The 51,207-nt window shown below is 65.0% G+C and carries 48 protein-coding genes and 2 pseudogenes; 23 read left to right on the forward strand and 27 right to left on the reverse strand.

Going from position 1 to position 51,207, the window contains the following annotated elements; genetic code table 11:
• The 4 genes from CHU95_RS22635 to CHU95_RS01040 form a co-directional block, all read left to right on the forward strand.
• On the forward strand, nucleotides 1-281 hold a 281-nt coding region (locus CHU95_RS22635; protein WP_207762331.1), incomplete at its 5' end, for a hypothetical protein.
• 64 nt (nucleotides 282-345) lie between these two features.
• Entirely contained in the window at nucleotides 346-915 is a 570-nt protein-coding gene (locus CHU95_RS01030; RefSeq protein WP_094452846.1) for a hypothetical protein, read from the forward strand.
• On the forward strand, nucleotides 908-1,624 hold the full coding sequence (locus tag CHU95_RS01035) for a hypothetical protein (protein ID WP_094452848.1): 717 nt from the start codon (nucleotides 908-910) through the stop codon (nucleotides 1,622-1,624). The genes CHU95_RS01030 and CHU95_RS01035 overlap by 8 nt, the downstream gene beginning before the upstream one ends.
• Nucleotides 1,614-2,369 (forward strand): protein phosphatase 2C domain-containing protein, encoded by a 756-nt coding sequence (locus CHU95_RS01040; RefSeq protein WP_094452850.1) that lies wholly within the window; start codon nucleotides 1,614-1,616, stop codon nucleotides 2,367-2,369. Before CHU95_RS01035 ends, CHU95_RS01040 begins: the two co-directional genes overlap by 11 nt.
• 56 nt (nucleotides 2,370-2,425) lie before the next feature.
• On the opposite strand, the gene CHU95_RS01045 is transcribed toward CHU95_RS01040, so the two are convergent.
• On the reverse strand, nucleotides 2,426-3,196 hold the full coding sequence (locus CHU95_RS01045) for a pentapeptide repeat-containing protein (protein ID WP_094452852.1): 771 nt from the start codon (nucleotides 3,194-3,196) through the stop codon (nucleotides 2,426-2,428).
• A gap of 247 nt (nucleotides 3,197-3,443) precedes the next feature.
• Nucleotides 3,444-4,460, reverse strand: coding sequence for a S1/P1 nuclease (locus CHU95_RS01050; RefSeq protein ID WP_165771931.1), 1,017 nt, complete (start codon nucleotides 4,458-4,460; stop codon nucleotides 3,444-3,446).
• 543 nt (nucleotides 4,461-5,003) lie between these two features.
• Here CHU95_RS01050 and CHU95_RS01055 point away from each other — a divergent pair.
• The 4 genes from CHU95_RS01055 to CHU95_RS01070 all read left to right on the forward strand — a co-directional run bounded on the left by CHU95_RS01055 (nucleotide 5,004) and on the right by CHU95_RS01070 (nucleotide 8,850).
• Nucleotides 5,004-6,188: a hypothetical protein gene (locus CHU95_RS01055; RefSeq protein WP_094452856.1), complete on the forward strand. Its 1,185-nt coding sequence runs from the start codon at nucleotides 5,004-5,006 to the stop codon at nucleotides 6,186-6,188.
• A gap of 114 nt (nucleotides 6,189-6,302) precedes the next feature.
• Nucleotides 6,303-7,385, forward strand: coding sequence for a helix-turn-helix domain-containing protein (locus CHU95_RS01060; protein ID WP_094452858.1), 1,083 nt, complete (start codon nucleotides 6,303-6,305; stop codon nucleotides 7,383-7,385).
• Nucleotides 7,382-8,308: an antitoxin gene (locus tag CHU95_RS01065; protein WP_245837789.1), complete on the forward strand. Its 927-nt coding sequence runs from the start codon at nucleotides 7,382-7,384 to the stop codon at nucleotides 8,306-8,308. Before CHU95_RS01060 ends, CHU95_RS01065 begins: the two co-directional genes overlap by 4 nt.
• 254 nt (nucleotides 8,309-8,562) lie before the next feature.
• Nucleotides 8,563-8,850 carry an HU family DNA-binding protein gene (locus CHU95_RS01070; protein ID WP_094452860.1) on the forward strand — a complete coding sequence of 96 codons (288 nt, stop codon included), beginning with the start codon at nucleotides 8,563-8,565 and terminating at the stop codon, nucleotides 8,848-8,850.
• Nucleotides 8,851-9,125: 275 nt separating this feature from the next.
• Here CHU95_RS01070 and CHU95_RS23170 read toward each other — a convergent pair whose 3' ends face one another.
• The 3 genes from CHU95_RS23170 to CHU95_RS01085 all read right to left on the reverse strand — a co-directional run bounded on the left by CHU95_RS23170 (nucleotide 9,126) and on the right by CHU95_RS01085 (nucleotide 11,330).
• Nucleotides 9,126-9,434, reverse strand: coding sequence for a helix-turn-helix transcriptional regulator (locus CHU95_RS23170; RefSeq protein ID WP_094452862.1), 309 nt, complete (start codon nucleotides 9,432-9,434; stop codon nucleotides 9,126-9,128).
• A gap of 278 nt (nucleotides 9,435-9,712) precedes the next feature.
• On the reverse strand, nucleotides 9,713-11,005 hold the full coding sequence (locus tag CHU95_RS01080; protein ID WP_094452864.1) for a type II toxin-antitoxin system HipA family toxin: 1,293 nt from the start codon (nucleotides 11,003-11,005) through the stop codon (nucleotides 9,713-9,715).
• Entirely contained in the window at nucleotides 10,995-11,330 is a 336-nt protein-coding gene (locus tag CHU95_RS01085; protein ID WP_094452930.1) for a helix-turn-helix transcriptional regulator, read from the reverse strand. Before CHU95_RS01085 ends, CHU95_RS01080 begins: the two co-directional genes overlap by 11 nt.
• 1,019 nt (nucleotides 11,331-12,349) lie before the next feature.
• Between CHU95_RS01085 and CHU95_RS23115 the strand changes: the two are divergent.
• Nucleotides 12,350-12,874: pseudogene (locus CHU95_RS23115) on the forward strand (UPF0149 family protein); the annotation flags it as partial.
• A gap of 60 nt (nucleotides 12,875-12,934) precedes the next feature.
• Nucleotides 12,935-13,030: pseudogene (locus CHU95_RS22780) on the forward strand (SEC-C metal-binding domain-containing protein); the annotation flags it as partial.
• A 19-nt stretch (nucleotides 13,031-13,049) separates the two neighbouring features.
• On the opposite strand, the gene CHU95_RS01095 reads toward CHU95_RS22780, so the two are convergent.
• The 13 genes from CHU95_RS01095 to CHU95_RS01150 form a co-directional block, all read right to left on the reverse strand.
• Nucleotides 13,050-13,745, reverse strand: a complete 696-nt coding sequence (locus CHU95_RS01095; RefSeq protein ID WP_094452868.1) for an RES family NAD+ phosphorylase — start codon at nucleotides 13,743-13,745, stop codon at nucleotides 13,050-13,052.
• The gene (locus tag CHU95_RS01100) at nucleotides 13,739-14,152 is read right to left on the reverse strand and encodes an MbcA/ParS/Xre antitoxin family protein (RefSeq protein ID WP_094452870.1); all 414 of its coding nucleotides are present in this window, start codon (nucleotides 14,150-14,152) and stop codon (nucleotides 13,739-13,741) included. Before CHU95_RS01100 ends, CHU95_RS01095 begins: the two co-directional genes overlap by 7 nt.
• 191 nt (nucleotides 14,153-14,343) lie before the next feature.
• A complete protein-coding gene (locus tag CHU95_RS01105; RefSeq protein ID WP_094452872.1) occupies nucleotides 14,344-14,637 on the reverse strand; it encodes a type II toxin-antitoxin system RelE/ParE family toxin in 294 nt (97 codons plus the stop codon).
• The gene (locus CHU95_RS01110) at nucleotides 14,625-14,897 is read right to left on the reverse strand and encodes a CopG family ribbon-helix-helix protein (protein WP_094452874.1); all 273 of its coding nucleotides are present in this window, start codon (nucleotides 14,895-14,897) and stop codon (nucleotides 14,625-14,627) included. Before CHU95_RS01110 ends, CHU95_RS01105 begins: the two co-directional genes overlap by 13 nt.
• Nucleotides 14,898-15,488: 591 nt before the next feature.
• Complete coding sequence (locus CHU95_RS01115; RefSeq protein ID WP_094452876.1) at nucleotides 15,489-16,025, reverse strand: hypothetical protein; 537 nt, start codon at nucleotides 16,023-16,025, stop codon at nucleotides 15,489-15,491.
• A gap of 193 nt (nucleotides 16,026-16,218) precedes the next feature.
• A complete protein-coding gene (locus tag CHU95_RS01120; RefSeq protein ID WP_094452878.1) occupies nucleotides 16,219-16,710 on the reverse strand; it encodes a hypothetical protein in 492 nt (163 codons plus the stop codon).
• A gap of 1,302 nt (nucleotides 16,711-18,012) precedes the next feature.
• Entirely contained in the window at nucleotides 18,013-18,516 is a 504-nt protein-coding gene (locus tag CHU95_RS23000) for a nucleotidyl transferase AbiEii/AbiGii toxin family protein (RefSeq protein ID WP_281255138.1), read from the reverse strand.
• Entirely contained in the window at nucleotides 18,461-18,922 is a 462-nt protein-coding gene (locus tag CHU95_RS23005; protein WP_281255139.1) for a nucleotidyl transferase AbiEii/AbiGii toxin family protein, read from the reverse strand. Before CHU95_RS23005 ends, CHU95_RS23000 begins: the two co-directional genes overlap by 56 nt.
• On the reverse strand, nucleotides 18,912-19,751 hold the full coding sequence (locus CHU95_RS01130) for a type IV toxin-antitoxin system AbiEi family antitoxin domain-containing protein (protein ID WP_094452932.1): 840 nt from the start codon (nucleotides 19,749-19,751) through the stop codon (nucleotides 18,912-18,914). Before CHU95_RS01130 ends, CHU95_RS23005 begins: the two co-directional genes overlap by 11 nt.
• A 493-nt stretch (nucleotides 19,752-20,244) precedes the next feature.
• Nucleotides 20,245-22,623 carry a hypothetical protein gene (locus CHU95_RS01135; protein WP_094452880.1) on the reverse strand — a complete coding sequence of 793 codons (2,379 nt, stop codon included), beginning with the start codon at nucleotides 22,621-22,623 and terminating at the stop codon, nucleotides 20,245-20,247.
• A gap of 126 nt (nucleotides 22,624-22,749) precedes the next feature.
• A complete protein-coding gene (locus CHU95_RS01140; RefSeq protein WP_094452882.1) occupies nucleotides 22,750-23,595 on the reverse strand; it encodes a protein NO VEIN domain-containing protein in 846 nt (281 codons plus the stop codon).
• A gap of 33 nt (nucleotides 23,596-23,628) precedes the next feature.
• Complete coding sequence (locus CHU95_RS01145; protein WP_094452884.1) at nucleotides 23,629-24,054, reverse strand: type II toxin-antitoxin system VapC family toxin; 426 nt, start codon at nucleotides 24,052-24,054, stop codon at nucleotides 23,629-23,631.
• Nucleotides 24,054-24,296 (reverse strand): type II toxin-antitoxin system Phd/YefM family antitoxin, encoded by a 243-nt coding sequence (locus CHU95_RS01150; protein ID WP_094452886.1) that lies wholly within the window; start codon nucleotides 24,294-24,296, stop codon nucleotides 24,054-24,056. Before CHU95_RS01150 ends, CHU95_RS01145 begins: the two co-directional genes overlap by 1 nt.
• A gap of 739 nt (nucleotides 24,297-25,035) precedes the next feature.
• Here CHU95_RS01150 and CHU95_RS22260 point away from each other — a divergent pair.
• The 5 genes from CHU95_RS22260 to CHU95_RS23175 all read left to right on the forward strand — a co-directional run bounded on the left by CHU95_RS22260 (nucleotide 25,036) and on the right by CHU95_RS23175 (nucleotide 30,329).
• A complete protein-coding gene (locus CHU95_RS22260) occupies nucleotides 25,036-25,209 on the forward strand; it encodes a hypothetical protein (RefSeq protein WP_165771932.1) in 174 nt (57 codons plus the stop codon).
• Between the two features lie 178 nt (nucleotides 25,210-25,387).
• Nucleotides 25,388-26,893: an SAVED domain-containing protein gene (locus tag CHU95_RS01160; protein ID WP_094452890.1), complete on the forward strand. Its 1,506-nt coding sequence runs from the start codon at nucleotides 25,388-25,390 to the stop codon at nucleotides 26,891-26,893.
• A 9-nt stretch (nucleotides 26,894-26,902) separates the two neighbouring features.
• Nucleotides 26,903-28,048 (forward strand): SMODS domain-containing nucleotidyltransferase, encoded by a 1,146-nt coding sequence (locus CHU95_RS01165; protein WP_094452892.1) that lies wholly within the window; start codon nucleotides 26,903-26,905, stop codon nucleotides 28,046-28,048.
• A gap of 3 nt (nucleotides 28,049-28,051) precedes the next feature.
• Entirely contained in the window at nucleotides 28,052-29,836 is a 1,785-nt protein-coding gene (locus CHU95_RS01170) for a ThiF family adenylyltransferase (protein WP_094452894.1), read from the forward strand.
• Nucleotides 29,826-30,329, forward strand: a complete 504-nt coding sequence (locus tag CHU95_RS23175; protein ID WP_165771933.1) for a Mov34/MPN/PAD-1 family protein — start codon at nucleotides 29,826-29,828, stop codon at nucleotides 30,327-30,329. The genes CHU95_RS01170 and CHU95_RS23175 overlap by 11 nt, the downstream gene beginning before the upstream one ends.
• 28 nt (nucleotides 30,330-30,357) lie before the next feature.
• On the opposite strand, the gene CHU95_RS01180 is transcribed toward CHU95_RS23175, so the two are convergent.
• Together CHU95_RS01180 and CHU95_RS01185 are read right to left on the reverse strand one after the other, a co-directional pair.
• The gene (locus tag CHU95_RS01180) at nucleotides 30,358-30,666 is read right to left on the reverse strand and encodes a hypothetical protein (RefSeq protein WP_133065368.1); all 309 of its coding nucleotides are present in this window, start codon (nucleotides 30,664-30,666) and stop codon (nucleotides 30,358-30,360) included.
• A gap of 176 nt (nucleotides 30,667-30,842) precedes the next feature.
• A complete protein-coding gene (locus tag CHU95_RS01185) occupies nucleotides 30,843-31,379 on the reverse strand; it encodes a paraquat-inducible protein A (protein ID WP_094452898.1) in 537 nt (178 codons plus the stop codon).
• A 257-nt stretch (nucleotides 31,380-31,636) separates the two neighbouring features.
• Between CHU95_RS01185 and CHU95_RS01190 the strand changes: the two genes are divergently transcribed.
• Nucleotides 31,637-32,065, forward strand: coding sequence for a hypothetical protein (locus CHU95_RS01190; RefSeq protein ID WP_133065369.1), 429 nt, complete (start codon nucleotides 31,637-31,639; stop codon nucleotides 32,063-32,065).
• A gap of 186 nt (nucleotides 32,066-32,251) precedes the next feature.
• Here the strand turns inward: CHU95_RS01190 and CHU95_RS01195 are convergent, their stop codons facing one another.
• The 3 genes from CHU95_RS01195 to CHU95_RS01205 all read right to left on the reverse strand — a co-directional run bounded on the left by CHU95_RS01195 (nucleotide 32,252) and on the right by CHU95_RS01205 (nucleotide 37,119).
• A complete protein-coding gene (locus CHU95_RS01195) occupies nucleotides 32,252-35,110 on the reverse strand; it encodes a UvrD-helicase domain-containing protein (protein ID WP_207762332.1) in 2,859 nt (952 codons plus the stop codon).
• A gap of 227 nt (nucleotides 35,111-35,337) precedes the next feature.
• Nucleotides 35,338-36,696, reverse strand: coding sequence for an anti-phage deoxyguanosine triphosphatase (locus CHU95_RS01200; RefSeq protein WP_094452902.1), 1,359 nt, complete (start codon nucleotides 36,694-36,696; stop codon nucleotides 35,338-35,340).
• Between the two features lie 129 nt (nucleotides 36,697-36,825).
• Nucleotides 36,826-37,119: a hypothetical protein gene (locus tag CHU95_RS01205; RefSeq protein ID WP_094452904.1), complete on the reverse strand. Its 294-nt coding sequence runs from the start codon at nucleotides 37,117-37,119 to the stop codon at nucleotides 36,826-36,828.
• A gap of 132 nt (nucleotides 37,120-37,251) precedes the next feature.
• Between CHU95_RS01205 and CHU95_RS01210 the strand changes: the two genes are divergently transcribed.
• From CHU95_RS01210 to CHU95_RS01230, 5 genes are all read left to right on the forward strand, one after another.
• Nucleotides 37,252-38,271, forward strand: coding sequence for an endonuclease/exonuclease/phosphatase family protein (locus CHU95_RS01210; RefSeq protein WP_165771934.1), 1,020 nt, complete (start codon nucleotides 37,252-37,254; stop codon nucleotides 38,269-38,271).
• A gap of 417 nt (nucleotides 38,272-38,688) precedes the next feature.
• Complete coding sequence (locus CHU95_RS01215; RefSeq protein WP_133065370.1) at nucleotides 38,689-39,228, forward strand: hypothetical protein; 540 nt, start codon at nucleotides 38,689-38,691, stop codon at nucleotides 39,226-39,228.
• A gap of 1,136 nt (nucleotides 39,229-40,364) precedes the next feature.
• Entirely contained in the window at nucleotides 40,365-41,117 is a 753-nt protein-coding gene (locus tag CHU95_RS01220) for an ImuA family protein (RefSeq protein ID WP_207762333.1), read from the forward strand.
• Nucleotides 41,032-42,555 (forward strand): Y-family DNA polymerase, encoded by a 1,524-nt coding sequence (locus CHU95_RS01225; RefSeq protein ID WP_094452912.1) that lies wholly within the window; start codon nucleotides 41,032-41,034, stop codon nucleotides 42,553-42,555. The genes CHU95_RS01220 and CHU95_RS01225 overlap by 86 nt, the downstream gene beginning before the upstream one ends.
• Nucleotides 42,552-45,725, forward strand: a complete 3,174-nt coding sequence (locus CHU95_RS01230; protein WP_094452914.1) for an error-prone DNA polymerase — start codon at nucleotides 42,552-42,554, stop codon at nucleotides 45,723-45,725. The genes CHU95_RS01225 and CHU95_RS01230 overlap by 4 nt, the downstream gene beginning before the upstream one ends.
• 14 nt (nucleotides 45,726-45,739) lie before the next feature.
• On the opposite strand, the gene CHU95_RS01235 is transcribed toward CHU95_RS01230, so the two are convergent.
• The 4 genes from CHU95_RS01235 to CHU95_RS01250 form a co-directional block, all read right to left on the reverse strand.
• Nucleotides 45,740-46,204 carry a hypothetical protein gene (locus tag CHU95_RS01235; protein ID WP_094452916.1) on the reverse strand — a complete coding sequence of 155 codons (465 nt, stop codon included), beginning with the start codon at nucleotides 46,202-46,204 and terminating at the stop codon, nucleotides 45,740-45,742.
• Between the two features lie 804 nt (nucleotides 46,205-47,008).
• Nucleotides 47,009-47,404 carry a hypothetical protein gene (locus tag CHU95_RS01240; RefSeq protein ID WP_133065371.1) on the reverse strand — a complete coding sequence of 132 codons (396 nt, stop codon included), beginning with the start codon at nucleotides 47,402-47,404 and terminating at the stop codon, nucleotides 47,009-47,011.
• A 335-nt stretch (nucleotides 47,405-47,739) separates the two neighbouring features.
• Entirely contained in the window at nucleotides 47,740-48,231 is a 492-nt protein-coding gene (locus CHU95_RS01245; protein WP_094452920.1) for a hypothetical protein, read from the reverse strand.
• Nucleotides 48,232-48,669: 438 nt separating this feature from the next.
• On the reverse strand, nucleotides 48,670-49,449 hold the full coding sequence (locus tag CHU95_RS01250; RefSeq protein ID WP_094452922.1) for a helix-turn-helix transcriptional regulator: 780 nt from the start codon (nucleotides 49,447-49,449) through the stop codon (nucleotides 48,670-48,672).
• 86 nt (nucleotides 49,450-49,535) lie between these two features.
• Here CHU95_RS01250 and CHU95_RS01255 point away from each other — a divergent pair, with 86 nt between their 5' ends.
• Complete coding sequence (locus CHU95_RS01255) at nucleotides 49,536-50,168, forward strand: acyl-homoserine-lactone synthase (RefSeq protein ID WP_094452924.1); 633 nt, start codon at nucleotides 49,536-49,538, stop codon at nucleotides 50,166-50,168.
• Nucleotides 50,168-51,169, forward strand: a complete 1,002-nt coding sequence (locus CHU95_RS01260; RefSeq protein ID WP_094452926.1) for a cytochrome P450 — start codon at nucleotides 50,168-50,170, stop codon at nucleotides 51,167-51,169. The genes CHU95_RS01255 and CHU95_RS01260 overlap by 1 nt, the downstream gene beginning before the upstream one ends.
• The last annotated feature ends 38 nt before the right edge of the window (nucleotides 51,170-51,207 follow it).

Genomic DNA, 51,207 nt, shown 5'->3' on the forward strand with positions numbered 1-51,207 from the left:
CCGAGCTTAACGACTTGTCCAGTTTTACGGGGCCAGCTCACTTCGTACGGGCGCAAAGCAGTTTGAAAAGGCTCTCCCCTGCTTCGCCCAACTCATCCGAGGTCAGTTTTTCCGTCATGGCGCGTGGCTTCGAGGCTGTTGGTCTGCGGGCGTTCTGCCTTTCATTGGAGGGTAGCGTTTCAGGCTGGTTTTTGCAGGCATGGCGTCGTCCATCGACGATTGAAGGGAGGATCGCGGAGTGTCTGTCCTCAGTCCCAGGACAGCGGACAAATTTGATTTGACCTTCCAGGAACTCGCATGGTTACATGTCCTCAGTCCTAGGACAGCGGACAGGGTCAGTATTCGATGAAGGGCCAGGACATAATCATCCTCCTCAAGCTGGTCAGTCTCCATGATCGTGAGAGGGAGTGCCCGCAAGGCACCGTCCAGGGGAAATCCGCAGAGGAGGAAGACCCGTTCTCCATGCGCGGCCTTGGAGCCGCGCTCGGCATCAGCAAGACCGAGGTGAGCGCGTCGATACGGCGAAGTCTGGAATCCGGCTTGGCGATCAAGGGAGCGTCCCAGGTAAAACCGAACCGGCAGAGGCTGCTCGAGTTCATCCTCCACGGTCTAAGGTACGTGTTCCCAGCGAAGCCCGGCGCCGTCACTCGCGGCGTCCCGACGGGGTTCTCCGCGCCGATGCTGAAGGGGCAGGTCCTCGCCCCAGGGAATTACGGCTACGTGTGGCCGTCCGCGCACGGCGAGGTGCGCGGGGAGTCCATACCCCCGCTGTTCAAGTCGGCGGCCGAGGCCGTTGAATCGGACCCCCGGCTGTACGAGTATCTGGCGCTCGTCGATGCGATACGGATCGGTCGCCAGCGGGAAACGAACCTAGCGGGCGAGCGGCTCCGGGAAAGGCTGATGAACCGTGGGTGAAGTCCAAGGCCAGCTACTGGGGATGTTGGAGACGGTGGCTTCCGCGCTCGGGGACGAGCTCCGCGGGCGCTTGGTCTTCGTCGGCGGCTGCACCACCGCGCTCTTCGTCACCGACCCGGTCACCCTGGAGGACGTCCGGGCGACGGACGACGTGGACCTGATCGTCGACCTTGTCGGGCATGGGGCGTGGGGCCTGTTCCAGGAACAACTGGTGGGTCGGGGCTTCTCGGTCAACTCGGACGACGACGTTATATGCCGGATGCGGCTCGGGAACATGAAGGTCGATTTCATGCCGGACGATCCCGACATACTCGGCTTCAGCAACCGGTGGTATGCGCGGGGGATCGAAACCGCGCAGTCGGTGACGCTTCCCGGCGGGCTTGCAATCAGGACGCTGGCGCCTGCCCTGTTCCTGGCCACCAAGCTTGACGCCTATCTGGGCCGAGGGAACGGCGACCTCCTTGACAGCCACGACATCGAGGACGTGCTGGTCGTCGTCGACGGCAGGGAGGAGCTGGTAGACGAGGTACAACAGGCCGAACCAGAGGTGCGCGCCTTCATATCGCGCCAGTTCCAGGCTCTGCTGGCCGACGGGCAGTTCGACTTCTTCCTGGTCGGCAACGTCCGCGGCCCGGAGGGGCGGGCCGAGATTGTCCGGCAGCGGATCGTCGCCCTGGCAAGTCTCGGAGGACAGCCGGATGCGACTTGAACTCAATTGGCAGACCTGTCCAGGGAGCCTGACGCTCGATAACAGGGATTGGTGCGGGATCGCGGTTCGACCCGAAGCGACCATGTGTGCGGTACTGGACGGCTCAAGCTCCGCCAGGGGCAGCGGCGAGCTTGCCAAAGAACTTGCGCAACGCTTGGCGGACTGGTTCGCGGGGGCCGGGCTGCCTGTCACACCGACGATGTTCAACGAGCAAATGCGGGCATGGCATCCCGCCCTTCGCCGCGAATTCCCCTTCGCCGCCGCCAGCCTCATCGTGGTCGTCGTTACGGAACCAAACCATCCTGTCATGGCACTCCATGCTGGGGACTGCATCGCCGGCTACAGGAGCGCAGGGGAGGAAATCGAATGGTGCACCCAGCCGCATACGCTGGCGAACTCCCTGGCGGATGTGCCGATCCCGCAGCTGGCTGCCTCGCCCATGAGGAACAGGATCACCAGGTGCTTCCGCTGGCGGGAATTCGAGCCGCTTGAGCATGCCGAACTGCTGTGCACCGGGCACGTCGGCTTGGTGCTGGCGACGGACGGGTTCTGGGCCGGGCTTTCCGACGCGGACCAGTTCCGCATGCTGGCTGGGGAAGCCCAGACGGGACCGCCCAACCAGGACGATTGCAGCGTCCTGGGCATCCGGTTCACTGACGCGACCGGATCAGCGCCCCTATTCCGGGGTACCTGGGAGAATCTCTATGTTGTCCCAAGGGAAGCAATGCAGCCGGCCGTAGGGTAGGTGAAACGGAGGGGGGGAATTTACATCCGCGATGTGGATGGGCCTTCGATGAACTACTACGCCTGTCCAGATGTTCGTGTGGATTGACGGATCACGTGCTGCTTCGTTTCATCATCGTCGAATTCCACACGATCGAGACCGATGGCACCGGAGAAGTCGGCATCGAGGATGTTCGTGACGTGGCGAAAATCAGCATTGACGAACTGGACATCCCGGAAGGACGCGCCGGTCAAGTCCGCCCTGTCGAACGGAGCAAGGACAGACTGCGCAAAACTCGGCTCGCCGGCGTCATCGGTATCAACTACCTCGTAAAGACTGGACGGCGGCGGGTCCGTCCACGCCAACAGCGCGCCATTGAACACGGCACCGCGCAGGTTGGCATCTGGAAACCGACAATCCTTAATGGTCACCGGTGGGGGAAGCAGCAATCCCTGAAGCGGATTGCCTGGCGAAAAGATGACTTTCGAACAGTCAATGAAGCCGAAGTCCACCGAGTCCAGTTCTACCTGCTCGCGGCTGGACAGGTTTCCCCATTCACCCTGGTAAAATCGAGACCCACGTATCGATTTGATGTCATTGTTACAAAACGAGAAGCTGGTCAACTTGATGCCGGTAAAGTCGATGTCGGTCTTGCCCATCCCGACCAGCCGGCGCACGGCGCCGGCAATGCGCATCCGGCCCTCCTCGCTGTTCCACCGCTTAAAGTCCTGGATTTCTTCCTGGTATCGCTCGACCCTCTGCCGCCGCTCGCTTCCGTTCAGAACCAGCGCCATGAAGATCCCGAAGAATACGAGATCAAGCAGGAAACCGGTTGCCTCGACGAACACGCCCGGCCAATAGCCGTCCTACAAGTCGGGCTTGGTCCTGTACAACAAGGCCACGGCCGCAAACGACGCACTGAAGCCGGCAATCAGTATATGCCGCGGCAAATATGCATCCCGCCAAAGGCTTGCCCTCTGCCGTACCGCTGCAATGCTCCTTCTCCATCGGCGCAAAAGGTGCTTCACGGCTTCACCTCGTGGGATCAAACGTCCGGATCGATGTCCACGTGCGACGGTCATGTCGCCAGGTTGTTCACGTCGGCTGGGCGCCGTTGGCCGTCGGGCCTGCATAGGCTGGGTCAAGCGCCTGGTTCAACAGATGCGCGAGGCGGAAACCGGCGTATCGGACCCGATCCTGCGCCCGGCGATCATTGGCGGCCAGGTAGGCGGCGCCGATCGTCTGGCGCCGTTTGGGCGTTTGTGGCTTCAGGACCGCCGCTGTTTCCGAGTACTGGCACGCAGGCCCGACCCTGACGCAATAGAGCGTCTCCGGCGCCAAGGCGATCTGGTAAGACTCGTCCGCCCAGGCCCGCGGGTCGCCCTGGACGATCGCCCGCTCCTCGGCGAGGCTCGTGTTTGCCATCAGGGTATCGACCGCCCGGTATGTGATGGTGTTCGGGCCCCAACTTGGTCGAAAGTCCGCGCGCTTGCGTACGCGGTCGAACAGGCCGGCTTCGAGGATGCATGCGTCCCATACCGAATGGAGGTTGTCCGAGCGGTAGGTTGATAGTCCGCAGCGGAAGCTGGGGACCTCGATCCCGTTGCCACCCCGATCGTCGGCGAACGACACGTGCAGCGGCTGGTGGATGTCCCCCAGCCAATGGCCGAGCGCCATGAGCGCGAACACCCGCTCCTCACGCGGACGCGAAGCATCGCGCAGGATCGACAGGTCGCGGTCGATGCCGGAGAGGATGCAGTCGCCGTCGCGCGGGCAGCCTGCACTGTCGATCGACAGGACTGTCCGGTCGACATTGATGAAATGGTCCTCGGGATGACGCCTGGGCATGGCGTCCTCCTCAAGGCAGCCGATATTGAACGAGGTATACCGGCGATCATCCAGCTTGCCTCGGCCTGCGACATGGATACCGCCAGCGCGCGACTGCAACAAATCTATCAGCGCCGCGCGGCTTGTCTCAGTGAGATTGCGATATGCGAGATCACATACGACCAAGTGTCCCTGGCGACCCCAGGCATTGGCTGCAGGAGGGGCGGCGACCAGCCCCACCAGGACCGACAGAGCCAACAGGATCGCAGAGAGCAACCGTGTCATAGCTATACCTCCACCAGAGATCGTATAACCATGTTCTCTCGATGGAGTTGCGTCAATGGCCATCACCGCTTGCGCCGCGGCGTTTATAAAACTGCAAATTCTACTCATCATAATATCTACGAGGGGTGTCCTCCACATTGCTGAAGCACCCGAGTGAGGGGCGATGGTTACCAGGTTCATCAGCGATGCCCTGCCCGAGATGGATGAGGCTGTGGGCGCTGCTGCCCCGTATACTCCTGGTCGTCGCACATATGGCTTGACGTGGACGGCGCCCAGCTGCCCTGTTTTGCGCTGGTGTTGCCTCCCACACCACCAGTTCCGTCTCTCGGATCTGCACGCAATCGGACCTGTTCGCGCTGTCCCTGCCGCTTCGCTCCACTTGGCGGCCGAGGGCGCTCGAACCGTCGGCTTCGCGGCCTCATCAGCTGCCCAACTCATCCTTCGGCAGTATTCCCCGAATGCCCGGATCTGTCGTTTTGCCCATGCCGCGAAGGCGTAGCCGATCACATCTCGCCGAATTCACAAAGCACGGAGGCTCTTGTAGTGACGCAAAATTCTCCCCGTTGGGACAACCTGCGGAAAGCGGCGCGGGAGGCGCTGACCCTCCACCTGGCCTTCAAGGTTGCGTTCGGCTTCCTGACGTCGGTGGCCTTGGGGTACTTCAGCGTCGTCTGGTACTGCCTCGCCGAGGGCGTGCCGGTTTTCGACATGCTGGAGGCCACCGGCTCCGGCGTCTTCCTGATCTCCTCCCTGGCCTGGCTTGTCCTGTTGGCAATCGCCCTTATCCTGCTGGTCCCGGGCATGGCCCGGCTTCTCGACTCCGGCCACCACCATCCGGATCCCAATGCTGAAGCCAAGGTCGTCGAGCGGCGGAATCATTTTCGATGGCTTTTGGCGGTGGTGCCGGGTGCGGTAGCCTATTCCTGCATCGTGATGCCCATGTTCATCGCAGCGACTGACCACCCGGGGGCCAAGACGTGGATGGATTTCGCCCGGTTAGGCTATGTCCTCCTGGTCTGTGTCGCACTGTTCGATTCCGCCAATTCTGTTCGGCGTTCCGCCGACAGCCGGGGAATCTGGCGGGAAGTTCGCACCGGCTGGGGCTACCTGTTGGGGATGAATGCCGTAACCATGTTCTCGATGTTCATCTACACCCGGGTGGCCATCGAGCTCCTGTCGGGGTTTTACCGCAGCTCGCCGGATTGGGGGGACATACCGACGAAGCTGTTGCTCGCCGGCCTGCCGATACTTCCGGGCATGTTCCTGGTGTTCCTCTCCGGTTGGGCGGTCCGCCGACGGGCCGGCGACGTGGTCCTTGCTGTCATCGGCGTCACCCTGTGCTGCGTGTTATTCTGGCCTACGGCGCCGCACGTCGTTGAACGGATGCTCAACTTCTTCAGCATCGGGGGCGGTCGGGTGGTGGCCCTGTGGGTCGACGGCGGTACCGTATGCTCGCGGTTTCCGGACATGCTGCCGGCGGGTGCTTGCCCGTCCGGCACCCTGGACGCCGACCGCATCCGCCTGAAGCCGCTTCCCTTGGCGCTCCGCGGCAAAGACGCCTACCTGCTATGGCTCGACGGAGGTCCCAAGCAGCCCAAGGATGGCGATGATACCCGGCGCACCATGATTGCCATTCCGCGGGCCGACGTCCACGAGGTCGAGTACCTTCGGGACGGTTCGGACCAGGCGGAGCCGTCTTCGGAGAGCCAGGCTCCGTCGTCACCCTGACAGAAGCCCTGGATGCAGGGGCGAAAATGGCCATTCATCTTCGCTGCACAGCAAATATTGACAGAATGCCGTATATTCGATGATGTTAGCTTATTCGCTGCGCAGGAAACATAGATGAACGGTCAGGCAAAGGACGTTCTGGTCGAGAAACTGGCGGAGGCCTTGGCCGACATAACCGGCGGCGAACCCCCGACGGTGTGCTCGCCCGAGGAGCCCGGCGGCCAACATCGGCCGGATGCGGTCCTGGAAGCAAGTTTGGATGGCCAGCGGTACAGGCTGGTCGTGGATTTCAAGCAATCGGTTTTCCCGCGCGATGCGCGCGAGGCCCTCTGGCGCCATCGGAACAGCCTCAACCAGGGCGGTATGGCAGGCCATGAAGCCATGCCCGTCCTGGTCGCAGAAAGCATTTCGCCGGGAGCGCGGGATCTGCTCAGGAAGGAGCGCGTCGGCTATTTCGACGGGGACGGAAACCTCTTCATTGCCGCGCGGGGCCTTTACCTCCGTCTCGACAAGCCGGAATCGCGGAAGCAATCCCGGGCGGTGAACAACGTCTTCTCCGGCCAGCGCGCCCAGGTCCTGCATGCGGTATGGGGACGGGAGCGGGATTGGTTCGGCGTACACGAAATCGCCGAAAGGGCCGGTGTGTCGCCGGCAACGGCGTCGGTGACGCTGGCGGCCCTTGAGCGCCGGGAGTGGGTGGAGGCACGCGGCAGCGGGCCTTCGAAGGAGCGGCGCCTGGCCAACCCGGGCGCCCTGCTCGATTCATGGGCCGCCTACCAAAGCTCGGCCAAGCCGAAGGCCGTCCGGCACTACTATGTGCGTTCCGCCGCCTATGCGGACTTGCAACGCCGGTTGGACGACGCCAGCGAGAGGACTGGGGTTCGGTACGAACTCGCGGGAATATCCGCCGGCCAGGTCCACGCCCCGTACCTGTCGGGAGTCTCCCAGGTCGCGTGCCGCGCCACCGGTGGCAAGCCGCTGCAGGCCATGCTGGAGGAAGTCGGCGCCAGACCGGTCAGGGAAGGCTGGAACCTCGGCGTCCAGGAACTGAGGGCGGACGACCAGCTCAGGTTTCGCCAGCGGGTCGGCGACCTTTGGGTCGCCGACCCGCTCCAGGCGTACCTCGACCTTTTGCAATCCGGGGGGCGCGCCAAGGAAATGGCGCAGCACCTCCGCGCTGAAAAACTGGGAGCATGATGTCCAAGCCGCAATTCCTTGCCGAATACAACCAGGACGTGGCCGCCGATTGCGAGCGCGTCCTCGTGACGCTCTTCAGCGGCCTGGGTCCCTGGCGGGACTCAGTGTTCCTGGTGGGCGGGCTGGCGCCGCGCTACCTGGTGAGGTCGCGTCCGCCGGAGGTGCCTCTTCACGCCGGTACGGGCGACATCGATGTCGTCGTTGACCTGGCCGTCCTCGCCGACACCGAAGCGTACCGGACCCTCGAGGAGAACCTGCACCGCATGGGCTTCGATCGCGCTGAGAACGAGAAGGGCACGAAGGTCAACTGGCGCTGGAAGACGAGGACCGAACGTGGCGTAACCCTCATCCTCGAGTTCCTCGCCGACGACCCAAAGCTTCGAGGAGGCGCGTTGCAGGTGCTCCCGACCGACGGCAACGTCTCAGCGATCAACATCCCCCACGCGTCGCTGGTCTTCGACCTTCACGATCGGGTGGAGGTGACGGCCGACCTCCTCGGCGAGAGGGGCAGGGCGACCGAAACCATCCCGTACGCGGACATCGTGTCGTTCACCTGCCTGAAGGCGTTCGCGTTCGACCACCGCCGCGAGAGGAAGGACGCCCACGACCTCGTCTACTGCCTGGAGCATGGCGAAGGAGGGCTGGGTGGTGCCATCTCAAAATTCCGGCAGGCTTTGGCTGGGAAGCATGCCGAAGTCATCCGCCAAGCGCTGGGTATCCTCCGCATGCGCTTTTGCGATCCGATCCCGGAGGAAGGATACCTGCGGGAGGGTCCCGTTGCGGTCGCCCAGTTCGAGATCGACGGCGATGCTTCAGACGGGGACGTCCGTGAACAGCAGGCGTTGCGGCAACGTCAGGCGAGCGATGTCGTATCGGGCTTGCTTGACAACCTGGAGGTCGGGTGGCCGGTAGCTAAAGGTTGATGGAAGCCTTTCCGCCCCGTGCCCTGCCAGCATCCCACCCAATCCCCCTCGGCCCGCCACCTCCCCACCTCCCCACCTCTCGGCCCGGGGCGCCCCGGCGCCCCCCGCTCCGACGCGCCGGCGCCGCAGGCCAGCCCCAACCCAACCTCCCCCTTTACCTCTTGGGGAGGGCTGGCCTCCCCGGCCGCGTTGCGCTAATTCCTCAGGTCCATTCCGGCCCGATCCCGGCGCCGCCCCCATATCAGGATTCAAAGATGACCGACAAGATCACCAAGGACGACCTGGCCGCCATCGTCTCCAGCCTCACGGGCAGCACCAAGGCTGCCGGCAAGGGCGCCGTCGACGGCATCCTGTCGGCCATCGCCACGGGCCTGAAGGACGGCAAGGAGGTCAACCTCGCCGGCTTCGGCAAGCTGGTTGCGCAGAAGGTGCCGGAGCGGCAGGGCCGCAACCCGCGGACGGGCGAGGCCACCACCATCGCCGCCCAGACCAAGGCGAAGTTCTCGCCGGCCAAGGCGCTGAAGGATGCGCTGAACGGCTGAACTCGGCGGGCGCTGCCTCCCGTGGGCAGCGCCTGATCGACTTTGATCATGCAGCCATACGGACATCGTGTCATGTCCAGCCAGTTTACAGGCGGCTTTGCGCCCTGGGTGGCGCCCTGCTAAACACGGCTACGGGACCTATGTGCATCGCGCAGGGATCGGAACAGCCGATCAGATGCGGGGATGGAATACACCGCGTCCCAGGCTTGTCCGCATACCGGTCAGCAGGATGATGGCCTCCGAAGTCGAGCATGGTATCCAGCGGCGTGCCGGGCCTAAGTGGCCGCGTGGCGTACCCGGGACGGCCGCTTCTGGCGGCGCAGCACGGCGTCGAGCGACCGCGGCTCCTCCTCGGGCTGGAAGAGGGACTGGAACGACCCCGACGCTCCCAGCAGGTCGGCGACCTTCACGAAGTTCCCAAGGCTGCCGGCGCCCTGCCGTTCCATCAGCCGGTAGGTCGAGACCGGGATCCCGGACCTGTCGGCGACGTCCTGCTGGCGGAGCCGATGTTGGATGCGCAGGTCACGCAGCCGACGGCCGACTGCGGCGCAGGTAGCTGATGGTGGCACTGTAAGAGTCAACATATTGTCACCTAATCAGCATTTCGCTCCATAATGATAAAATACCATCACTTAGATGGCAACCTCGACCGCGCTGGCGCCGCATCCCCGCGTGAGGACTAAGGGCGGCTGGTGGATGTGCCGGGCAGGGCGGGTCCCGAGGGAGCTGGGATCGCAGCTCGCGGGCCGGAGACGCATATCCGAGCCGCGGCCATCCCATGCGTTTCCGAACGATGGGAAACGGCAGCATGAGGCGATGGTTCCACGGGGTCCATGGTAGAGGTTGACCGGAGATACGACGACTACGGCAGCGCAGGGACTCCGGTCGGATATCCGTCGAAGGCGTACTCGTTCAGGAACTGCCTGCGCCAGAGGAACTTTCGATCGACCTCGGCAAGCCCGGCCTCGTCGCATGCGCCGGCCCAGCCTTCACGGATCGTCGCGACCTGGCCGTCGATGATCCCTCGGGCCTCCGCGTCGCTGAGAAGGAACGTCGGCGCGGCCCGCCGGCAGGTTTCCAACATGCTGCGCCTGTCGCCTGCATGCATGAGCATGGCCTGTCCCGCCTCCCGACCGGTCCGCGCCTGGGGACAGATGTCGTAGGCTGGGGTGAGCGTCAGGTGCCTGCCGTCCCAGAACGCGGCGTGGTTTCGGGCATGGTCGTCGGTGTTGCCGACCAGGACATTGAAGACCATGCGTCCGAAGAGCTCACGCAAGGTGGCCTGGGGGGCTGTGAAACGGGCCCGTACGCTGTCGGCAAGGTCGGGATAGGCGGCGTAGCGGGCCTCCATTTCCGACAGGCCAAGGACCGTCAAGGCGGATACCAAGGCGCGGCGGGTCCATCCTCCATCGGCCTGTTGGCGGTCGAAGCGGCGGACCAGCAGGACATCCTTGCCGTTCGCCTGTACCAGCCTCACCGGCGCCACGTCCAGGCCGATCGCCGCTGCAAGGCGCATGGCGACGAACTCGGCCTTCACCACAGCATACGTGTCGTTGGTCGCCGAGAACTTCGCGATGTATTTGCCGCCCTCGTCCTCGACGAGGGCCTTGGGTCGCGCACCGCCGATGGAACTGCCGTGGAACAGGGCCTTCTCCAGTGCCGGCGGGATGGGCTCGCCCCGTTGGACCCTCTCGGCGGCTTCCAGCAACTCCTCCAGCGTGGCGTTCTCCTGCTCCCGCGGTTCATAGCTGCGGGGGGACGCCTGGAAGTCCAGCGCGCCGATCCTGTCGGACCCGGAATGGAGCATGTATGTCAGTTCGTCGAACTCGACCGCCTGGGCAGCGTCGCCGCGCAGTCCTGTCAGGCGGTTGATGATGACGCGGCGGCCCCAGGCGTCGGGCGACCCGTCGCGGAGGCAGCCGGCCATGTCCAGCGGCGCCTTCGGCACCTGGGCGCCGGCTCTCAACGGGAGGTCCGGCATGAACAGCGGAACAGCATCGGAACGGGCGAGGTACGACTGGCCGTAGTTGAAGACATAGAGGTTGCCCTCGCGGGCGATCCTGCCGGCAACCACGGGGGCCGTGGCACCCGGCAGCCAGATCCAGACAAACACCTCGTCGACTGCGGCAGGGCCGGGCCGGTGCTCAGAAGTCATCCTTCACCTCCGTGCGTGGGCGGCGGACCGACTGGGGCAGGAGGGCAAGCTTGTCCTGGACCCGCTCAATCTGCCGCTCCATGGCCCCGGCCTCCGCCACGAACAAAGGTACGCCGACGAGGGTTGCCGCCTCGAAGACCAATCCGACCTCCACCTTGGGGCCGCCCTTCTCGATCAGCTGGAGGGTGCTCCTCGCGATGCCGACCCTCTCGGACAGTTCAGCCTCGGACATCCCGCGCTGTTTGCGCGCCAGGCGAATCTGTGCGCCCATAAGGGCCAGGGCCTCGACTGTCGCACGGGAGTAGGTCCTCGGCTTCGTCTGCATGGAGGCTGTCCTTTTGACCGGCATGGCGATCACGAGGAGATTTCGTGACTGATATATCGGTCAATACCATAACCCTTCCGACGCCTCAACCGATATGCACCCGGTCACTTCGCACTGCCTGGGCCGGCTCTGGAAAGTCGCTCGCGGCGTCCGCAACGATAGCTTCCAGCACCCAGGGGCGCCTATGATTGCCACATGACCGCGACGTCGAGCCCGGCGAGCGGCGCTATAGAGGAAACGGTATGCTGCTTGACAAGATCATCGACGGATTGGCCGGCGACACGCCCTTGTCGAAGGCGGAGCTGGCAGGATTAATGGACGTAGCCGTCTCCAACGCTGCTGGAATAGCGCCGGTGGTGGACGGGCTGATCGAAAAGGCAACCGCCGGCGTCTACCTCCTGCCCAGGCAGCAAATGCTCCTCCATGTCGGCCTCCATGTGCTGGCCGCCGCTCGCGAAACCCAGGCCTGCGGGCCGTTCCTGCGGCTCCTGCGGCGACCACAGGACGAGCTGGACCGCCTGCTGGGCGAGGGATGCGTTGAGTTCGCCACCGGCGTGATCCTTGGGCTGTGGGACGGCGACGCCGACGCCCTGTTTGCGCTGGCGTCCGACGGCGCGGCGTCAGGCGAGGTCCGTTGGTCGGCATTGCAGGTCCTTTCGCGCCTCGTGCACGACGGTCACGTCGAGAGGGACCGGCTTATGGACCTGCTGGACCGGTTCGACCGGGAGCGCCTGGCGATGGACGGGGACGCCGCCTGGGCAGGGTGGCAGGATGCGGTCCTGTACCTGGGGCTGGTGGAGTTCGTCGAACGCGTCGAGAGGGCGTGGACAGATGGGCGGCTGCCCCACACGCGGAAGCCGGACCAGCAGGAGTTTCTCGAGGCGGTGGCGGCCGTCGCTGTCGATCCCGGGGACGACGGCTACCTCGTCCGCGACCATGTCGTGCCGATCACCGACCCGATGCAGGGCCTGGATTGGCTGGTCCAGGGCACTGGACCGTCAGGAGGGGAGGGGCCGGACATGGATCCGGCGGCGGGCATCCGGCTCAGCGAGGCGGAGCTCGATTGGCTGGCCGGCTTCCTGGATTCCGCGCAGGCACCGGAAGCGACGTTGAGCATGGAGCACCTGGACGGCCTCTTCTCCGCCCTGGTCGCGGGCCCGGTCGTGGTGCCGCCGTCCCGCTACATGCCCGTCATCTGGGGCGGGAACGAAGGGCCCGTCTATGACAGCCTGGAGCAGGTCCAGCACGTCACCGGCCTGCTCATGCGGCATTGGAACACCATCGCGGCGAGGCTGGGAGCCGGCGTTGGGCACGAACCCTACCTATACGAAGTGCCGGTCCAGGAGATGGGGCGGCATTGGGCGGAGGGTTTCCTCCTGGGCCTCGACCTTGAGCAACGGGCATGGTCGCCCATGCTGCGTGACCCGCAGGCCGGCGGCATCGCGATGCTGATCTCTGCCCTGATCGCGGACGAACATGGAGGCGAGGCACCGGACGACGACGCCCGCGCCGAGATTATCGAGAACCTGCCGACCTTGCTCATCGGGGCATGGGTCTTCTGGCGGGACCGGGAAGCCGGCGGGCGCAAAGCCGCGCAGCCGGTCCGGTCCGTGAAGACGGGGCGCAACGATCCTTGTCCATGCGGATCGGGCAAGAAGTTCAAGAAATGCTGCGGCTCGGGGAGCCAGGTGGTCCATTGAGGAGGGGGCACGGGGATGCCTATCCCCTGACCTGCCATACCTCGCCGCTGTCCAGCTGCTTGACGTAGTCGACCTCGCCGCCGTTCCAGTGGTAGGCGAAATGGGCGCCCTGCGCCGGGATGGGAACCACGTCCGGCCAGAACGATGCGATGCAGCCACCGCCCGGGTACCGCACGCTCGGCCAGGTGATACCGTTCGACCCGGCCGCCCGCCGTGCGGCGCCGAAGGCCTGGGACGGGCCGTAGTCCGCAGGGTCGAGCAGGTCGGCCCGGCCGGCGACGTCGTCCAGGTCGGCGTCCACAGAGCCGATCAGTTCCCGGAACTGCGACGTCCAGCCGGGCGCCTCCGCCGTGGCCCGCATGAACTGCGCGTGGTGGTGGACGGTCTCGGCGATCGCCACCTCAGTCCGGTCGCCGGCGTAGTAGAGACCGAAGCTGCCGTCGGAGAAGCGCCCCGGCCGCAGGGCTGAGCAGTGGACGAAGGGCGCCATGACCCAGCTGGCCCCGGGGCCGGTCACGCGCCGGGCGACCGGCACCTTGGAGAGGTCCCCGATGCTGTCCCTGACGCGCGGGTTGAACTTGGCCTCAGCCGAGGCCAGGGCCTCCCAGTCCGCCGGGTCGGCGATGTCCTCGAACAGGTCGATGGGCGGGTGGATGGATCGGATGATGCGGACGGTGCGCGGCCACGCGACCCGCCGGACGGGCACCGTCACCATGCGCCCCTTTCGGCGTCCAGGTAGCCGCGCAGGTCGAGCAGGTCGGTGATCTCGCCGCGCATCATGACGTCCAGCGCGCTCCTGCCGGCGAAGGCCCCGTTCGGCTTGCGGATCCAGGCATAGCCGCGGGCCGGCTCTGCGAACAGGTAGCGCAGGGCCTTGTGGATGCCCATCAGGATGGCCATCCTTGCCCGCAGGTCCCTGTCCACGCGGCCGATCTCGCCGAGCTTCCAGCGCGCCCAGGTCCTCTGCGCCATGTCGCCCAGCAGCGTGCGCGCCTCCAGGTCGCTGAGGTCCCAGGCGCGGAACAGGTTGACGGTCGTGCGCGCCAGGGCGGCGGCCTCCTCGTCGGTGATGGTCGGCTGCTGGGGGCTGGCCTGGGTCGATCGGACGGTCGCGAACTGCATTGTCGCTCTCCTTTGGCATCAAGATAGCAAATTCATGCCAAATGGCAAGCTGATCCGATCTTTCGGAGCCGTGGCGCATTGGGGAGGGGACATGCTCCAGGTCCCTTCATGGATGTTCGCGGTTTCGGCGCAGCGTCCAAGTTCGCCCGCGGGCGATGCATTCGGAAGCCACGGTCCATGAGCGTGTCCGTTCAGTAGCCAGCTTCCCTCTGGTGCCGGAATGCCAAAACATAAACGGCGTCGCTGGCCGGCTCGTAGCGGTACAGGGCCACGTAACCGGAGTCCCCGAATGCGACCGGCAGCTCCCGCAGCTCGGGCATGTCGGGCAGCGGTCGCCCGATCTCGGGCGCCGTCTCCAGCAGGAGGAGTTGGCGTTGGATCGCCTGGCCGGCCCGCTTCGCTGCCTCGGGCGCCTTGGCGGCCAGGAACTTCCGGCATCTTTCCAACCCGCCCGCCGCGCCGGCGGTGACGATTACCCGTGGCACTCAGGCACCGCATCTTCGCCGTCGGTCCCCCATGTAGCCAACCAGCCACGCACCTCCTCGCCGGTCAGGTGCATGCCGGTTTCCTTGTACGCCGCCCACGACGCCAGCGCCTCCTGCTTGAAGGCCTCGCGTGCCTCCTCGCGCTCCACGTACTGCTGGATCGCCTCGAGCATTACCCAGTGCGGGGAGCGGCGGCGCTGGCTGGCCAGTTGCTGGACGCGGCTTTTCAGAGCATCATCGATCTTCAGGGACGTTGCCATCGCAGCCTCCGTATCATGAGGTAATACCGGGTACTACCATAGTCCTGCTGGCACGGCCCGTCAAACAACTGTCGTCGGGGCGACCCTGCAACGGCAAGAAGCCGGTGGCCGGCAACGAGCAAGATCGTCGGCGGGCGAGGTGCCCAGGGTGGCGGACAAACGGATACCGCCCCGGCGGACGGCCCAGGCAGGATAGCTTGCCTCAGTGCCTCCGACGAAAAGTAAGCAGTCATGAAGCTGCCGGCTCCGGTTTGGGGGCGCCAGCCAACCCGAACTTCCCCCTTGCACGCACCTCTCGCCCCGCGGTGGCGCCTTGGCACCATCGTACATCCGGCGCCGTAGGCGCCGGTTCCCCCGGAGGCGCCGCATCCGCAGGTGGACTGTGCCGTCCTTGGCCGTAGAGCTGGGCATACATCCCCCGACAAGTTCATAACTGGACGGCATTCGTAACTGGTTACGAATGCCGTCCTTCCGCCAATGTAGGCAGCACAGTCTCGCTGAAGGGTTTGGGTCATCCCATTACCAGTGTCGGCGTGCCCAGCAGGTCACCCCACCGTTTCCCTTGGAGGAAACGGTGGGGTGGCCGACCTATCACGATCCGCAGGGCTCGACCTTCGCCAACCTCGGGAGCTTCCTCAGGGGGATCGCCTTGCACTTCGCGTAGTACCGCTCAACCTCCCTCACGTCCGCAAGCTGGTCCATCGCGTCGCAGAGGAAACGCTTCGTCAGCGACGGCGAGAGGGTGACCGCCCTCATGGCCCGGAGCTTCTGGCTATTGGAATCGACCAGGTGGATGTGCACCAACAACCTCGTCTCAGGCGTGAGGTCGTGGATCATAAGGTCCTCACGATTGATGAGGCGCGCATCGAAGGGTGAATCGAAGAGCATGTCGCCAATCTTGAACACCCAATGGATGTGGGGGCCGTCCTTGATGTAGCCGGCCATGACGGGCGCTCCGCGAACCATCAGTTCTTCAGCGAAGGTCACGCCGGGCAGAGCCACGGCCAACACGTTCAGCGGGCGGGAGAGGAACTCGGCGACAGCACCGAACGTTCCCGGCAACGTCTTCGGATAGGGGTGGCCGATTGAGTAGACAGTGACGAACGGGTTGAAGTTTTCGTTGTGCATAGGTGCAACTCCGCTTCGGCGGCACCTTGGAGGCTGCCGCTAGGGTCAAGGGAGGGGCTGCCAGGGTGCGAACCCTCGAGCGCGGCCGGGAGGTGGTCGCGTGGACAGTCCGTGTCGTGGGAGGAGATAAGTCAGGTCGGTCGGGGACCGCCGGGCGCGGTGGGAGCTACGCCGGTCGCCCCGGCCGCTGCGCTCAACGGGGATCCTTGGACCGGACCCATGCCCAAGCCACGCAGCGCTCGAAGTCGCCGAGCCACGTGGTCGCGTCGAGATTTTCCACCAAGCCGATTTCAAACCTTACGGCGCACCAAGGCGCCTCGGGGATGACGTCGGGATCCGTTGCGGATGCGATGGGAAAATGGTGATTGTTGTGGAGCGCGCGCCACAGGGGGGCGCCAGATTCCGCGTCGGTCGCGACGCCGAAGGTCACGACGGGCGAGCGGCGGCCCTCCTTGAGTGACCATACCGTCGCGATGACTGCGTTGCCCTCTACCGTAGCGGAGAGGTGGTACTTCCCGAAATCGCCGGGAATCTTGGGCATCTTGCCCGACACCGCATCCCGGATCAGCTTCGACAGGATGGGGAAAAACTCCGGGTCGACTTCATTGCGGCTCGACGTCCGCGAATGACCGGTAGTAATGGTGATGTGTTCAAGCGACTTCGCGCCGTAATCCATAGCGTTCATGTTTCTTCTCACCGCTTTTGTTCAATGACATCGCAAGAGCATCGCTCTCCGATATGTTGAAAAGGCGGATGGTCATCTCGATTCCTCGCTGTTAGTCGTTTCGGTTCGTCGCAATCGACTATTCAATCAAGCCTGCCAAATGCATCGCAACGATGACGCGAATTGGGCAAAATCGGGGCACCTCCATCAGGGTACCTAATTTGCGCTTTGCTTTCGTATGGGAAGCGACTTTGGCGTGGATCACTGGGCGTCGCTCTCGGCTCCAAGATAGTGTGGGCTCCCGCGCGCTGTTGCCGTTCCCCGACCTTCGCATCACGCCGACCTGCCGGTTTCGATCCATTGGTCCGACGGTCTGGCTGCACCTGCGCCATTGTCCAAACTCGTCGGCTTTCCTCAGCCTTCTTGTTGCCGCCGGACCATTGACAGCCAACCCCTCGGCCCCGCCCAGTCCGGGCGGGGCAGCCAGCCCCCGCATCTCCTTTCCCCTTTTTTGCGTACAGCCCATGGCGCGCAGCGCCATCCCCCGGTGCCGCAGGCGCCGGAACCTAGGAGGCGCGTTGCGCCTCCGTGCCGGGCCGCTCCGCGGCCGTGGTCGAGAGGTGTGTGGACGGGGGGGAGGGCGAACCTCTTCGTAGGAAGGGATCGGTAGCCAGCTGGCCATGGGGATCCCTGGGCCCGGCGCCCTGTCGATGCCGGGACCATTCCAACGGAAGGAGCACGCTCACGACCGACAATGCAGATTGCAACCCCGACGGTTCCCGCAGCGGCGCCAACGCCCAGCCTGCGAACGCTACGGGGACTGGCCGCCGCCGCTGGGCCCATGCAGGCTTGGCGCTGCTGACGACCGGTGCTGTGGTCGCCGTGGTTGGAAGGTAAGCCTTGCCGTGTGCCGGCGGCTCGGTTTCGCGGTTGGCAGCGGCGCCGCTGAGCCCCCTACGCGTCGTCAGCCAGCGACGACACCAGGGCAAGGGTATCGACCATTTCGCGATCTCCACCTGGGCCTGATCTTGCAATCGCCCGAACCCCGACGGCAGCTCCGCGAAGGGGGTGCCATCCCTGTTCACTGAATTGGCTGCCATAGTAGGCATTATGCGGCTTTATGACTGCCATCGCAGTCAATTTGTGCTTGGGCGACGAGGTGGCGCCTTCCTCCATAGGCCCCGGGTACACGGCGGGTTCGCCGGGTGGAGCTTTGCAGAAGACAAAAAACGCTCATTATAAATGAGCAAAATCAATAACTAGTAAAGTAGCGTACGGCCAATCAGCCTGTCTTGGAGGCGGGAGGGCGGAACTCCCCATCAGCTACACGCCGAGGACAGCTGCTAGGCGCGCTCGCTGCTCGGCATGTTTAGCGGGATTCTCACGCTGGAGCCGCGCGAGGTTGACGAGCTTCCAGCGCACGGCGGGCAGGGCCGCTGCCTGGGGCAAGCCGATCAGTTCGAACTCCGGCGCGGCATCATGGAGGCCGAGGAGGAAGCGTCCGACCCGTTCGTCCAGGCGGGCGCCGATGTCGGTGACCAGCCGGGTGCGGGCCTCGATCAGGTCGCTGATCGGTACCGGCCGGCGCGTCATGCCCTCGAACTCCCTGGCGTAGGTCTCGCCAAGCGGCTTCGGCGTCGGCATGAGCAGTTCGTGGAGCGGGCGCGGGGAGCTCGCTGCGTAGACGAGGAACGTGCGGAAGAGGGCGTCGGTCAGCCCTTCGTTCTCGTAGAGGAGCTTCACGTCGTAGAGGTCGCGGGGATGCTGCCGATCAAGGGCGGCATGGATCTTCCCGCCGAACAGATCCTCGAACGCGACGATCGGCATCTCGGCGAAGCCGTACGCGTCGCATGACGCTCCGCCTCGCCGGGTCGTTCACGACGCCGCGCGTGACGGGCGAGGTCTCGATCTTCACCTCCGCGCCGGCTTGGCGCACGAGGACGCGGGTTTCGCCGTCGCCGCCGCCTGCGACCCGATGGGCACGCGTGTTCGGCAGCGCGGCTTCGATCCGGGCCGCGATACGGTCGAGCGCGGCGTCGATGTCGGCGAGGCTCTCGGCGCGCTCCTTCACCGGCAGGTAGGTCAGGTCGATGTCGACCGACAGGCGCGGCAGGTCGCGGTAGAAGAGGTTGATGGCCGTGCCGCCCTTCAGCGCGAAGCAGGCCTCTTCGCCGACGAAGGGCAGGGCCTGGACGAGGAGGCGCACCTGCCGGGAATAGGCCTCAGCTACCATGGCGCGCTTCCCGTGCCTGGATGAGGAGGTCCGGAGGGACGGTGATCCGCCATGTCGGGTGGAGCCTGCCGTCCTTGACCAGGCTGCGGTCTCCTCTGCCGAGATCAACGCGGACCCGGTCGACATGCTTCAGCCAGGCATGGCCGTGCCGCTCGGCGAAGACGAAGAACAGGCGCTTCGCCTTTACCGAACCGCACGCCTCCAGGACGGCGGAGAGCCGTCGTGGCCGCAACGCGGCCAAGCCTTCGAAGACGCGGTCGAGCGTGGTGAAGCTCTCTCCGTCGGGTAGCTCATCGAGCGCCTCGAGGATGGCGCGTTCGGGTTCGGAGAGGCGCAGGGGGCGCTTCCACCAGGGCGGTGGACGCTCGGTCTCTATGTCGTCTGCATTGTCCGGGGACAGGCCGACCGGGTTGGCGCCGAAGGCGCGCGTCGCGTGGAATAGGAGGGGTTCGTCGGTGGGAAGCCTCCGGAGCCAGCCAGGAACATGGGGTCCGTAGAGATGAACCGGGAGCGGACCGAAGGCCAAGTCGTGGGCGTGTCCCTTCTCACGCAAAGCCGTAATGCCCCCGACATGCAGGGGATAGCCCATGAGGGCCTGCGAGGCGCGGACGACCTCGCGCCAGTCAGCTGGCATCGCAGGCGCGGCCGACGGTGCCTCCGGCCGTTGGTACAGGCCGTGCGCCACGTGGTTCAGCCAGCCGGCCTTGACGTACTGGGCGAGCGAGGAGCGCAGTACGCCGTGGGCCGTCAGCCAGCGGCTGTCGACGTACGACCCTGGCGGCAGGGTTTCTAGCAGGCCCTTTAGGGATATCGATTTTTGCTCACTCATGATGAGCAATATAGTGCTTTTGTAAGGCAATGGCGAGTGTAGCTTTATAGAATTGAGAAAATGCTCATTTATGGTTAGCAAAATCGGTGGCTGGTAAAGCACCTGGAGCGAGGGGTTCGGTTGGCTCGTTCATGAAGATGGCTGATTATCACCGCATCTTCTACGGCGATTGGAAGGGATATTCGCCGCATGGCGCTTAGGCACGGCTTGATATCGCCACTTCCAGGCGGGACCCTCGGGGAGGGCGACTGCCCCCGAATGCCGGTGCCCAGAGGGGCGCCGCCGGCCAGCCCGAATTTCCCCCTTGCGTGCACCTCTCGATCCACGATGGCGCCAAGGCGCCATCGCACACCCGGCGCCGCAGGCGCCGGCTCCCCCGGAGGCGCCTTGGCGCCTCCTATAGGGCGCTTCCAGCGCCCGAGCCCCCGAGAGGGTGCGGGGAAGGGGAACCCGGCAGCCCCACCCCCACCTTTTCCCCGCCGTCTGCCTCTCGCTAAGCCGCCTCCCACACCTCGTTCAGCACCCTGGCCGCCATCGCCGCCTTGTCCCCCGGCAGGAACCGCCCGTAATGCTCCTGGACGGTCTCGGGCGAGTCCTGGATGGCGTAGCTGGCCTGCTCGTAGGAGCCCGTCTTCTTCAGGATGTGGGTGGCCAGCACGTCGCGGACATTGTGCGGCCCGTGCGGCAGCAGGCCCTTGATGGCGCCACGACCGGTGTACGGGTTGTAGATCCCGTAGCGCTGGATGGTCAGGCGCCAGGCCTCGTAGAAGGTGTTCTGGTCGTATTCGGCGCTGGCCGAGGTCTGCTTAGCCGTCTTCACGAAGAAGGTGCCGGGATCGGCGGCGTTTCCAAGCAGGAGCGGCCTGTCGCGTTCCAGGTAGCCGTCGATAAGGTCGTACAGGCCCTGGAGGTCCGGCAGGCGCAGGTGGAAGGCCTGCCCGCGGAAATAGGACGAGCCGGCGTTCTTGAAGGCCTCCATCGGGATGAACACCTCCCAACCGGCCTCGCGGCTGTTCCAGCGCAGCTCGCCCCGCCGGAGGTCGCTCAGCTGGCGGGCCGAGGAGGGCAGGGTGCCCTTGGGCCTGGCCAACAGCTGGCGGAGGTTCTTCTGCCGAACGCCGAGATGCAGGCCCAGGCGTATCATCAACAGGGCGCGTGTCGCTTCGGCCGCAGCCACTGGGTACCGCTCGGCGTTTGGCATTAGTCGGATGATCTCGTCGGCGATCTTCTTGTATTCCGTCAGCGGGCTGTCGGCCTCCAGCACCGGCAGGATCGGCTCGAAGGGGTCGCGGTGGACCTTGGCCACCCGCTTGACCTCCTTGCCCCGGCTGACAGCGTAGCGGTGGGCGGCCTGGCAGGCGCCGGTCCAGTCGGCCAATGCCCTGTCGATATCCTGCTGGGCCAGCAAGCCCGGGATTGGGCGCAGGCGTCGGCCCAGCGCCGGGTTCTGCCAAAGCCAGCCCGTCTCCGGCCGTGCGAGCGCGGCGGCGACGGAAAGGGCGTTGCTCTCCCAGGTCGTGAAGAAGCCGCGCCTGCGCTCTCGCCAGTCCACGTACCAGCCCCAGGCCTGCGGGAAGGCGAGGAGGGCCAGGCACAGGCATTCCTTGTCGGCGCCGAGCCCGGCGACCGGGCCGGCAGCCGGGGCGGCCATGGCACCGAACAGCAGGCCCAGGTGCTCGACCTGCTGCAACGCCGCCTCCCGGCCCCATATGCCGGAACGCTGGTACCCGTAGGGTGTCAGCGTGGCCATCTTGAAGGCGACCAGATCGGCCATCTCGCGGTCGAGATTCGGCGAGGCGAGCATGGCGGCGTCATTGGCATGGTTGTCCTGCCTCCTGGCTGCCTGACTTTTCCAGCGGGCGTCGACGACGGCCAAGGCTTCCGGCAGCCGCAGCGCGAAGGGGGTCCGCAGGGCTGCGGCCTGGTAGGCCCGATAGCTTGTGGAGCCGCGGATCACGACCTCGCGGACCCAGGCCAGGATTTCCTCCTGCTCCTTCGCCGGCCGGGTCGAGAAGTCGTCGGGCAGGTGCCAGGCCAACCGTCTGTGCTCGGCGTGGCTCAGACCCAGCACGTTGTTGCCTGTAACGGCGCGGGCAGGGTGGGGCAGGCGGCCCGAGAGATGCCCTGCGGGCAGGCGGTACCGACGCTCGATGGCGGCGAGGGCCTGCATGCTGCGGACGGTACGCGGGTACCGGATGCCTTTCCGCCAGTTCCTGACCGTGAAGACGTTGACCACGATGCCTGCGGTCGCCAGCGCCCGCTGGAGCATGGAGTTGTTGTCGCCGTGACGCCGCGCCTGCCGGTCCAGCTCCCGGTGGAAGTCCGCGAACGACCGGGTGTCCTCCCAAAGCGGGGTCGGGAACTCGACGAAGGGGGCCGGCAGGGGGCCGCGCCGCTTGGTCGTCGTGGCGGGGTCCTTGGGGCCCAGGATGGAAACGGTATCCTTCCTTTGCCGGCCAAGCTTCCGTGCGACGCGTTCGGCAGCGGACTGCGGTCGCGCGGTGTCGCTCTTCGCCGCGGATCGCTTTTTTGGCTTCCGCGCGGGTTTCGCCTTGGGCGCCGCCAACCTTCGCGACACCTTCCGGGCTGCCAGCTTCGGCTTGGCGCTGGCGGCGCGGGGGAGCTCGCGCACGATGGCGTCCAGAAGCGGCCTCAGGATGCCCTTGACGTTGAGCAGCGACGCGAGTGGGATACTGGTTGCCTCCGCGATCGCTTGGTAGTCGAAGCCGCTGCCGTTCCTGGCCGGCCAGCGCCTGTCTTTGGCCAAGCCGAGGAAATAGTCGCGCAGCGCCATGGCTTCGCGCGGGGGGAGGGCCGGTTCGATCCGGAGGCGGACATAGTCGGAGATGACGCGGTGGAGGCGCAGGGACATCTGGATTTCCTGGTTGGAAAACGGGGGCGCTTCCCTGCTCCCGGCACCCCCGGCGGGTCTGTAACCACCGTCATTGCATAAAGAATTCATACCGATATCGAAACGATAAAATATTTGATTGGATCGTTACGAAAAGCTTGCCTGGAAGCTGGTCGCCACCAGGGAGACATGCGCCTCCAGCGGCGGGCGCAGCTCGAACGCCTGGGGCTCGCGGGCGAAGTTCCACAGGCGCAGCAGGAGCCACGCGTCCCGGCGCTCGTCGGCGACGGCCAGCTCGTTGCGGGTGACGTGGAAGGGCGTGCGTTCCCAGCCGTTGGTGGTCTTCACCTCGATGAGCCGGTCCCGCCCGTCGGGCTCGAAGCTTCGGATGTCGTATCCGGCCCCGTCGCCGTCGAGGTGGGAAACCCAGCGGATGCCGTTCGCCAGGTCGGTCCGCCCGGCGGAAAGCAGGGCGGCGTGCTCATGGGCCAGCACCCGCTCCTCGCCGGCCCGGCCCAGCGCGCGGTTGCGGGCGTCGCGCCCGGCCACGTCGTGCTTGCGGGCGACGGCGGCGATCCGGTCCAGTTCCCTGGGCGGGGGGGCGTTGCTCTGGGTCGGCGGGGGCTTGATTGACAGGATCGCGCCGCGTGCGGGGCTTGGCGTCGTGGACGTGGAAGGCGCGCCGGCCTGCGCGGCGGGGGCGAGCCAGCCCGGATGGCGTTCCAGCCAGCGCAGCACGGCGTGTTCAAGGGTAGCCTGGTAGTTGAACGCCGGCTTGTACCCAGGCATCCAGGCCTCGCCCATGCCCTGGAGCACCGCGCTGATGTTCCTGTGCTTGAACTCGATGGAAGTGCGCGGCCGGCCGGACAGCGCCTGGAGCCGCCGGTTGTGGTCGGCCTTGTTGTAGGGCCGTCCCACGACGTCGTCGGCCAGCATCGCGAAATAGTCCGCAACGATTGCGTCGTTCTCCTCGTCGGTCCAGTTATCGGCCATGGGCGGCCCCGGAGTGGTCGGCGGGGGCCTGGGTCATGCCATCAACCGCGTCGGCACGCCCAGCAGGGGACCGGCGCCGGCCAGCCGCTGGTCGAGCGTATGGACGGTGGCGCCATGTTCCGAGGCCGTCGCGAGATGGAGGGCGTCGCCGGCACGGAGCCCGAGCGCATGCTGGTCGGCGAACTTCGCGGCAGCCCGGAAGTGCCCGCCCGTCACCGGGAGGACGGTGAAGCTCTCGGAGACCAGCCTGTTGAACATGGCCAGCGCCGCCGCGCGCTGTCCCAGGTCGATCTGTCCGGTCCGGAGCTTGATGGACAGGGCGGAGGACATCTCGGTGACTGTCCAGTCGCAGATGACGAGCAGCGCCGGGTCCTGGTCCGCGAGCCACCCCTGCACGCGCGGCGTCATAGCTTCGTTGGAAAGGGCGGCGACGATCAGGGACGTGTCGAGGTAGAGCATCAGTAGCGGTCGCCGTCCCGCATCGACCTGACCAGGTCGCCGGCATCCTGGGCCTGCGGGGGCATGGTCGCCGTCAGGGAACGCAGCATGCCGGCATCGACCGGCTTGCGCGGCTTGGTCACGGCCGTCAGGTGCGCGACCGGTTTGCCGCGCCGGGTGATGTCGATGGAGGCCCCCGCCTCGACGCGATCCACGAGTTCACTTAGATGGGCCTTGGCATCCGCGAGGTTGACCGTATCCATTCGATGCTCCTGACCATATAGATGGTCATATAGTGCATGGGCCGATGGAATTCCAGTGAGTTGGGTACTCGGTTGCTGAAGCAGGACGGATACTCGCTCCATCCAGCTGCTATTACGATAAAAGCGGCCGTGAAATTACATGCTGGAGGGGGGGCGCTCGGCTCGCCAAGCTCAGCACGCTCCTTCCCGTGTCCCTGGACAAGTCTTCGATGCGTTTCGCGGCGATCATTCAGGCCGATGATGACAAACCACTGTTTCAGGTCGTCTTGACTGGGGCCAGTTAACCCGGCCGTGATCCTGGATGGATCGGGCATCGCAGCAAAATGGCTTGGGAAGTTGAATTCAAGTGCATGTGTTTTTCCCTTGCGTGCGCTTCGAGTCGTGGCCACTGAGAACGCATCCGGAACATTGGCGAAGGAACCGGACCTCGCAACGAGAAATCACGATATGTAGAAGAATCAGGGGGATAGGTAAAAAAGATAGCCTACCACATATAGGAGCAAAGGATGGGGTAGATACCAGAGATTCGACTCGGCACAAGCCCTAGGCTATCCTACAGGCGCATGCATTACGGAAAACGCCGGCCCGAAGCTTGCACCTTCGGACCGGCTTCCGTGACGCAGACCTGCATCGGTTGGAACCGCGCGCAGGTCGGCCTTGGCTCGGTCACGACCGGAGTTTATGTCCGGGCAGCCAGGTGGGCAAGCGCGGTTTCGTCGGCCAACCCCTGGAGGTTCGCATGGCCACAAATCCGCCCTCGGGCGATGGGCACCGGAACGGTGCCGTTCGGGACCGCTCGCAGTTCCAGCACCCCAACGGGCACTGGGTGAAGCGGGACACCGAGACCGGGCGTATCATGGACGTGAAGAGCGACGACAAGCCCTTCAAGGGCGTGCGCCGCGAAACCGACTGATGAGCGTGGAGGCCGTCGGCGCGCCGACGGCCTCCGGACCGAAGACCCGCAGCGTAATCGCCGAAGCTACCACAGCCGGCCCGCCACGACGGATCGGGAAGCGGAGCTTTTGTCTCTCTGACAGTTGATGCCGCTCCGTGCCCGGATGGCGACATCGTCATGCAATGGGGCGAAACTTATGTCGAAAGCACTCGCACCGCGATGGCACGGTGATAGCTACCAGTCCCGGTTCTTCTGGATCCACGCCGCATCCCTTCTCGACCCGGAGCGCCCGGAGGTAGTCGAAGTCACCTTCGAGGCGGACGGACCGAAGGCGTTCGACGACGTCGTAGTGCGCTATGATCCCGGTCGTCCACGTGCGTCCGGGCCGGGGCGCGTCACGGTCGACTATCACCAGATCAAATGGCATGCGGATCGAAGTGGGCGTTTCGGCTTCCCGGACCTTACCGAGCCGGGCTTCATCGGCGCAACATCGGTTTCCATCCTCCAGCGGCTGAAGGCCGCAAAGGAGAATGCGGAGGAAGGCGCCGCGTTCCACCTGATCACGACGGACAGGGTGCTGGACGGCGACCAGCTTGCTGAGCTGATTTCGCCGGTTGACGGGTCGTTGCGGCTTCAGGTGCTCCAAGAAGGTAAGACGGATGCCAGCCGCATGGGTAAGGTCCGTGAATGCTGGCGCGAGCATCTCGGTATGGCCTCGGACGACGAGCTGTACGCGCTCCTTGACGGCCTGCACATCACCGAGGGGCACCACTCCCTCGAATACCTGCGGAGCCAAGTCAGCCTTCATTTCCGCCTCGTCGGCTTGGTCGGCGCTGAGGACGAGACAGCATTCGTCTATGACGAGGCTGCCAAGCAGCTGCTGATCAAGAACGTCAACAAGTTCGACCGTGCCGGCTTCGAGGAGTGGTGCAGGGTGGAGAAATGGTTTCTACCGAAGAGGCCTGCTGCACGGCGCAGCGTTGCGATCGCTACCTTTCCACCAGGCGCAGCGCCCGCTCACATGCGGGCGGCGCAGCCGGAATGCAGCCTGGATATGGCGGAGCATTTCGAGGGACGCTTCCTCCGGGAAGGCGGGAGGTGGCCGGACCTTCAAAGGCCGATCGTCGAGTTCCTGACGCGGATGCTGCGTGAAAGGCCGGACATGCGGCTGTTCCTGGACGCCCATGCTTCGGTGGCGTTCCTCGCCGGGGCAACGCTCCGGTTCAAGACCGGCGCGGATGTCGAGATCGTCCAGAAGGGAATAAACAATCCGGGGCAGATATGGGATGCGCAGGACGGGAACGGCGGCCCTCCGCCGCAGATCGAGGCCGAGACGATCGGGGAGGGGCGGGACATCGCGATATCGGTGGGACTGGCGCGGGACGCGGTCCAGCAGGTTCGCGAATATGTCGCCGGCAAGCTGGCTGCCGTCGGGACCATCCTGCGGGTGGTTCCGGACGGCGGGCCTGGCCAGGCAGCCATCCGTGGCGGCGCCCATGCAGCGAGTATTGCCTCCGACGTCGCGGCTGCCGTGGCGGCAGTCCGGAAACCGGGCGGAACGGTGCATGTGTTTGTGTCCGGGCCGAACGCCTTTTCGTTCCTCCTGGGGCAGCACGCCGAGGCTATGGGACGCTGCATTCCCTACGAATTCGATTTCAGTGGCCGCGTCGACGGCAGCTATCAGCCCACCTTCAGCATCTGAGGCAATGAAATGGAGCTTCGTCCGCAGTTCGAGCAGTTCCTCCGCGACATCCGCCCGAGCGAGCGGCACAAGGAGGAATGGAAGATGGGATCTCGCACGCTGCGGGAGCGCCTCGACGCGGATCCCGTTCTGTCGCCCTTGATAGTCGCGTCCTTCCTGCAGGGCAGCGTCCGGCGGTCGACGGCGGTGCGACCGACGGGCGGCAAGCGGTCGGACGTCGATGTCGTCGTCGTGACCAAAATTGACCACAACGCCGACCAGCCGGCCGTCGCGATGGAGCGGTTCGAGCCGTTCCTGAACAGGCACTATCCCGGCAAATGGAAGCAGCAGGACCGCTCGTTCGGGATCGAGCTGTCCTACGTCGACCTCGACCTGGTGGTGACGGCCCTGCCAACCGACCCGACCGCCCGCGCCAAGTTAGAGGAGTTGTACCGTTCCAAGGCTGTCGAGACGACAAAGTCGCTGGAAGATTTGACAGGCTGGAGATTGAGCAAGAGCTGGAACCCAGACACGAGCGGGTTGGCGGCGTTCAGCTCCACCGCAACCGACGACACGGTTCCCGACGCCGATTGGAAGCCACATCCGCTCATGTTGCCGGACCGCGCGGTCAAGAAGTGGGGGCCGACCCACCCGCTTGCCCAGATCAAGTGGACCGCAGACAAGAACCGGGCGTGCAACGGACATTACATCAACGTGGTGAGGGCGTTGAAATGGTGGCGCCATGAGCATGCGGACAAACTCCCGAAGTATCCCAAGGGATATCCGCTTGAGCACATGATCGGCCACGTCTTCCCTGACGATACCCGGTGCTTGGCGCAAGGCGTGACGCTTGCCTTCGAGGGCCTGCGGGACAAGTTCGGCCTATCTGCGCAGCTTGGCATCGTACCGTACCTTGCAGATCACGGCGTGCCGACGCATAACGTCCTGAAGCGTCTGGAACCGAAGGACTTCACCGCCTTCATCAATGCGGCGACGGCCGCAGCCGACACGGCGCGCAAGGCGCTCGATTCTCAGGATGCCGAGGAAAGCGGCGGGTTTTGGCAGGAGTTGTTCGGGACGAGTTTTTCCCTGCCCGGTCCACAGGGGGGCGACCGTGCACGCGGCTTCACCGCGCCTACGGTCGCGGCCCAGCCCAAGACCGACCGCTTCGCGTAGAACATGGCCATTCCCGAACTGCTCGCGTCGGCCCTGGCCGACCTACCGGAAGACGACCGCTTCGAGCTCCTGGAAGGCTGGGTCGACCGTGGCGGTGGGGCGTGGTCGTTTCGGTTCCGGGCCCGACTGTCGGTACCCGCAAGCGAGTTCATGCCCGAATGGTCGGAATGGCACCTCGTCGTGATTGCCGGCTGCGCTAAGCCGGACATCCATGTCTACCCCGACGCGGCGAGGGGTATCACGGCGCAGTTCCCGCACCAAGCCTTCAACGCGGAGCCAAAGGATGCAGCAGCATGGCGGGCAGGCTCACCCTGCCTGGGGCGTCCTGTTTCGGCCTTCCGCCGGGAAGGCTGGAGCGGTGAACCCGCAGAGTTCGGGTATCGCGTGCAATGGAACATCGGGCGCCTTTTCTCTTGGATAGACGCGGCGGCGGCTGATCGGCTGATAGCGGACGGCGACCCGATCGAGCTGCCGACGCCGCCATCGGTTGTCGCTGGGGCGTTGGGCTTTCGGGAAACCAAGGAAGACCTGCCTTGGTGGAAGGGGACCGAGCATCGCTGGGGCTTCGCCACGGTCGTCGCCATTCCAGGCTCCATGGGTACGACTGTCGTTGTCGATTTCATGGACCCACAGCTAAGAAGCTTGAGGCAAGTGCCGTGGGGCCCTGGCATTCCCACGGCGCCAGGCCGCGTCGATGCAGTCTGGATCGTGATGCCGGTGCTCGTCGTGGGACAGCCATGGCGCTTTCCCGCGACCTGGGAGGAACTCGCCGCCTACTGCTCGGGGGCATCGGTCGACCTTCCGGCCATCATGGCGGACGCTGGTGCCAAGCTGCGCCACGTCGAGCGGCCGAGGAAGCCCGTGCCTCAGACACTGCTGGTCGGCTTCCCGATGTCCGAACTCCATGGTGCGCCTGCGGAACGGATGCACTGGCTCGCCTTTGACGGCATGCGCACCGCCAGGAGGGCCGACGTCAGGCGTGGTTTCAGCAACCGCGCCGGTGCCCGGCGGGAGTGGGACAGGGCCATGGCGGCGGAGAAGCGGCCGCTTGCCTATGAGAGGACGGCAAACTGGGCGCCCGACCAGCTGCGGCGGCGAGGCGAGGCCGAGGCTGCCGTTCGGGACAGTTCCATGCTCATCCTGGGCGGCGGGGCGTTGGGCGGTGCTTTGGCCGAGAACCTCGTTCGCATGGGCGTTTCGCGGATCGGCGTCGTGGACGCGGACCGCGTGGGTGTGGGCAACCTCAGCCGGCATGTCCTGTCGATGCGGGATGCAGGGTGGAACAAGGCAACGGCGCTGGCGAAGCGGCTGAATAGGATAATGCCGGATGCCAATGTCAGCGACTTCGGGTTCGCGTTCCCGCCGCCCGAGGACGCGGACCGAAAGAAGTTGGACGGCTGGGACGTGATCGTGGACTGCACGGCCGAGGACGAGGTGCTGCGCGCCATGGCGGAATACCCCTGGGACGGGGTGAAGGTCTTCGTCAGCCTGTCCATGACGTGGCAGGCGAGGGGCCTGGTCGCCTACGCGGACGAGCAGGCATCGTTCCCTGCAGTCGATGCAATCGAGAGGTTCGTCACTTTCTCCGACAGGCCCGACGAGGATAGGCTGGGGCTGATGGAGGGCATCGGCTGCTGGCATCCCGTATTCCCGGCATCCGCCGACGACGTCCAGCTGTGGGCGGCGGTCGGCACGAAGTTCGTCCGGCGGGCGGTGACGGAGAGGCGCCGGATTTGCGAGCATTTCATCCAGGATGCCTACGGCGCGGTCGTGCGCCATGAAGCCTGAAGCGTTGGAGTTCCGCGATCCCGCGGGATCGGGATATGCCGTGTGGCTTTCATCGGGAGCAGTGGCATCGGTCCTCGCCGCGGCCGACATCGCCGGCGGGTGCGAAACCGGTGGGATCCTGATCGGGCGCTACGATCATGGTGGCTGGACGGCGGAGGTGGTCGAGGCGACGCCGAAGCCTCCGGGATCCCATGCGGGATGGTCGTGGTTCCACCGGGGGGACGCGGGCCTGCGGGAACTGCTCGAGGCTCGGTGGGCGGCGGGCCACCACTACCTTGGCGAATGGCATTTCCACCCCGGCGGGGCGACGGCGCCGAGCGATACGGACAAGCGGACGATGTGGAGGATCGCCGCGGATGCGGCCTACCAGTGCCCACAGCCGGTTCTGGTCATACTGGGGGGTACGGTTCGCTCGAGGTGGAGCCTCTCCGCAACCGTTTTCCAGGGAGGATCCTACATCCAACTGCGCGAAGCCCGACGGCCCGTTGGATAGGTTGTCCGTATTTGTCGACGGGAATGGATCATAGGGGAAGCCCATAAACCTCGATGTTGGCCATCACCGCAGTCGGCTGCATCAGCAGCACCTCATCGTTGTCCGTGCATTCGTACCCAGCATAGGCCGTGCCGGCCATTCGGCTAAGCAAAGGTACCAGCAGGGTGCGCTGCCAGCCCTGGGGGTTGAGTCCATTTGGCCAAGTGTTCCAGCCTATCTCCACCAGGCGCCGGACGTCTGTGATACGGGCAACGGCGATTTCATGCGATACCTCCGCGGAGATCAAGTACGGGGCGCCGGATGGTGCCGGTGTCGGAACCCACCGTGCATACTGCATGGCGGTTTCCCTGCTCCGGCTGAAGAATCTCGGTTCTTGGATATCATCCAGGGCGAGGCAGGGGTTTGCCCGCCATGCCCCGCGGTATAGCCGCGTCCCGGCAGGAACGTTGGCGGCAGCGACCCGGGGCTGGTAGTTCCCGAACATGGTTTCCAATCCCACCGCCAGTGCTTCCCCTACGTCGCTGCGGCGGCTATCGGCGCCGCCGGCGTCCCGCCCTCCGCACCCCTCCGGCAGGCCCGCTTCAACAGCCAGCTCGCCGCCATGCTCAGCAGGAACGCGGCGACAAGCAACGTGACGGCCGTACCGGTCGTCATCCGGGCGGGGTACTTGTCCAGCTTCATCCCCGCCACCACGATGGCAGCGACGAAGATGTCCAGCATCGCCCAGCGGCCGATCGCGTCCAGTGGTTTCAGCGCGGCGGCCGACAGCCGCAACCCCAGACGGAGCCACGCCCAGTACGCCAGCATGAGGGCTAGCTTGCAAAGCGGGACCACGAGGGCGAAGAGCAGCAGGATGCCCGCGACCATGTAGTCGCCGTCGTTGACCAGCATGCGCAGCACGTCTACCAAGCGAACCTGCTCGTTGAAAAAGAAAAGCAACTTCGCCTCCATTACCGGGACTGCCCAGGCCCCCACGAGGCACCCGGCCGATTCCAGGATCATGATCGGAATCAGGAAGCCGGGACGGAGTTTGCTGTCGACTCTCTTCATTGATCATACTCCATGGCAAGGTGCCCGGATGGCGCCTTGGACGTCAGTTTATCGAATGTTGGTGGGAACTCCGGTCTCGGCCCCACGCACCGAAGACGCCGTCGCCGTTGTTAAGAGGCCGGCTATGACCATCGCATGCATCATCTTCTTTTCTGGCGAGGCCCGTGGCCGACGGCGGGCGGAAAATCGGGAAGACCTACACTTTAATAGCATAAGCTGTTAGTCCTGATCAGTCTTCAATGAGAAGGAATATCATCTTGCGCGTCCTCATCTTCACGGCCTTGCCGGCGATTCTCTTCGCCGGTGCCGCGAACGCTTCGGGGCTGGACCTGGCCCAAGTCGCGGGAAAGCCGAAGCCCGCCGTGGAGAAGGTCCTGGGGAAGGCGGACTCCTGCGGGACGGTCTCGCCGTCCAAGGTCGGGAAGGTCCCCAAGTGCGTCTTCCAAGGCGGCAAGGTCGAGATCGTCTTCATCGACGGGAAGGCGGACTGGATCACCGTCTACGCGCCGGGCGTCCGCTTTGACCAGGATGCCATCGCTGCCCTCGGGCTGGCGGCAAGGAAACCGGACTTCTCCAACGCCTTCACCATGCGGTGGAAGGGCATCGGCGGGTATCGGGAGGTGGCGGCCTTCCCAGGTGCGGGGAATGAGGTTGATTACCTGTATGTGAGGGCCGTTACCGACTGAGAAATGGAGCGGAAGGCGACGGTCGTCCGAAGGCACTCGATCTGCATTGCATCTCTGGGCGATGACGGCTGGTCAGCAGCGTTGTCGAACCATCTCGGCATTGGCCTGCCGCGAAGGGCCCCCACACGTCCCTATGGCTGCGCCGGCACCCGCCCAGGGACTGATTTCAAAGATGTAGCCTCGGCGTCAGAATCGATTTCGGCGGCGCGTCCTTGGGGTGGAGAACTGCGTGCCTCTCGGTGCCTTCGGCTTCCCGAAACATGCTGGGAATCGGGCGCAGCTGAGGAAGTTGCCATGGCTTCCATTGCGTTCGACCAGCCAGCCATCTTTGCACTCTGGACAGGCTGGAAAACAGGCACCGCATTCACATCTAACCTCGGATGTTCCATCAGTGCGGTGTGGCAAAGCGGTTTGGCAGGCCGGACATGCAGGCAGCGAGTTTCCGCAGTGCTGGTCGTGTTCGCAGCGATACCGGATGTGGCCATTCCGCCCTGCGACGCCGAGCAGCCGCCCTCCGCACTCGCCACACACGCAGTCTTCCTGTTTCCCGCCGGGTTCTGACACGATGCCGTAGGCGGGGTCTTCACGGAGTTCGGTCACGAAGGACGACGGCCGCGCGTTCGAGGCGAGGATCGTCAGGGTATGGCGGGCCCGGGTCATTGCTACGTACATCACTCTGCGTTCCTCGGCGTTCGGGAATGCCTCTTCCTCCGGGGAAACCATTGACAAAAGGGAGTCGTCGACGATTTCCGATGGGAAGCCAAAGCGCCCGCTGTTGGCATTCAGCACGATCACATGGTCGGCTTCGCTACCCTTGGAGGCGTGGATGGTATCAAAGCTGATCTCCAGCCGCGGAAAACGCGCTTTCAAGGCCGACATGTCTGGTTTGATGAAGCTGTACCGGCCGAGAAGCAGCGCCGTTGCAGCTTCGGCTCCCGGTGCCACAGTGGCTGACAAGCCATTGAGAACCTCAGACAGCTTCGCCTCACTGTCATGCTTCGGCACCGTCACGATCTTGATGGCCGGTTCGGTTGCGGTTCCCGCTGGAACAACCTGTTTCCGGATCTGTGCCGGGTTCCGCAGGACGAAGGTCCTCGCGGCGAAGGCGATCTGGTCGACGGAGCGAAAAGTGCGCCCCAGATCGACGGTCCTGTGTATGTCAGCCTCGCCATCGAAGCGGCCGCCGAACTCGCGCCCGAAATGGCGCATTAGATGGAGGTCGGACCCGGCGAATCGGTAAATCGCCTGCCAGTCGTCGCCAACGGCGAAGATGCGCACGTCTGGATGTTGGTTCTTCAGCGCCTTCAACAGCCGGGCACGGCCTGGCGAGATATCCTGGAACTCATCGACGAGGATGTGCCGGAACGGGCTGGTATAGCGTCCTGTCTCGACGTACCGCGCCGCGCGTAGGACCATGTCCTCGAAGTCGATCCGATCGTCGAGCTGTCTTTGGTACTCCTCAAAGACTGCCGCGAAGACGTCAAGGAACGCACTAGCCCGATTCCCCAGCCCCTTTTTCTTGGACGTGTCCCTGCAATCCTGCAGGCTGTAGCCACCTTCCTTGAACTTGCGCAGGAAAATTCCGAGCAGCGTCGAGAAGTCGTCGACCTGCTTCATCTCGACGATCCGATCGTAGATCGTATCGGCTGGTCGCGGTTTCAGGGTGACATGGGGCGCCAGCTTTTCGGCGAGGCCGGTCAGCAACCGCCCGTCTTGCCTTTCACCGCTGTAGGTCTCGATCAGGATGGTTCCGTGCTCGGCGTGGACCCGGCGCTTCCACTCCATGCTGGCGAGGTATTCGTCGCGGTCGACGAACGGCGCCGTGACAAGCTGCTCGCCACCGTCAGCCGTCTTCTCACGGCGAACCCCGAAGTGCTCGATGTAAATGCCGCTTTCCCTCAGCCGGAAGTCTGGCTGGTAGTCCCGCCTGCCAGTTTCAGGAACCTTGTGCTCGTAGGGAGGTTCGTACTCGTATTCGATGCCGTTCTCATAAAGCCAGTTGGCGATCTGCAACTCTTCGTAACTCTTGACCTTCCCACCCTGCAGGGTACGCAGGTCCTGTGCCTCCATGTGGGTGTAAAAATCGTGCTTGGTCTTGAAGTTCCATTCGGTCTTTGGCTCGACCATGAAATGCGCGAACCACTGGATGGCCGCCGTCGAGACGTTCGGCAACCTGTGGACCAAGTCATTCAGAATCTGCCTGATCACGTTGAAGTAGGCCAATTCGTCGTCAGCGTGAGCCGCAAGCGGAGGCTTCGTTCCCTCAACGATGCCGATGATATCGTTGGCAATCGCGTGGAAGGTGCGTGCCACTATGGGCTCCCCGGATCTGGCTTCGACCCGTTCCGACATTTGTCTGGCCGCTTTCTTGCCAAATGCCAGCAGCAGGATTTCTTCCGGTTGCCGAATGCCCGCCCTTACCAGATATATGGCTTTCGCTGCGATGACGCTGGTCTTGCCCGACCCGGCTCCGGCGAGCACAAGCGTCGCATCCTCATCCACGACAACGGAGAGGCGCTGCTCCGGTGTCAACTCCCTGCTCTCGACGGTGTCGAAGAAATGTTTCCTCCGCTCCAGTTCAGCGGTGACGAATGCAGAAATGCCTGCGGCTCGTGCCGTTCGCGGGTCGCTCACGAACTCCCGTGCGGGCGCAACTCGTGCCATCGCGTCGGGGCCGACGGCCTCGGCCCGCAGCTTCGACAGCAGCTTGACATCCAGGGCACGAGCCTTCTCCAGGAGGGGAGCGACCTGACACGCGGCGGGATAGCTGGACGGTGCTGCCAGCGCCTGCACTCCGGCGAGGATACTGTCCAGCCACACCGTTTCCCGCTCGAGGGCTGCGAGGCTGGATCGGACCCATGCCTCCTTGACCTCTTTGGAGAACTGCCGGGCGTCAAGGTTGGCGGCGCCCTTCAGCGTGACATCGCCATGCTCGTCCGAACTGATTGTGAGGACGGCTCCGAGCACTCCCTCCCGGAAGGTGGGCGCGCGTGCCAGCGACAGCAGCGAGATGGTCGTGACTTCGCTGCGGCGCGTGAAGTGCATGTGATCCCCGTCTAGCTCCATCGTGCAGACCGACTTGCCGAAGGGATCAGCCAAAATTCTGAACAGAAGGCGTTGCTGTAGTCGAGTCAATGAACTGGGCCTCTCCGCGTTCCTGAGCTCGCAGCGTCGAGCGTGGCGTCCCCGCGCATGTTGCGGCAGGGAATTCGACCAGGTATTAAACGACCAGGTATTAAAGACTGACCAGATGCCGCCTTCGGCCTGGCTCCCTAAATCTCGTCGAACACCGAGCCCATCCTAGGGCTGAACAGGCGCTCGTAGGTGCGCAGCAGGAAGCCATCGGTCATCCCCGAGACATGGTCGCAGACGATGCGCATACCGTCGTCCGCCGCCCCGTAGCGGGTACGGGTGCCCTCCGGGAGCAGCGATCCCGGGTCGGCCGCCAGCGCCTCGAACACCGCGACGACCATGTTCTGGCCCTTGAACTCGAGTTGCTGCACCGCGGCGCTCCTGATGACCTTCTCCCACACCGCCCTCTTCAGCGCCTTGAGGAACGCCTGCGGGCGTTCGGGCAGGTTGACGCGGTATCGCAGCAGGGGGGTCCCGAATGCATCTTCGGTCCGGATTTCGACCGAGGTGATCAGATACGTGACCATCCGGCCGATGGTCCGCTTGAGCGTCCGCCGGTCGCCGGTGAGCGCGCCGACGAACCCCGCATGGGAGGCGGTGCCGGAACCCTCCCGCTCCCCCAGGTATTCCAGGAAGCCCGCGCACGCCTCCTCGGAAACCGTCGACGCCACGTCGCCGGCGTCCATGAGGCGCGTAGCGAGCGCGTCCTCCAGGTCGTGGACGCCGAACGCGATGTCGTCGGCGAGGTCCATGATGCTGCAGTCGAAGGACTTGTGCCGCGTCCTGCCATGGTCGCCGTCGACCGGATCCCAAGACGTGAACAGGTCCCGGTCGGCGTTCGGCAACGGGTCGAGCAGCCAGTCGACGACGTCGCGCTCGGTGTCCAGGTAGCACTTGGGCGGCCGGCAGGCCTTCCGGTCTATCAGGCGCACGGCCGAGGTCCCCGCGAGTAGCGCCGGCTGGAGCCTCGCGTCGGCGCTCAGCACCGCGCCCATCGGCGCGGGATACTTGAGGATGCCGAGCAGCGAGCGGCGCGACAGGTTGGCGCCGTTGGCCTCGGAGAAGCTCTCCAGCCGGCTGAGGATGCGCAGCGTCTGCCCGTTGCCTTCGAAGCCACCGGTTCCCCGCATGCAATAGTGCAGCGCGACCTCTCCGCCGTGCCCGAACGGCGGATGGCCGAGGTCGTGCGTCGCGCCGATCGCTTGGATCATGGTCAGGTCGGGGATCCACGGCGCCGCTGGGTGGGAGGCGAAGTCCCGCTGAAGCTGGCGGGCGATGCCGCCGGCGACCTGGGCGACCTCGATCGAGTGGGTGAGCCGGTTGCGGTAGAAGTCGCTGTCGCCGAGGTTCAGGATCTGGGTCTTGCCCTGCAGCCGGCGGAAAGACGCGGAGTGGACGACCCTGGCGTAGTCGGTGGCTGCGGCGTCGCGTGCGTCGGCCCGGCCCGGCGTCCAGTTCTCGCGACGTTCGCTCCAGATCTCGGCATTGGCGTCGGCCATGTTCCTGCGGTTCCCCAAGGTCACCGCTCCTGGTCGGCGGCATCGTTCCATGGAAGGGAGCATATTGGGCCGGCGAAGGCAAATCGACCCGGTGAAGCGTGCCCATCCGTTACGGGGGCGCCGTGACCGTCACTTCGCCTTCGCCCCATTCGCTCGCCGGTAGTCCGCCACCATCTTGTCTGTGACGTCCTCGGGGAAGCACAGCGGCGCCCGACCGCCCGGCTTGCTGTAGGCGCTGCGCTTCCCGCACCGGCTGCCGTTGCTGGCCGTGTTGTACGGGCAGGGGCAGTTGCCGGGATATGATGCGATGGACTGTTGGATAATAGCCTGCCTGACCTGTTCGTCGGTCTGGTTGAGCGCCGCGGCCGGCGGGGCCGGGAACGCCAGCAGCACCAGCAGGAAGACGGACAAGGCGCGGTTCATCTGGCTTCCCCCAGTTGCCTTCGGGTTGCGGCGGGAGGCCGCCATTGGATGGTGAATGGGCTCACACAGATTTCAATTGGAATGTGATATGGAGCCTATGCAACAGGCTATATTTCAGGAACGATGCTGAACATGTCCCGCCGGCTGTTTCGCTCCGTATCTTTTGCAATCGCGCTGCTGGCCTGGGCTGGCGTTCCCGGTGCCGCGGCGGACAAGCCCGCCTGCACCGTCGGCCCCCTGAAGCTGGCCTCCTTCAACATCCAGTTCCTGGGCTCGTCCGCCAAGCGGGACAACGAAGGCTTGGCAGACCTGGTGAGGGACCAGGACATCGTCCTCGTCCAGGAACTGATCGCCCCGCCTTTCGCCGGCAGCTTCCCGCCGAACCCGGACGGGACCGTGGAAGCTTTCAAGCCCGATCCACAGGCGGCCGCCTTCTTCGAGGCGATGCGGAGCCGCGGCTTCTTCTGGGTCATGTCCGAGGAGGATACCGGCAGCGGCGACCGCATCCACCTGAACTCCACGGCCACCGAATGGTGGGTGGCTTTCTACAAGCCCCAGGCGGCCGCCCCGGCAAACGACCTGCCGGGCGGGTTCCTTGCGTCCGACCGGTCGAACCATCCCGACTATGAGCGGGTGCCGTTCGCCTTCCCGTTCCGAAACTGCTCCGGCACGATGGACTTCGTGCTGGTATCGGTGCACCTACAGCCCGACGACGGGCCGGCCCCGCGCCAGCGCCGCCAGCACGAGATCGCTTCGATCAGCCAGTGGATCGACGCCCAGGCGGGGAACGGGGAGCGCGACTACCTCATCGTCGGCGACACGAACATTCAGGACTGCGGCGAGCTGGCCCAGGCGCTGCCGCCAGGGTACCAGTCGCTGAACGCCGGCTGCGTCGCGACCAACACCAACGTCAAGGGTCCCAAGCCCTACGACCACGTCTTCTACCGCCCCGCAGCCACGGCTCCCGAGATCGACCAGGCCTTCGGTTTCAAGGTGGTCGGCCTGGTCGACGCGATGAGGAACCGATGGCAGCAGTTCGGGACCGGTCCCTATCCGGGCGACCCGTACAGGCATGACGACTTCCGGCAGGTCTATTCCGACCACAGCCCGGTGCTGTTCCGGATGGTCGCGGCGGGCCGGGACGACGACTGAGGTTGGCCGGTGAGGAAATCCCCGCCCGGTGGGGCGGGGGGAGGCAGGCAGGAACTCCGAACTTTTCCCCGTAAAGCCGATGGCGCGGTAGCGCCATCCACCGGTGCCGCAGGCACCGGAGACAGCCGGGCGCGGACGCGCCCGGAAGCGGGAGGTGGTGAGAGGGGGAGTCGGAGCAGACCTTGGCACTTGGTGGTGTTCGCCCTCATTGACTGTGTCTCTCCGCTGGGATTCGGGACGCCGATGCTCAACAATGCGGGGACGACCGGGATGCGGTGCACGAAGGCGGGTTCCGGCTAGGTGTTGGGCCAGCAATCCCACGGCGCCGTTCAGCCTATCTCGATCCATGACGAGGTCGGGGCCGTCGGGCGTTGCCCAGGATGCGCTTGTACTCACAAACGTTATGGAGATTCCAAATTGAAACATGCTATCGAACTGCGATGGTCAGTCACGATATCGGTCGGGTTCATTGTGAAACATAGCCTCACTGCAATATCCGTTCTCGTTTGCGCAACACTGCTTCCATTCTCCGCCTATGCCGGCGGCTGGCAGTCTACGCAATGGGGCATGTCCCTCCCGCAAACCGTGGCCGCCTCCCGGGGGGCGGCGGTTCCGCTGACTGATCAGGAAGAAATTGAGGGGCAGCGCAAGGAGGGCTATGGAAGTCCCAAGCTGAGGATGCCGTATGCCTCGGGTGAGTTCAACTTCACGGCCTTCTTTTATTTCAGGGATGAAAAGCTCGCCGAGGTCTCGCTGAAGTTGGCCAGCGGGGATCCCAACTCCTTGGTCGGCGCCCTTCGCGGAAAATACGGGAAGGAGTTTCACCTTAACGAAAGCGGCTTCCTGAAGATCCACACCTGGAGACACGAAGGGGACCAAGTCAGCTTGACGATCATTGGCTCCAGCGCGAGCGTTGCCTACCATCCCCTCCTGAACGATTCCAACAAGGGTCTTTAGGATCGGGTTCATAAGGCTGTGCTTCTGTGTAGGGTGGGCAGCAACAGCGGCGCGGCGGAACCCGTCGGCGGAATCGCTTGATGGCACCGTCGACGAAACGTGTTCTGGCATCGTTCAGGGTTGGGTGAAGCGTGGTGGGTTGGGTGTGGTCGGAAATCCCGGCTGAGGTGCCAGGAGGGAGGCTAGGGGCTGCTTTTGGGCAGCCATAGCGTCGATCCGGGGCGTGGGCGCCGGAGGCGCCGAGGGGCTGAACACGCTGGGGAAGGGTGGGACGGCGGCGCAAGAGGGGTGGGGGCGAGGTTTCGAGAGGGTGCGCCGCGGGCGCACCCGGGTCGAGAGGTGAGAGCGTGGGGGAGGCTGACCTGAGGGGTTTTGGCGGCTGCCCCCAGAAATACCCCCGATACCCCCAACGTACCCCCAATGTTTGGGGGTACTGGGGTTGGTCGGTAAGCTATTGTTTTATATAGATATTTTATAATAGATGTAAAATAAATCGATAGATACCCCCAAACCCCCAGCAATATACCCCCCACGCGCGGGCGCGCTCGACGCGCATGCGCCCATGTGCGCGTCGAGCGCACGCATGTGCACGTGTATGTTCGGAATTTTTCCGGGGGTGCGATAAAAATTGCGACTAACCAATTGATATTAAACGCTAAAAAGTACCCCCAAGAACTGGGGGTGGTGGGGGTGCTTTTCCGCTAGATACAAAATAGGGTGCAACCCATTGGAATAGAAGGAAATTATGAAGAATGCCGCTCCTCCAACAGATTCGACCCAAAAGCCACTAGATAATTGATTCTAATACAAAATCCATATCCATGAGCCTTTACCCCCACTTGGCTCCGTATATGCGGAACTCGGCCTGCCTGGCCCACACCTTCACCTCTCGCATGATGGCGCCTCGGCGCCATCTCCCCCGGCGCCGCGGGCGCCGGAATCCAGGAGGCGCCTTGCGCCTCCACACGCGGCGGCGTCGGCGGCCATCGCGCGAAACCCGCCAACACCCACCCTCTCGCCCTTCCCGTGCCAAGCCGCCAAACGACCCCATGCACCCTCTCCCTGCAAACACACCGCTTGACTCTCCCAACCTAAAAAAGAACATATAGGGAACAATCCTATTCCAGGAGCCCTCCTTGCGGAACGCGTCCGCCATAGCGTCCCTGCGCGCGCAGATCGCCCGGATCGAAGGCCAGTCGCGCCACGAAGGCGGCGTTCTGCCTTTCGGCCTGCCTGTCCTCGATGCCAAGCTGCCCGGCGGCGGTCTGGCCCTCGGCGCGCTGCACGAGGTGGCGGGTGGTGGACCCGGAACCGTTGACGGGGCGGCGGCGGCGTTGTTCAGCGCCGGCATTGCGGCCCGTACCGAGGGGCCGGTCTTCTGGATCTGCACCCAGCCGGACCTGTTCGCCCCGTCGCTGGCCCAGGCCGGCCTGCCGCCCGACCGCGTCATCTACGTGGAGGCCGGCGATGACAAGACGGTGCTGGCCTGTACCGAGGAGGCACTACGCCATGGCAGCCTGGGGGCCGTCGTGGCGGAGGTCGCGTCGCTCAACATGACCTCTTCGCGGCGGCTTCAACTGGCGGTGGAAGGCAAGCGGACTATCGGTATCGCGCTGCGCCGCTGGCGCCGGCAGGCTGATGCTGCCGACTTCGGTCAGCCGACATCCGCCGTCACCCGCTGGCGGGTCTCGACCCTGCCGTCGGCACCCCTGCCAGTGCCGGGCGTGGGACGGCATCGCTGGCTGGTCGAGCTGGTCCGGGTCCGCGCCGGGGAGAGCGCCGATTTCGAACTGGAGGCCTGCGATGAACAGGGTCGTCTCGCTCTACCTGCCGAACTGGCCGATCGACCGGCTGCGGCGGGCGGCTGGGGACGCAGCGTCGCCGGCTGATCGGCCGCTAGTCTTGGCGGGCCGCATCCGCAAACGCCGTGTCGTGACCGCTTGCTGTTCGGCAGCGCTGGAGGCCGGCCTGCGCCCCGGCATGGCGCTCGCCAAGGCCCAGGTGCTGGTGCCGGGGCTGGTGGTCGATGAAGCCGCACCGCAGGCTGACCAGGAAGGCCTTCACCGGCTGGCGCTCTGGATCCTCCAGCGTTTCTCCCCGCTGGTCGCCGCCGATCCGCCGGACGGAATCGTCATCGATACCACCGGTGCCGACCATCTGCACGGTGGCGAGGAGACCATGCTGGAGTCTCTGGTCGGTCGGCTGGCCATGTCTGGTGTCGAGGCCCGCGCCGCCGTGGCCGACAGCTGGGGTGCCGCCCATGCCTTCGCGCGGTACCTGGCCAGCCCCATCTTCGTGGCGGACCCAGGCCGGGGCCTGTCGTTGCTGTCGCCCCTGCCGCTGGAGGCCCTTCGCCTGCCGGCGGCGATGGCCGGGGACCTTCGGACGTTAGGTTTCAGGACCGCGGGCGACCTGCATCGCCAGCCGCGGGCCCCGCTGGCCCTGCGCTTCGGGCCGCAACTTGCCCGCCGGATCGACCAGGCGCTGGGGGAGGCGTCCGAACCCTTCGACCCCGTCCGGCCCGCCGACCAGGTCGAAGCCCGCCGCGCGTTCGCGGAACCGATCGCGGCGGCCGAGACCATCGCGCGCTACATCGGCAAGCTGGTTGCCGACCTGTGCTTTGCGCTGGAGGAACGCGGCCTGGGTGCCCGTCGGCTGGACCTGCTGGTCCACCGCGTCGATAGCCGCCTCCAGGCCGTGCGCGTGGGCATGGCTCTGCCGACGCGGGACGTCCGGCGCCTGACCCGGCTGCTCTGCGACAAGATCGGGACCATCGATCCCGGCTTCGGGATTGAGGCCATGGTCCTGGTGGCCGCCATCGCCGAACCGCTGGAGATGAAGCAGGCTGTCAGTTCCCTGGTCGAGGTGGCCCGGCCGGACGTGTCCGGTCTCGTCGACACGCTGGCCAACCGCATCGGCGGGCGGGCGGTCTACCGGATCGCCGCCGTCGCCAGCGACGTACCCGAAAGGTCCGTGCAGCGCATCCCTGCCATGGCACCTGACACAGGGACGGGCTGGCCCGACCATTGGCCCCGGCCGGCCCGGCTGCTGGCGCGGCCCGAGCTCATCGAGACCGTCGCGCTACTGCCCGACCACCCGCCAGCCTCCTTCACCTGGCGGGGCGTCCGCCGCCGGGTGCGACGGGCCGACGGGCCGGAGCGGGTCTTCGGGGAATGGTGGCGGCGCGACGCCGAGCTGGAGGCCGTCCGCGACTATTTCCGGGTGGAGGACGATGCCGGCGAACGCTACTGGGTCTACCGCGCTGGCAACGGCGAGGATCCGGCCACGGGCTCCCACCGCTGGTTCCTGCATGGGATCTTCGGATGAACCCGGGGCCGCGCTATGCAGAGCTTCAGGTCACCACGCAGTTCTCCTTCCTGAGGGGCGCATCGTCTGCCGAGGAGTTGTTCATTACGGCGGCCCATCTGGGCATCGAAGCCCTTGCCGTCGTCGACCGCAACTCCTTGGCCGGCATGGTCCGGGCCTGGGAGGCATCCAAATCGACCGGCGTACGCCTCGTCGTGGGGTGCCGCCTGGATCTGGCCGATGGCACCGCCCTGCTGGTCTATCCCACCGACCGGCCCGCCTATTCCCGGCTGTGCCGCCTCCTCTCGCTGGGCAAGGCCCGTGGGGGCAAAGGCAAATGCCGCCTGGACTGGGCGGATGTCGCCGCCCATGCGGAGGGGCTGCTGGCGGTCCTGGTCCCCGACCGGGCGGATGAGGAGTGCGGTCGGCGCTTGCGCCGGCTGCGGGAGACCTTCGGCGACCGGGCCTACCTGGCCCTGACGCTGCGTCGCCGCCCGAACGACCAACTGCGCCTGCATGAACTGTCGAACCTGGCCGTCCGCATGCGGGTGCCCACCGTCGTGACCAACGACGTCCTGTTCCACGATCCCAGCCGGCGCATCCTCCAGGATGTGCTGTCCTGCATCAGGCACAACAGCGTGATCGACCAGCTGGGCGCGCAGCGTGAGCGCCATGCCGACCGATACCTCAAGCCGCCGGAGGAAATGCACCGGCTGTTCGGGCGGTATCCCGATGCGCTGGCCCGAACCCTGGAGATCGTCGAGAGGTGCCGCTTCAGCCTGGGCGAACTGACCTACCAGTATCCGGAGGAACGGGACGATCCGCGGCTGACGCCGCAGCAGACGCTGGAGGCGCTGACCTGGGAGGGGGCAGGGGACCGGTATCCCGAAGGGCTGCCCGAGGAGGTGGCGGCCACCCTGCGCCATGAACTGACGCTGATCGAGAAGCTGGACTACGCCCCCTATTTCCTGACCGTGAACAGCATCGTCCGCTTCGCGCGCTCGCAGGGCATCCTCTGTCAGGGCCGGGGCTCGGCCGCCAACTCCGCCGTTTGCTACGTCCTTGGCATCACCAGCATCGATCCCGCCCGCAACGACCTGCTCTTCGAGCGGTTCGTCAGCGAGGAGCGGCGGGAACCACCGGACATCGACGTCGACTTCGAGCATGAACGCCGCGAGACCGTCATGCAGTGGGTCTTCGACACCTACGGCCGCGACCGGGCGGCGCTGTGCTCCACGGTCATCCGGTACAGAACGAAGGGTGCCTTGCGGGACGTGGGCAAAGCCCTGGGCCTGCCCGAGGACCTTGTCCGCATGCTGTCGGGCCAGGTCTGGGGCTGGTCGGAGGAGGGGCTTGATGACGAGCGCCTGAAGGGACTGGGCCTCGACCTGACCGACCGGCGACTGCGCCTGACGCTGGACCTCGCTCGGCAGCTTACGGGCTTCCCCCGGCACCTTTCGCAGCATCCCGGTGGCTTCGTGCTGACGCGGGACCGGCTGGACGATCTGGTGCCCATCGAACCGGCGGCCATGAAGGACCGGCAGGTGATCGAATGGGACAAGGACGACATCGATGCGCTGAAGTTCATGAAGGTCGACCTGCTGGCGCTCGGCATGCTGAGCTGTATGCGCAAGGGGCTGGACCTGCTGGCCGACCACAAGGGCATCCGCCTGGATTTGGCGACCATTCCGGCGGAGGACCCAAGGACCTACGCTATGATCCGTAAGGCCGATACGCTCGGCACCTTCCAGATCGAAAGCCGGGCACAGATGTCCATGCTGCCCCGCCTGAAACCGCGCACCTTTTACGACCTCGTCATCGAGGTGGCCATCGTCCGGCCCGGACCGATCCAGGGCGACATGGTCCACCCCTATCTGCGTCGGCGGGAGGGGCTGGAGCCGGTGGAATACCCGACACCGGAGCTGGAGAAGGTGCTGGGCAAGACCCTGGGCGTGCCACTCTTCCAGGAACAGGCGATGCGGGTGGCTATCGAATGCGCGGGCTTCTCCCCTGGCGAGGCGGACATGCTGCGCAAGTCCATGGCCACCTTCAAGATGACGGGCGGGGTGTCGAAGTTCCGCGATAAGCTGATCCAAGGCATGGTGGCCAACGGCTACGCCCCTGAATTCGCCGAGCAGACCTTCAGGCAGTTGGAGGGGTTTGGCAGCTACGGGTTCCCGGAAAGCCACGCAGCCAGCTTCGCGCTGATCGCCTATGCCAGCGCCTGGTTGAAATGCTGGCACCCGGACGTATTCTGCGCGGCCTTGCTGAACAGCCAGCCCATGGGCTTCTACGCCCCGGCCCAGATCGTACGGGATGCGGAGGAGCATGGCGTGGAGGTCAGACCCGTCTGCGTCAACGCTTCGCGGTGGGACTGCACCTTGGAGGAAACCGGCGACGAAAGGCGGCTGGCGGTCAGGCTCGGGATGCGGCTGGTGAAAGGGCTGGGGAACGCCCATGCCGCATCGATCGTGCTGGCCAGGGCGGACCGGAAATATATCTCGGTCGACGATCTCTGGCAGCGGGCGCGTGTGCCGCAGGCGGAACTGGTGAGGCTGGCCGAGGCGGACGCTTTCCGGCCGGGTTTGGGGCTGGCCCGACGCGAGGCGCTATGGGCGATCAAGGGGCTCAGGGATGAACCGCTGCCGCTCTTCGCGGCAGCAGCAGCCCGGGAGGGGCAGGTGGTGCCGGAGATGGTGGAGCCGGAGGTGGGCCTGAGGCCGATGGCGGCGGGCCGGGAGGTGATGGAGGATTATGTCCGGACCGGGCTATCGCTGAAGGGCCATCCGTTGGGGTTCCTAAGGGCAGAGCTGAGCCGCCGCGGGATGGTGACTTGCCGGGAGGCGATGGAGGCGGCGGACGGGAAATGGGTGGAGATCGCCGGGTTGGTGCTTGTGAGGCAGCAGCCGGGCACGGCCAGCGGGGTATTGTTCATCACGTTGGATGACGAGACCGGGGCGGCGAACCTGATCGTTTGGCGGGACCGGTTCGAGAAGTACCGGCGGGAAATCCTGGGCGCGCAGTTGATGGCGGCAAAGGGCCGGGTGCAAAGGGAAGGGGAGGTGGTCCACCTGATTGTGCAGAAGGTGAAGGATATCTCTGGGGAGCTGGGGAAGGTGCCGGAGGCTGTACGAGACCATGCAGGCCTGCCGGCGGCCGATCGCCTCCCTGAGCGCCGCAACCGTCGCTAAGTGGGGCCCGTAGTCTAAAACCCTTTGGAGCGGAAACCGATGGGTATCCCGAACTTCTCTAAACCCCCTTCGCCCAACTGGACGGCGAGTGACGTCAGCGTCCGGTCGATGCGCCCGACGACGGGCTCGGGGAGGTGGGGAGCGGCGAGGTCGCGGCACGTCGTGAGGAACCGCAGCTCCTCGAACGAGAATCCCAGCGCCCTTTCCTCCGACCGTGTCCGGAAGCGGAAGTACCTGCGCCGGCCTTCCATACCTTTCTCGATATAGGCGTCTTTGCCGACATGTCCCTCGATGATGGTGACCATGCTGTTGACCGCCTGGGGCGAACGGCCCAGATGGTCGGCAAGGTAGTACCGCCGGCCCTGCAGGGTCAGGATCTGGTAGAGCGCGAGCAGCCTGTCGCCAGGCACCGCATCGTCGTGTTTCGGCGGCATGTCGTCCAGGTGGAGGAAGTGCTGCGTTATGTAGCCCTGTGGCATTGTGGAGCGCAATCCGCAGTGGTGCAAGCTATGGTTCGGCGCGCCAAGACGGATTCCTATTACGGGATACCTCGGCCTCCTTGTTGTCCAGCACGACGTGGTCGCCGACGAAGCGCCTGAAGCCGTACAGCGCGAAGCCCGCGATAGATACCCAGCCGACGATCCTTGCCATTCCGAAGTCCTCCTTGTTCGTCGATCACGGGACGCTACCGCGCGACTCCCCCAGATTCCGGTAGGTGCCGAAGGCTTCAGTTCATTTTCCATTGGTGATGGCAACAGGGAGGCTCGTCGGTAGGATGCCGGTGGAGACCGGAAATCCCCGGAGGGGTCGAAGTTTGTCAGAATCGTGCATCTCCACTTACTGACGCATTGCGGCTGGAACGGGGTACCATCCTCCCAGTCGCAGCGGATCTATTAGGGGAACGAACTCGGGTGAGAAGCGGGCTAACGAACTCGGCCGCCGCCGACGGGTCCGCTTGGTCGCGGGGCCTCTGAGTTCCGGAGGGCCAGGCGCGTGTGCTGCAGCGGCACCAACGTGGAGAACCAGTTGGACGAGGCAGTCGACAGCGGCTGGTGGGTAATCGGCGGGGATCATGTCAGATAAGGCTTGGTCTTCGCCCTGCACGAGGCGAAGGACCCGCCGTCGTACCTGCACGCGGTCGTCGACGGGTCGCCGGTGAAGGGCGCGCTGAGCGGCCGAGACGGGACGGCGGTGCCCAGGACGGACACCGCCATTTTAAGCATCCTTTTCGTTTGCTGAACCCCGGTGTTTCCTATCGCGGAAACGACAGAGAGCCTGTTCTGTCACGAGCCGCAGGGCTCGACGTTCACCAGCTTCGGCAGCTTCATCAAGGGGATCGCGGTGTACTTCTGATGGTACGGCTTGACCTCCCTCACATCGGCGAGCTGATCCAGTACGTCGCGGAGGAAACGCTTTGTCAGCGACGGAGAGAGTGTTACCAGCCTCCAGGCCCGGAGATCCATGCAATAGGTGTCGATCAGTTTAATATGGATAGCCAGCCTAGTCTCGGTGGTAAGGTCGTGGATCATAAGGTCTTCGCGATTGATGAGGCGCGCGTCGAAGGGCGCGTCGAAGATCAGGTCGCCGATCGTGAACACCCAGTGGATATGGGGACCGTCCTTGATATAGCCGGCCTTGACGGGCGCGCGCCGAACCATCTGTTTCTCAGCGATGGTCACTTGGGGGAACCCCAAGACCAATCTATTCAACGGACGCGAAAGGAACTCGGCGAAAGCGCCGGTCGTTCCCGGCACCAAGAATGAACGGGAGTGTCCATTTGAGTAAATGGAGACACTGGAGCTGTAGAGTTCGTTGTGCATAGGCGCAACTCCGCTTCGGCGGCCTTCTGAAGGCCGCCGCTAGAAAAGAGGGGGTGGCTACCAGGGCGGGAACGCTCGAGCGCGGCTGAGCGGCGGTCGCGTAGGCAGTCCGTTTCGTGGGAAGGGATATAAGTCAGGTCAGCTGGTGTTAGCGGGCGCGGTGGTAGCGGCGCCGGCCATCCTCGTGGCTGTATTCAGCTAAGGCCCTTTAGCCGGACCCATGTCCAAGCGACGCACCGCTCGAAGTCGCCGAGCCACAAGGTCGCGTCGAAGCAATCCATCAATCCGATTTCCAACCTGACGGCGCACCAAGGCGCTTTGGGAATGACGTTGGGATCGGTAACGGATGGGATCGGGAAATGGGGATTGTTGTGGAGGATGCGCCACAAAGGGGCGCCAGATTCCGCATCGGTCGCGACGCCGAAGGTCACGACGGGCACGCGGCGTCCCCTATTGAGGGACCATACGGTCGCGATGACCGCGTTGCCCTCCACAGTCGCGGAGAGGTGGTACTTCCCGACATTGCCGGGAATCTTGGGCATCTTGCCCGACGCCGCATCCCGGATCAGCTTCGACAGGATGGGGAAGGCATCAGCATCAACTTCATCGCGGGATGAAGTCCGCGAATTACCGGTGGTAATGGTGATGTGTTCAAGCGTCTTCGCGCCGTTGAGCGTAGCATTCATCTTTCGTCTCACCGCTTTTGTTCAAGGAAAATGCAAGGGCGGTGCTGTCTGATATGCTGATAAAGCGGATGATCATTTCGATTATTTCCAGATGGTTGTTTCACGTCGTCGTAGTCGACTATTCATTTAAGCATCCCGATTGCAGCCCAACGATGACATGATTTGGGCAAAATCGGGGCACCTCCATAGAGTTAATCCTATTGCGCCGTATTTTGTGCTGGGAACGGCTCCAACGCCGGAAGACTAGGCGGTCTGACGGCGGCTACCGCTCCTGTGGCGGAGTTGGATCGCCCGGAGAACAACCCTTCCCCTGTAGGCATCATGGCGCGGGAGCGCCATTCCCCTGCGCCAGCGGCGGCGGAAGAGAGGAGGCGAAAGGTGAAGGGAGGTGGGGATGGGCTGCCGGTATGCCTCCGCGCACACGGATAAGCCGGCGCGCTACACGTCGATCAGCTTCAGCTGGACGGCCCGGACGGCTGCGGCCGTTCTGTTGCTGGCGCCGAGCTTCGACATAGTAGCCTTCACATGGGTCTCCACGGTCTCGGCCGAGATGTCCAGGATGGCTGCGACGACCCTCGTCGTCTTGCCGCGGGCGACCCAAGAAAGCACGTCGCGCTCGCGGTCGGTCAGCCGGGCCCCGACCAGCGGCATGCCATCCCCGTCCAACGACCTGAAGCCCTGCGACGGGTCCGGCCAGACGAAGTCGACCGCCCGCTCCTGCCAGTAGAACATGAAGACATGCAGCTCGTGTCGGTGCTGCGCCATCATCGCTGCGAACTCAGGTCGTGGCTCCGCCCAGAATAGGGCTGTCAGTGCTGACCGGGCCCGGCCAAGGCCGTCCACCGTGTGGAAGGGCAGGACGTACCCTTCCCGGTATCCATGGTCGTGCGCCGCCTCCATCGCCAGGATGGCCAGCGGCTTGGGGCCCGGACGGCGCTCCGGCAGGGCGACGTCGCCCCAAACGAACGGCAGCCGCCGGCGCCGTGCTGTCGAGACCATGGGATCGGCCTCCACGAAGCCATTGTCCTCGTAGCAGCGTTGCCAAGCCTCGGGACAGGTCCCGTGGAAGAAAGGCCGCGCTGCGTCCGGCCGACCTGTGTCGAGATGGTTGAAGCTCTGGAAGCCGAACCTCGCGATGACGCGCTGGAGCAGGTCCGTCAGCTCTGCGAGCGATTGAGCTCGTTGTACTTCGCTGATAAGGAAATCGAGGTCGAGCATGCTCTAATCCTCCCCAAAAACCGGGATACACCGTCCAGGCGGCAATATCCGATCATCCATCGTCTTCAGACTATGGGCGGGCGGCAATGCGCGCAATAATTGATGTGGGTCGTCAGATATCGACTGGATGCCGGTCCGAGGCATTCACCGCAGGAACGCACACCGACCTGGCCTGGAAGACCCAGCAGCTCCGACGGCGCATCTTCGTCGAAGGCCTGGGCTGGACGCTTTCCGTCGACCGGTCGGGACGGGAGCGGGACCAGTTCGACCGCAAGGATACGATCTACGGGGCCGTCGTTGAAGATGGCAACCCAGTAGGCTGCTGGCGAATGCTTCCGACGGTGCGGCCCTACCTGCTCCAGGACGTCTTTCCCCACTTGGCCGCAGGCCGGCAGCTGCCGCGGGATATCGAGACGTGGGAGATATCGCGTTTCGGGGTGGATCCGTTCCACCAGAAGCCTGACATGGTCTCAAGGGAATTGCTGGGCTTGATGATGCGCTTCGCAGCCGCCAACGGCGTAGCGACCATCGTTGCCGTCACCGACGAGGCTTTCCACAAGCTGCTCGGCCGCGCCGGCCTGAAACTGTTCACATACCCCGGCGTGGACCGGTCGCAGGAGGGCACCCGCGGCGCGATCGTCGCCGGAGGGCTTCACCTGGCCGAACAGACCCACCCCCGATACCGAAAGTTCGCCCAACTCTCGCAGGAAGCCGCCTGATGATCCGACACCCATTCTCCGACGTCCGCCCGTTCATCGCCGACCCCCTCGGTTTTGTTCTCGGCAGGGGGCTGGCGGCAGCCGCACCGCTGGAGCGGCTCAGGCTCGGCCTCGCGCCGGTCTACCTGCTGACCGACCCGGCCTATGCCCGGGAGGTGCTTACCGCACCGGAGGCCCGCTTCGCGAAGGGCCGGCACGTCGCAAAGCTCAAATCCGTTGTAGGTGAGGGCGTGTTGACGGCAACGGGCGAGCTTGCCCGCAGGCGCCGGTACTTGGCACACCAGGGGCTGCGCGCCGAGGTCCTGGCCCTGCGGTGCGAGGCCCTGCAGGCCGTGGCCGCGGCGACTGCGTGCAGGATGGCGGCAGTGGAGGGGCCCGTCGCGATCGGCCCCGCCATGGCGGCGCTGGCCCTGCGCATGATCGCGGTCGTCCTGTTCGGCGAAGAGGCGCTGGACGCGGAGGACGAGGACCGGCTCATCGCGGCAGTCACGCTGATCGAGGACGACGTGGCGGTCGGGTTCTGGCGGGCATACACGCCGCCTTGGACGGCTGCGAGGGAAGCAGCACGGCTTAAGTTCGCGCTGTCGGAGCTCGACGCCGTCGTCGCGAAGGCACGGAGATCGTCCCACCCCGGCAGCATCGTGTCCGTGCTCGTGGAGGCAGGCCTTTCCGACAGCGAGGTCCGCGATGAGCTGCTGACCTTGCTGCTGACGGGGCATGAGACGACGGGTTCGGTAGCGGCTTGGTTGCTACACGAACTGGCGCGCAGACCTCAGGTGTGCCGTGCCATCGCTGCCGAAGTTGCTGCCGCAGCCACGGCAGGTGGAGTGGTGCCGTATGACGCCTGGCGCCGAATGGACGTTACGACACGGGCCGTCAACGAGACGCTGCGGCTCTACCCCGGTGCTTGGTGGTTCTCGCGTGAGGCGACCGCCGACACTGAGCTTGCAGGTTTCCATTTGAGAAAAGGCTCGACGGTCCTGGTCGCGCCGTACCTATGAGCTGGCCCCGTAAAACTGGACAAGTCGTTAAGCTCGGG

It is taken from the genome of Niveispirillum lacus (assembly GCF_002251795.1).
GTDB lineage: Bacteria > Pseudomonadota > Alphaproteobacteria > Azospirillales > Azospirillaceae > Niveispirillum > Niveispirillum lacus.

Excerpts from the sequence above, each read along its gene's own strand:
- CHU95_RS23000 (WP_281255138.1), bottom strand. The coding sequence starts at position 18,516 with ATGCCGATCGTCGCGTTCGAGGATCTGTTCGGCGGGAAGATCCATGCC.
- CHU95_RS01065 (WP_245837789.1), top strand. The coding sequence starts at position 7,382 with ATGATGTCCAAGCCGCAATTCCTTGCCGAATACAACCAGGACGTGGCC.
- CHU95_RS01225 (WP_094452912.1), top strand. The coding sequence starts at position 41,032 with ATGAACAGGGTCGTCTCGCTCTACCTGCCGAACTGGCCGATCGACCGG.
- CHU95_RS01120 (WP_094452878.1), bottom strand. The coding sequence starts at position 16,710 with ATGAACGCTATGGATTACGGCGCGAAGTCGCTTGAACACATCACCATT.
- CHU95_RS01165 (WP_094452892.1), top strand. The coding sequence starts at position 26,903 with ATGGAGCTTCGTCCGCAGTTCGAGCAGTTCCTCCGCGACATCCGCCCG.
- CHU95_RS01050 (WP_165771931.1), bottom strand. The coding sequence starts at position 4,460 with ATGACACGGTTGCTCTCTGCGATCCTGTTGGCTCTGTCGGTCCTGGTG.
- CHU95_RS01030 (WP_094452846.1), top strand. The coding sequence starts at position 346 with ATGAAGGGCCAGGACATAATCATCCTCCTCAAGCTGGTCAGTCTCCAT.
- CHU95_RS01100 (WP_094452870.1), bottom strand. The coding sequence starts at position 14,152 with ATGCAGTTCGCGACCGTCCGATCGACCCAGGCCAGCCCCCAGCAGCCG.
- CHU95_RS01200 (WP_094452902.1), bottom strand. The coding sequence starts at position 36,696 with ATGGCCGACGCCAATGCCGAGATCTGGAGCGAACGTCGCGAGAACTGG.
- CHU95_RS01130 (WP_094452932.1), bottom strand. The coding sequence starts at position 19,751 with ATGAGTGAGCAAAAATCGATATCCCTAAAGGGCCTGCTAGAAACCCTG.
- CHU95_RS01260 (WP_094452926.1), top strand. The coding sequence starts at position 50,168 with ATGATCCGACACCCATTCTCCGACGTCCGCCCGTTCATCGCCGACCCC.
- CHU95_RS01110 (WP_094452874.1), bottom strand. The coding sequence starts at position 14,897 with ATGGCAACGTCCCTGAAGATCGATGATGCTCTGAAAAGCCGCGTCCAG.
- CHU95_RS23170 (WP_094452862.1), bottom strand. The coding sequence starts at position 9,434 with ATGTTGACTCTTACAGTGCCACCATCAGCTACCTGCGCCGCAGTCGGC.
- CHU95_RS23005 (WP_281255139.1), bottom strand. The coding sequence starts at position 18,922 with ATGGTAGCTGAGGCCTATTCCCGGCAGGTGCGCCTCCTCGTCCAGGCC.
- CHU95_RS01230 (WP_094452914.1), top strand. The coding sequence starts at position 42,552 with ATGAACCCGGGGCCGCGCTATGCAGAGCTTCAGGTCACCACGCAGTTC.
- CHU95_RS01180 (WP_133065368.1), bottom strand. The coding sequence starts at position 30,666 with ATGCAGTATGCACGGTGGGTTCCGACACCGGCACCATCCGGCGCCCCG.
- CHU95_RS01255 (WP_094452924.1), top strand. The coding sequence starts at position 49,536 with ATGCGCGCAATAATTGATGTGGGTCGTCAGATATCGACTGGATGCCGG.
- CHU95_RS01040 (WP_094452850.1), top strand. The coding sequence starts at position 1,614 with ATGCGACTTGAACTCAATTGGCAGACCTGTCCAGGGAGCCTGACGCTC.
- CHU95_RS01150 (WP_094452886.1), bottom strand. The coding sequence starts at position 24,296 with ATGGATACGGTCAACCTCGCGGATGCCAAGGCCCATCTAAGTGAACTC.
- CHU95_RS01140 (WP_094452882.1), bottom strand. The coding sequence starts at position 23,595 with ATGGCCGATAACTGGACCGACGAGGAGAACGACGCAATCGTTGCGGAC.
- CHU95_RS01135 (WP_094452880.1), bottom strand. The coding sequence starts at position 22,623 with ATGTCCCTGCGCCTCCACCGCGTCATCTCCGACTATGTCCGCCTCCGG.
- CHU95_RS01115 (WP_094452876.1), bottom strand. The coding sequence starts at position 16,025 with ATGCACAACGAAAACTTCAACCCGTTCGTCACTGTCTACTCAATCGGC.
- CHU95_RS01095 (WP_094452868.1), bottom strand. The coding sequence starts at position 13,745 with ATGGTGACGGTGCCCGTCCGGCGGGTCGCGTGGCCGCGCACCGTCCGC.
- CHU95_RS01170 (WP_094452894.1), top strand. The coding sequence starts at position 28,052 with ATGGCCATTCCCGAACTGCTCGCGTCGGCCCTGGCCGACCTACCGGAA.
- CHU95_RS01085 (WP_094452930.1), bottom strand. The coding sequence starts at position 11,330 with ATGCAGACGAAGCCGAGGACCTACTCCCGTGCGACAGTCGAGGCCCTG.
- CHU95_RS01185 (WP_094452898.1), bottom strand. The coding sequence starts at position 31,379 with ATGAAGAGAGTCGACAGCAAACTCCGTCCCGGCTTCCTGATTCCGATC.
- CHU95_RS01250 (WP_094452922.1), bottom strand. The coding sequence starts at position 49,449 with ATGCTCGACCTCGATTTCCTTATCAGCGAAGTACAACGAGCTCAATCG.
- CHU95_RS01145 (WP_094452884.1), bottom strand. The coding sequence starts at position 24,054 with ATGCTCTACCTCGACACGTCCCTGATCGTCGCCGCCCTTTCCAACGAA.
- CHU95_RS01160 (WP_094452890.1), top strand. The coding sequence starts at position 25,388 with ATGTCGAAAGCACTCGCACCGCGATGGCACGGTGATAGCTACCAGTCC.
- CHU95_RS01235 (WP_094452916.1), bottom strand. The coding sequence starts at position 46,204 with ATGCCACAGGGCTACATAACGCAGCACTTCCTCCACCTGGACGACATG.
- CHU95_RS22260 (WP_165771932.1), top strand. The coding sequence starts at position 25,036 with ATGGCCACAAATCCGCCCTCGGGCGATGGGCACCGGAACGGTGCCGTT.
- CHU95_RS01080 (WP_094452864.1), bottom strand. The coding sequence starts at position 11,005 with ATGACTTCTGAGCACCGGCCCGGCCCTGCCGCAGTCGACGAGGTGTTT.
- CHU95_RS23175 (WP_165771933.1), top strand. The coding sequence starts at position 29,826 with ATGAAGCCTGAAGCGTTGGAGTTCCGCGATCCCGCGGGATCGGGATAT.
- CHU95_RS01195 (WP_207762332.1), bottom strand. The coding sequence starts at position 35,110 with ATGCACTTCACGCGCCGCAGCGAAGTCACGACCATCTCGCTGCTGTCG.
- CHU95_RS01245 (WP_094452920.1), bottom strand. The coding sequence starts at position 48,231 with ATGAATGCTACGCTCAACGGCGCGAAGACGCTTGAACACATCACCATT.
- CHU95_RS01070 (WP_094452860.1), top strand. The coding sequence starts at position 8,563 with ATGACCGACAAGATCACCAAGGACGACCTGGCCGCCATCGTCTCCAGC.
- CHU95_RS01060 (WP_094452858.1), top strand. The coding sequence starts at position 6,303 with ATGAACGGTCAGGCAAAGGACGTTCTGGTCGAGAAACTGGCGGAGGCC.
- CHU95_RS01210 (WP_165771934.1), top strand. The coding sequence starts at position 37,252 with ATGTCCCGCCGGCTGTTTCGCTCCGTATCTTTTGCAATCGCGCTGCTG.
- CHU95_RS01205 (WP_094452904.1), bottom strand. The coding sequence starts at position 37,119 with ATGAACCGCGCCTTGTCCGTCTTCCTGCTGGTGCTGCTGGCGTTCCCG.